Raw genomic sequence first — 47,198 nt, 5'->3', positions numbered from 1 at the left:
TCCTCCCGCCAGCGCCTTGCGGCGCCAGCCAGCGACTGTCTGGCCTGCTTCACAGGCATCATTGTAACCGATGGGGGTAAGTGTGGCCTAGTCGGCGCGCCAATGCACCCGCAAGCAGGCTGGCTTACACAGGAGATACCCCGAAACCGATATGGAAGAACCAGTCGGCGACGAACAGCGAGGTTGGCATGATCGCGAGCGTCGCGCCCATCCGCAACATGCGACTTACAACCGGAAGCGCGCGCCGCCGGTCCTGCAGGGCAACGAGGACCAAGGCCGCCAGCCAGACCGCGAGCGCCATGCACGGCACGACGCCGCTGGCGGCGATCCAGAATTCCTTGAACGCGATTTCGCCGCCGCCGATATTCAGCCAGTCATAGCGATACGCGGCGTAGGCCCAGGCAATGCCGGACAAAGAAGCGATTGCGTTGCACCACTTGAAACCATGCCGCCTCAGGTCCGGCACGTTCACACCTCGATCAACGCGCGGCTTTTGCGCTGGATATCCGGCGCAGGTTCGTCCGGTTTCTCCTCGCGATGCTCGTTCCCGATCCGATCCAGCTCCTCCAGCCCCATCAGCGGCGCATACATCAAGTCATCCGGATCGGTCGAACGCTGCCAGCCCAGGTGCAGTTCACCCACCGCGCGCTTGGCCAGCTTGACCATCCGTTCGCCGGTGCGGTTGGTCAGGCGCGGCTCGCCGTCCACCAGTTCGAACAGGCGCGCCATCGACACCACCGAGCAGCGCAGGTTCGGGCTGTGCATCGAGAACTGGTAGCGGAAGCCGCCCGATTGCGCATTGATGTCGCGTGCGGTGATGAACAGGCGATAGGTCGCCGGCCGCAGCCCCGGCAGGCGCGCACTGGCGCGGGCGGCGCGTTCCAGCAGCGCTTCGCCGGCAACCTGGCCGGTGCCCGGCAGCACGGGAATGCGCAGCGGCGGCAGCCGCATCCCTGCTCGTACCCGGATGCCGAGCTGGCGCGCCAGCGCATGGGCAACGGTGGCCGACAAGGCTTCCGGCACGTCGTCGAGCGGCACGACGTAGACGGCAACCGGCGCGCCCGGCCCGGCGGCCACGGCGCCGCCGCTGCCCAGCAGCGCAAGCGTGGACAACAGCATCTGACGTCTCTGCATGGCTTCCCCGATGAAGTCAATATGTAATTTAGGCAAGTTTATCCTGAGCAAATACGAGCGTCCATCCATATTGCATGCCATGCAAAATTGTCCGCCCAACATTTCTGAAAATCGGTGTCGCCATTTGAAAAGCCCATCTTTTGCCGCTGACATAGAATATTTCGATACCCGGCGAACCCTTGCAACCGGCGAAACCAACAAGGACCACAGAGACATGACGCACCCTTCCCGCACCGGCGGCCAGATCCTGGTCGACGCGCTCCACGTCCACGGCGTCGAGATCGCCTTCGGCGTTCCCGGCGAAAGCTACCTCGACGTGCTCGATGCGCTGCACGATTCCAGCATCCGCTTCGCCATCAACCGCCAGGAAGGGGGCGCGGCGTTCATGGCCGAGGCCTACGGCAAGCTGACCGGCAAGCCCGGCATCTGCTTCGTCACGCGCGGCCCGGGCGCCACGAATGCCTCGATCGGCGTGCACACGGCCTACCAGGATTCCACGCCGATGATCCTGTTCATCGGCCAGGTCGGCAACGACTTCGTCGACCGCGAAGCCTTCCAGGAAATCGACTACCGCCGCATGTACGGCGAAATGGCGAAGTGGGTGGCCCAGATCGACCGCGCCGACCGCATTCCCGAATACATCGCACGCGCCTTCCAGGTGGCCACCAGCGGCCGTCCGGGTCCGGTCGTGCTGGCCCTGCCGGAAGACATGCTGGTGGCGAAAGCCGAAGTAGCCGACACCCGCCGCTACCAGCCGGTGCAGGCCGCGCCGGCACCGAGTCAGATTGCTACGCTGCGTACCATGCTGGCCGAGGCGAAGAAGCCTATCGTCCTGCTCGGCGGCGGCAGCTGGAATGCGCAGGCCTGCGCCGACCTGGCGACGTTTGCCGAAGCAAACGCGCTGCCGGTCGGCTGCACCTTCCGCTTCCAGGACCTGATGGACAACGCGCACCCGAACTACGCGGGCGACGTCGGCATCGGCATCAACCCGAAGCTGGCCGCGCGCGTGAAGGATGCGGACCTGGTCATCGCCATCGGCCCGCGCCTGGGCGAGATGACCACCGGCGGCTACACCCTGCTCGATTCGCCGCTGCCGAAACAGCGCCTGGTCCACATCCACAACGACCCCGAGGAACTGGGCAGCGTCTACCAGGCCGAGCTGATGATCGCCAGCGGCGCCCCGCAAGCCTGCGCCATGCTGGCCGCGATGGCGCCGGTCGACAGCGGCGCCTGGCGCCACACCGTGGAAGAAGCCCGAGCCGACCTCGCCGCCTGGCAGGCGCAGCCGCCCATCTTCCAGGATGGCCAGGCCCCGCTCGATTTGTGGCAGGTGGTGCAGGACCTGCAGGCCGCCCTGCCAAGCGACACCATCATCACCAATGGCGCCGGCAATTACGCGAGCTGGGCGCACCGCTTCTGGCGCTACGGCGGCATGCGCACCCAGCTGGCGCCGACGAATGGCGCGATGGGCTATGCCGTGCCTTCGGGCGTGGCGGCGAAGATCGTCGATCCTTCGCGCACCGTGGTCACCTTTGCCGGCGACGGCGAATTCATGATGACCGGCCAGGAACTGGCCACCGCGGTGCAGTACGGCGCCGGCGTCGTGATCCTGGTCTTCAACAACAACATGTTCGGCACCATCCGCATGCACCAGGAGAAGACCTATCCGGGCCGCGTGTCCGGCACCACGCTGCACAACCCGGACTTCGCGGCGCTGGCGCGGGCCTATGGCGGGCATGGCGAAATCGTCGAGAAGACCGCCGACTTCGCGCCGGCCCTGGCACGCGCCATCGAGCATGCCAACGGCAAGAAGCTGCCGGCGCTGATCGAACTGCGCTACGACGGCAACCTGATCACGCCGAATGCGACCCTGGACAGCATGCGCAAGGCGGCCGAAGCGGTTAAAGCGGCGGAGGGTTGACGATGGCGGTCCAGGCACACGGGAACCACGAGAGAACAACGATGAGCGACGCGCCCGAACTGGTCTTGTGCATTCCGGGCCCCTGGGCCAGCCGCGAGGAACTGGTACACAGTGTCTCGGAATGCGACGCGGGCTATGTGTACGCCGGCCACCTGCTGCTGGAAATCGAGACCGGCTTCACCTGCGAAGTCGTGTTCGAAGGCGCCGACCCGGCCGTGCCGGCGGCGTTTGTCGCGGTTGGCCCGCACTGGGCGCAGTCCGAGGCGATGATGGACGTGGCGCGCCACGCCTCGGTGGTCTACCTCACCGGCAAGGGCGGCTCGCGCGAGGCGGCCGAAGCCATGATGCGGGCAGCGGCGGCCCTGGTCGATGCCGGCGGCCTGGGCGTGAAGGTGGAAAGCACCGGCATCGCCCATGGCCCGGCCTACTGGACCGAACTGTGCGAACAGCTGCACCTGCAGACCGCGCACCGGGCGCTGGTGGTCTACGTCACCGGACGCGACGTGTATTCCTGCGGCATGCACAACTTTGGCTTGCCGGAAGCGATCGTCACGCCGCCCGATGGCGACTTGCAGGAGGCCGCCGATTTGCTGCGCACCTTCACCCACTACCTGTTCGCGCAGGGGCCAGTGCTGGAAGACGGGCACACCTTCTCGGTCAGCGAAGGCGCGCCGGTGTACCGCGTGCGCACCGCGCCGGCCATGGATTACGGGCCGGACTCGCTGTTCAATAATCCCTACGGGGCCTGGCGGCTGGAGCCGGAGGTGCTGCAAAAGGCGGAGAAAAAGGCGGGCTGGTGGAGCCGGCTGCGCCACTGAACGACCAGCGCAGCTTGCCACCGCAAAGACCGCCCTCAGCCGCGAATGATCCGCATTGCCGGGGCCGGGCGCATCATCCGTCACCACGTCACTTGACGGCTTGCCTGGCGGGACTCAGGCTTGGAAACAGGGTGCCCAGCACGGTGGTCAACACCTTGTCGGCGCCCATGTCGGGTCCCGCGTTGGCGACCGCCAGAACGCCGCTTCCCTGTTCCGGAAAGAGGACGGCCATGGCAAGCCAGTTGCCATCCGAGCCCTGGTGCACGAGGACCGGCCCCTGGCGTCCGGCTATCGAAGCCTGCACACCCCAGTCGAGACCCGCGGGACGGCCGGGTTGGGCGGTCTGCATCAGGCGATACGAAGCAGGCGTCAGCAATTTCCCTTGTCCTTTGCTGCCCGCCAGCTGGTCCAGGTTGAAGCGGGCCCAGTCGCCCAGGCTCATGTGAAGGAAGCCGGCAGGCCCGAACATGGGCGGCGCGCCATCGTCGAATGTGCGCATCGTCAGCATCGGCTTGCCGGCCTGATGCCCGCGGTTCTGGCCGTCGTGCGTGTTCCCGAAACCGACATTGCGCATTCCCAGCGGCTGGAACACCTCTTTTTGCATCAGGTTTTCGTAGCTCTCCCCGGTCACGCGTTCCGCAATCGCGGCGGCCACTAGGAAGCCGGTATTGCTGTAGCCGAAGGCGGTACCGGGCGCGGCGTCCGGCTTGTCCTTCAGGGCTTTTGCGATATAGCTCAGGCGCTGGCGGGGAAAAGGCTGCGACTCCGTGAACAATTGTTCCGCCGAGCCCAGATCCTGCAAGTCGCGCGGCAGGCCAGCCTGATGGGACAGCAGCTGCACCAGGGTGACCTTCCGGTATTCCGGACGCATTTCCTGCGCCAGGTCGGGCAGCATGGCTTCCAGGGGCGCATCCCAGGAAAGGACGCCACGCTCGACCAGCCTTGCCACCATGGCGACCGTCATCACCTTGCCGGTGGAACCGATGAGCCAGACATCGTCGCCGCCAACGGGCGTCTGCTGGTCGATACGCTTCACGCCACGCACTGCCTGCTCGGTGATTTTTCCGTCCCGCATCACCACAACGCCAAGCGCCGGCACCTTGGAAGCGGCCATGGCGGTTGTCACGATGGTATCCAGGTTATCGGAGGCAAATGCGGGCGATGTCGCGGCAAGTGCACATACTGCGAGGGCAGCAATCGTTCGAATCAGCATGGTAACTCCAAAGAATGTGGGAATTGAGGCTTACTATAAATGTTCAATTTCCCAAATTCATCGTTATGCGACAAGTGAACGATTTCGCAGCACGGAAAGCAAATAAAAGGGACAGGATGCGATGAGGCTGTCTCGTTCCTTTCTGATGCAATTAGCCATTCTAAAGTGACACTTCGCGCATTTTCCCGACTTGGCCGCATGCTATGCTGGCTCATCTTCTATCGGCCGGGATCGGCCTTTTGGTTTCGAAATAAAGGAATGCCATGAACGGTTCACCCGACAAGAAAAACCGCACATCCATGGGCACTGGGATTTATCTTGGTGTAGCGATTGGATGCGCGATTGGCGTTGTGATCGGCGCCTGGATGTCGGAGTCCGCGCGCTGATTTTTTGCACGTGATGTGCATCATCACTCGACGACAAATGGAAATCATTGAACTGTTATTGATCGGCCGCCGCCCTTGAAATGGTGTAGAAGATTGCCAGATTGGCTGCTGTAGAGCCGGACGCATCGGCACGCAAACGAAAGCGATCTTCTCATTGGATAACGAAAACAAAGAGCCTTCCTCGAATGCGATTCTCGCGCCACAGAGTTGGAAAGAGCGGTTTCACTGGCTCGGCGTACTGATCATGGCGGCGTTTGTAGGCTTCGCGCCGGCACCGCCAATCAGGCCACCGCGAGACCCGTCTGAATATTCGCAGATTGCCGAGGATCCGGATGGACTGAAGCTGGATCCAGAATGCCATTTTTTGCAAAACGCGTTTCATCACGATGAATCAGGCATAGAAGCGCAACCATGGCATATCGGGAGTATCAAGCATTCGCCAGCACACTGCATAGGGAATCCAGCGCATGAATACCGAGTTCATCACGTCCGTTCCAATCCTTCAGACGCAACGGCTCCTGCTGCGCGAATACCGTCGGGAAGACTTCGACGCATTCGCGGCGCATTGCGCCGACCCGGTCAGCGCGGCCCATCTGGTCCCGGCCGACCGCCCTGCCGCATGGCGCATCTTCTGTTCCCAGGCAGGGCTGTGGCTCCTGGATGACGCCGGATGGTGGGCTGTCGAGGAAAAGGAAACGGGACGACTCGTCGGGAGCATTGGCGCGTTCTTTCGCGAGGAATCCACCGTGATGGAGCTGGGCTGGAATACCTACCGTGCCTTCTGGGGCCAGGGATTCGCGAACGAAGCGGCGGCGGCAGTCTTGCACCATGCGCTTGAAGTCCGGCGCGAACCGAAAGTCCGGGCGCTCATCGCTGCAGCCAATGAGTCATCGCTGCGCGTTGCCAGGCGCCTGGGCCTAAGCTTTGAAGCGGGCACCGAGCTATACGGCAAGGCGGTCGGCATTTACACGCGTGAGCGCGGAAGCCCGGTTTAGAGCGCCTGACAAAACCTCCATGGCTGCGTTGCAGCGTCTCGCCGTACAGGCGTACTGTCTTCGCCACTGCGCCTTGCCCTGAAGGTTTTGTTAGGCGCTCTAGGCCGGCAGGATGGCAGCACCGGCACACGGCCGGGACTTGCGTATTCGTCATTACTGTGCTCTGGTAAAATACTGCGATCCTTTTCATCGTGCCGGCGCCATGCCGGCATGTGCATGCAGTCGCTCCCACCAGATACCCATGTTTAGTTTCTTCAAGAGAAAAAAAGCCGAAGCAGAAACCCCGGCGCCGGTCGAGCCTGTCGTCAATGTGCCGACGCCTGCGCCTACACCTGCGCCAACGCCGGCTGCGCCCGCGCCGATCGCGATTCCTGAACCGGCGCCCAGCCTGGCCGCCGAACCCGCCCTCGTCATCGAGGAAACCGCCGAACGCCCGACCTCGCCCGCCGAGCAAAAGAAATCCTGGATGGCGCGCCTGAAGGCCGGGCTGTCCAAGACCTCCAGCAATCTGTCGCTGCTGTTCGTCGGCGCCCGCATCGACGAAGACCTGTACGAGGAACTCGAGTCCGCCCTCTTGATGTCCGACGCCGGCATGGATGCCACCGAGCACCTCCTGACCAACCTGCGACGCAAGGTCAAGGAAGACAAGCTGCTCGACGCCGCCGCCGTGAAGGCCGCGCTGAAAGAGCTGATGATCGAGATGCTGCAGCCGCTGCAAAAGCCGCTGGAACTCGGCCGCCATGCGCCGCTGGTGATGATGATCGCGGGCGTGAACGGCGCCGGCAAGACCACCACCATCGGTAAACTCGCCAAGCACATGCAGCGCTTCGACCAGTCGGTGCTGCTGGCTGCGGGCGATACCTTCCGCGCCGCCGCCCGCGAGCAGCTCATGGTCTGGGGCCAGCGCAACAACGTCACCGTGATCTCGCAGCAGTCGGGCGACCCGGCGGCGATCGCCTTCGATGCGGTGCAGTCGGGCAAGGCGCGCGGCGTCGACGTCGTGATGGTCGACACCGCCGGCCGCCTGCCGACCCAGCTGCACCTGATGGAAGAGCTGAAGAAGATCAAGCGCGTGATCGGCAAGGGCGCGGATGGCGCGCCGCACGAGACCCTGCTGGTCATCGACGGCAACACCGGCCAGAACGCCCTCGCTCAAGTAAAGGCCTTCGACGACGCCCTGCAACTGTCCGGCCTGGTGATCACCAAGCTCGACGGCACCGCCAAGGGCGGCGTGCTGGCGGCGATCGCGCGTACGCGTCCGGTGCCGGTCTACTTCATCGGCGTGGGCGAAAAGCTGGACGACCTGCAGCCTTTCAATGCCGAAGAATTCGTCGAAGCGCTGCTGGGATAAACATCACCAATGATCGAATTCCACTCCGTATCCAAGAAATACTCCGCCGATGCGACCGCCCTGCGCGACGTGTCGCTGAACATCGGCAAGGGCGAGCTGGTGTACCTCGCCGGCCCGTCCGGCGCCGGCAAGTCGACCCTGATGAAAATGGTGGCCGCCATCGAGCGCCCCAGCAGCGGGCGCGTGATCGTGTTCGGGCAGGACATCGGCAAGATCCGCAAGGCGGGCGTTCCTTTCCTGCGCCGTAACCTGGGGCTGATCTTCCAGCACCAGCGCCTGCTGAACGACCGGAATATCCTGGCGAATACCATGCTGCCCTTGCTCGTCACCGGCGCGCCCAAGGCGCAGGCCGAGCAGCGCGCCCGCGCCGCCCTCGACAAGGTCGGGCTGCTGGAACGGGCCAGGGCGCACCCGCTGGAACTGTCCGGCGGCGAGCAGCAGCGCGTGGCGATCGCGCGTGCCATCGTGAACCGTCCGCAGATCATCCTGGCCGACGAACCGACCGCGAACCTCGACCGCGTAGCGGCCGACAAGGTGCTCGACGCCTTGCGCGCCTTTAACTCGGTTGGCGTGACATGTTTGATCTCGACCCACGACGAGCAGGTGCTCGACGGTGCGGCGCGCGTGATCCGCCTGGAACATGGTCAGCTGGTATCGAGCGGCGAGCCAGGCAGCCCCGCCACAGGGGAATTCGACGTCGACGCGGGAGGTGCGGCATGAGCCCGTGGATCCGCCAACACCACTTCGCGCTCGGCGCGGCGCTGTCCACCGTGCGCAAGGCGCCGGGCAGCTTCCTGTTCAACGTATTGGTCGTCGCTGTCGCGCTGGCGCTGCCGTTTGCCGGCATCACCCTGCTCGACAACGTGCGGCCGATGTCGGAACAGCTATCGGTCGATCCCGAGGTCAGCCTGTTCGTGCAGCCCGAGGCCACGCGCGAGGAAGCGCAGGCGCTCGGCCCGCAACTGCGCCAGATCATCGACGATAACAAGGCCAGCATCACCTTCATCCCGCGTGAACAGGCGCTGGACGACCTGAAGGCGCGCAGCGGCCTGTCCGCCGCGCTCGACACGCTGGGCGACAATCCCCTGCCCGACAGTTACGTGATGAAGCTGGCCGGCTCGGCCAGCGCGGCGGATGCCGCGCGCATCGACGCCGTGGTCGAGCAACTGCAGCAGTTGCCGCACGTGGACACCGTGCAGGTGGACTCGGCCTGGGTCAAGCGCCTCGCCGCCCTGCTGGGCGTGCTGCGCCTGGTGCTGCTGTTGCTGGCGGTAACGCTGGGCGTGGTGGTGATTGCGGTGGTGTTCAACACGATTCGTTTGCAGGTGCTGACCCAGCGCGAGGAAATTGCTGTATCGAAGCTGCTGGGCGCGACCGACAACTTCATCCACCGGCCCTTTTATTACACCGGCGCCCTGCTCGGCCTGTGCGCCGGCGCGGTGGCCCTGGGCGGCGTGGCGCTGGCCCTGCAACCGCTGAACGCGGCGATTGCCGAGTTTGCCCGCCTGTATGCCTCGGAATTCCAGCTGGCGCCGCTGAGTGCGCCGGAAGTGGCCGGCTTGCTGGCCATCAGCGCCGGCCTGGGCCTGATCGGGGCCATGCTGTCGGTGCAGCGTCACCTGGCGCGCCTGAACTGACGCCTTCTTCCCCCGGGCAGACTGCTGCTGTGGTCTGTCCGGGTGGAATCACCTTCTTCGTTTTCAAGTCCCCTGCTTGTGCGTCTACTTCCATCAGCGAAGTAGGACTTTGCCTCGCCCGATTCCGAACGCGTGGCTTTGTGAGGCAACTAACAGAAACAGGGTTCCACGCGCCTTTACGCTGTGCCTCAAGGTCACACGCAACAGACACACGTTTGAGATAACTCAATAGCAAAGCAACGAATCGCTCTACAGTAGACCGGGCGCAAATTGATGCTTAATTGCAATACTTTAGCCAGACTTAAACACCCCTGCCATTCCGAGGGGGTCGCTAGCACTCCCCACCGGAGAGTGCTAAACTGTAGCTCAAGTGAATGGTAAATGGGTTCGCTTGCATCCGGCTTCAAGACCGAAAAAATCACGCCGCGGGGTTGTCCCGCCGCTGAGATGCAGCAGAAATTACTCTACGAGGAAAAGATAATGTCCGCACAATCCGCATTGGTTCCGACCACCAGCAGCCGTGCCCTGGGACTTGGCTTCACCGGCAATCTCGGTAACATCGACGCGTATATTTCCGCGGTGAACCGTCTGCCTATGCTGACCCACGAGGAAGAAGTATCGCTGGCGAAGCGGCTGCGCGAGGCAAACGATCTCGACGCCGCACAAAAGCTGGTCTTGTCCCACCTGCGCCTGGTGGTGTCGATCGCGCGCGGCTACCTGGGCTATGGCCTGCCGCATGCCGACCTGATCCAGGAAGGCAACATCGGCCTGATGAAGGCCGTGAAGCGCTTCGACCCGAACCAGGGCGTGCGCCTGGTGTCGTACGCGATGCACTGGATCAAGGCCGAGATGCATGAATACATCCTGAAGAACTGGCGTTTGGTGAAGGTCGCCACGACCAAGGCCCAGCGCAAGCTGTTCTTCAACCTGCGCAGCAATAAAGTGGGCCTGGACGCGATGACGCCGACCCAGGTCGACGAGCTGGCCAAGATGCTGGACGTCAAGCGCGAGGAAGTCATCGAGATGGAAACCCGCCTCTCGGGCCGCGACATCGCTCTGGAAGCGCCAACCGACGACGAAGACGACAAGTTCTCGCCGATCGCCTACCTGTCGTCGGACCAGCAGGAACCGACCAAGGTGCTGGAAGCCGAGCAGGTCACGCGCCTGCAGTCGGAAGGCCTGGAAACGGCGCTGGGCAAGCTCGATCCGCGTTCGCGCCGTATCGTGGAAGCGCGCTGGCTGGCGAATGACGATGGCTCGGGTGCGACACTGCATACGCTGGCCGAGGAGTTCGGCGTGTCGGCGGAGCGGATTCGCCAGATCGAATCGGCGGCGCTGAAGAAAATGAAGGGTGCGCTGGCGGCGTACGTGTAAGCCAACAGCTGCATCGTTGTATCAAACGGCTCCTTCGGGAGCCGTTTTTGTAGGGTGGGTTCTCGAACCCACCATGTGTTGCCCGGTTATCGATAACGGCCGCGGCAACCGGTGGGTACGAGTACCCACCCTACGCCCACATCACGGTACATGGCCGACGAGCCAATCCATCCACATACGAAAAAAAGCGGCGGCCCCATTCCTGGAACCGCCGCTAAAACCTGGCCGCAAAGTCACCCACGGCCAGCCCGACACGGGGCTTGTCGCCCCGTCCTGTGATCGATCAATCCGGATCAGTAGATCGCCTTGCCCGATGCATCCTTCAGGTTGGCCTTCCATGCGTCCTGCACCAGCTTGACGACCGATGCCGGCATCGGCACGTAGTCCAGTTCGGCGGCGGCAGGGGCGCCGTTCTTGTAGGCGTAGTCGAAGAACTTCACGACTTCTTTACCTTTGGTGGCGTCGGCCTGGGCCTTGTGCATCAGGATGTAGGACACGCCGGTGATCGGCCAGCTGTTCTTGCCGGCGGCGTCGGTCAGGATGACGGCGAAGCCCGGGGTCTTGGTCCATTCGGCGGCAGCGGCGGCGGCCTTGAAGTTCTCGTCGTCCGGCTGCAGGAACTGGCCGTCCTTGTTCTTCAGCTGGGTGTGCGACAGCTTGTTTTTCTTGGCATAGGCCCACTCGACGTAGCCGATCGAGCCCTTGATACGCTGCACGTTAGCGGCGACGCCTTCGTTGCCCTTGCCGCCCACGCCGACCGCCCATTTCACGGCGGTATTGGCGCCGATCTTCTGCTGGAATTCCGGGCTGGTCTTCGACAGGAAGTCGGTGAACAGGAAGGAGGTGCCCGAGCTGTCGGCGCGGTGCACGACGGTGATGTCGGTGTCCGGCAGTTTCACGCCCGGGTTGATGGCGGTGATTTCAGGGGCATTCCACTTGGTGATCTTGCCCAGGTAGATGTCGGCCACGATCGGGCCGGTCAGCTTCAGCTGGCCTGGGGCCACGCCGTCGACGTTGACCACGGTGACCACGCCGCCCATGATGGCCGGGAACTGCATCAGGCCTTCGGCGTCGAGTTCAGCGGCTTTCAGGGGCATGTCCGACGCGCCGAAGTCGACGGTCTTGGCCTTGATCTGCTTGATGCCAGCGCCCGAGCCGACCGACTGGTAGTTCAGGCCGGTGCCGGTGGCTGCCTTGTACGACTCGGCCCACTTGGCGTAGATCGGGTACGGGAAGGTTGCGCCCGCGCCGGTCACGTCGGCAGCGAACGCCGAAGACATCACCATTGCTGCAGCAGCGCCAGCGATCATCGTTTTGAACATGTGCTTGATTTTCATATTGTCGTAACTCGGGGTTGGTTAAGTGACGAACCGAAGTCTAGCCAGCGAATATGACGTGTTTATGACGTGGATGAGCTGGATCAAACGACCGTTTTTTTGCTTTCTTGCTATGCTGCTGGGACCTTTCCCTGCCGGATGCCTGCCTTCATGAACAAGACCGTCCTTGCCTGCACCTTCACCCTGTCCATCGTCCTGCACGCACCCTTCGCCGCGGCAAAAACGCCGGTCGCCACCGGCAGCGGCGGCGCCGTTGCCACCATCAGCGAACAGGCGTCCGCATCGGCGCTCGCCATCCTCGACCAGGGCGGAAATGCCGTCGATGCCGCCGTGGCTGCGGCGGCCACGCTGGGCGTGACCGATCCCTTCAGCTGCGGCATCGGCGGCGGCGGCTTCATGGTGATCTACCTGGCCAAGGACAAGCGCGTGATCACCATCGACCACCGCGAGACGGCCCCAGGCGCCTTCACGCCGGCGGTGTTCCTGGAGAACGGCAAGGAGATCGACTTCGAAAAAGCGGTGGCAAGCGGCGCGGCGGTCGGTGTGCCGGGCACGGTGCGCGGCTGGCACGAGGCGCTGGAACGCTACGGCACCATGGGGTTCAAGCAGGTGCTGGCGCCGGCCATCGATGTGGCGAATAAGGGCTTCACGGTCAATGAAACTTTCTCTCATTTGACGCGCGAAAATGAAAGAAAATTTCAGCAGTTTTCGACCACCAGCGCGCTGTATCTCAGGAACGGCAAGGCGGTCACGCCCGGCCCCCAGCTGCGCAATCCGGACATGGCCAAGGCTTACCGCGAGATCGCCGCGCGCGGCTACAAGGCATTCTACGAAGGGCCGATGGCGCGCGCCATCGTCGCGGCGGTGAACACGCCGCCGCTCGCTGCCGGCGCCACCGTCCGCGCCGGCAGGATGACGCTGGCCGACCTGGCCAACTACGAGGCGCGCATCCGCCAGCCGGTCGTCAGTTCTTACCGTGGCTACCAGGTCTACGGCATGCCGCTGCCGAGCAGCGGCGGCATCGCCGTGGCCGAGGCCCTGAACATCCTCGAAGGCTACGACCTGAAGGCCTTGCCGCGTGCGCAGGCCGAGCACCTCTACCTGGAAGCGAGCCGCCTCGCCTTTGCCGACCGCAATGCCTATCTGGCCGATCCGGAATACGTCGATGCGCCGGTGGCGGGGCTGCTGTCGAAGGAGTTCGCAGCCCGGCGGCGCGCGCAGATCGACCAGAAACGCGCGGCAAGCGAGGTAGCAGCCGGCGACCCGTACGTCTTCCAGGATGACCCGAGCATCCCGCTGCGCCCGCAGCCGCGCGCCATGGGGAAGGAAAGCCCGCACACCACCCACCTGACGGTGTCGGACAAGGAAGGCAATGTCGTCTCCTACACCTTTACCATCGAATCCTGGGGCGGCAGCGGCATCGTGGTGCCGGGTTATGGCTTCCTGCTGAATAACGAGATGACCGACTTCGACTTTTCCGGCCCGCGCCCGAACGTGCCCGAAGCCGGCAAGCGGCCGCGCAGCAGCATGGCGCCGACCATCGTACTCAAGGACGGCAAGCCGGCCTTCAGTATCGGCAGCCCGGGCGGCGCGACCATCATCACCACGGTGCTGCAGACCATCGTCAATCACGTCGACTTCGGCATGCCGATGCACGAGGCGATCGATGCGCCGCGCCTGTCGGAGCGCAACGGTGTGTCGACGTCGGTCGAGCCGGGGTTTGCCGGCAGCGCCCAGGCCAAGGCCCTGGCGGCCTTCGGCCACAAGTGGGAAGCGCCGGCCGAGGAGATCGGCGCGGCGAATGCCATCGTGTTCAATCCGGATGGAACGGTGACGGCGGTCAGCGAGGGCAAGCGGCATGGGGTCGGCACCGCCCTGGTCCAGCGGCGCGCGCACTGAAGGGGCTACGCGACACCGCCGCGACCGATCGCATGCGGCCTGGGGCTACACGACACCACCGCGACTGATCGCATGCCGTAGCGGTGGGTTCAAGCCGCACGCGGACCGACCCACCCTACAAAAACCGCTTACGCCAGGCGCCCCGCCGGGAAGGCATACGGCGCCGTCTCCGCGCGCCGGAACCCGCGGGCGACCAGCACGGCGGCGATGGCGATGCTGGCCAGCGCCGCACCCACCGCCGGCGGCAGGCCCGTGAACCGGTTCAGTTCCATGCCAACCCCGGCGCTGACGGCGAGCGACAGCGCAAATCCCAGCAGCAGCCGCCAGCCCAGCAGCCCGCTGCGGTGCGCATGGTCGCGCAGGGTCGCGCCCACCAGCGGCAGCGTCAGGCAGCACAGGCAGGCCTGGGTAAACAGGCTCGCGGCCGAGGCGCCGGTCATCACGCCCACGCACAGCACCGCTCCCGCCAGCATGGCCCATTCGAGCAGTGCGGTGCGCAGCAGCATGACGGCGACCTTGCGGTTGAAGGCCGGGGCGCCGGCCGGCAGCGGGGGCGCCAGGCGCACCAGGGCCTGCTCGGCCGCCGTGTCCTTCAGGCGCACGTTGCGCTTCTCGGTGTCGAACATCGCGCCCAGCAGCAGCGGCAGCGGAAACATCCAGCCGATGTCCTTGACCAGCTGCCGCGTCTCCGGACCGGCCTTCGCATGCATCACGAGCAAGGCCACGCCGGCCAGCGCCACGATCGCGGCCAGTACGACGGCCCGGTTGACCCAGTGGTTGCGCGCGCCCAGCAGGTGCGCCAGCAGGCGGCCGCTGTTGCGCGCCGCGCTGTCGCGCTGTAAAACCCAGCGGTAGAGCGAGGCACCGAAGCGGTTCTGCCTGCGCTCCCTGAACTGGCCGGTGGGCGACATGCGCTCGATCTGCAGGACCTGGGCCTCGCGCGCCGCGTAATGGCGCTCGCCGCCGTTCAGGAACATCGCCTGCAGCGCATAGGCGGCAAAGGCCAGCATCAGCAGCAGCGCAACCGCGAAACCGGTGCCGTGCTGGACGCCCTCGAACAGCGCCGGCGGGATGTGGCGGTGGAAGACGAAGCTCCCGGTAAAGGCAAACTGCACCCAGGTACCCAGCTTCTGGCCGCTCTGCGCCAGCCCGAAGGCCGCGATCCAGCCTCCGGTGCCGAGCAGTACCAGCGCCGTCGGCAGCTTGGTGTTGAGCGACAACAGCGTGGCCATGGCCACCGCCAGCGCCCACACCAGGACCGTCACTTCGATCAGGCGGCGGCGCAGGCGCGGCACCAGGCGCGCGGCGGCGGGCGTGTTCAGCTTCACCGCGCCGGGCACGAAGTACAGCATCCAGCCCAGCACCACGCCGGTCACCGCCACGCGCAGCGACATGCCGGCAGCGAGCAGGAGGTCGTTCTCCTTCAGCAGGATCAGCAGGGGCACCACGATCGCGCCCAGTGCCGACAGCCCGAACACGATGGCGCTCGCGTGGCGCGCACGCGAACTGAAGGCCATGCGCCAGACCAGCCAGTAGTCCTTGAGAACGGTCTTCATTGGGTCACCTCGATGAACAGGTCTTCCAGGCTGAGCGGCTCGACGCGCACGCCGGCCTCCTTGCCCAGCAGCGCCAGGCCGGCGCCGCCGTGGGTGATGATGCTGACCGTGCCGTCCTGCGCGCGCTGGCGCCGCAGTTCGCCGGCCAGCGGCTTGCCGTCGAGCAGCGACGCCGGCCCCACCACGCGGCGCGCGCCTTCGAGCAGCTCGTCGAGGCGGCCCTGGAGGGCGATCCTGCCGTCTTTCAGGAAAGCGAGGTCGAGCGCCACGCGCTCCAGGTCCGACAGGATGTGGGTCGAGAACACCACCGTGGTGCCGCGCTCGATCACGCTGTCGATCAGCTCGCGCAGAAAGTCGCGGCGGCCCACCGGGTCCAGCGCGGAGACAGGCTCGTCGAGCACCAGCAGTTCCGGGTCGTGCGCCAGCGCGCGGATGATGGATAACCGCTGCTGTTCGCCGCCCGAGAGCTTGCTGATCGGCTTGTTCTGCATGAGCTTGTCGAAGCCCCAGCGTTCCAGCAGGCCGTCGACCTTGGCGCCGTTCCAGCGCGGGTACAGGGCCCTGAAGTAATCCAGCATCTGGCGCGGCGTCATCCACTCGAACAGGTCGGATTTCTGCGGCACGTAGCCGATGCGGGCGCGGGTGGCGTCGCTCAGCTGGCTCACGTCCTCGCCGTAGATGCGTACCGTTCCCGAATCGGTTTCGCGCAGGCCGAGCAGGCATTCGAGCAAGGTCGACTTGCCGGCGCCGTTGCGGCCCAGCAGGCCGATGACCTGCCCCGGCATGATCTGCCAGTCGAGCTGGCGCAGGATGGAGGCACTGCCGAAATGCTTGCTGATCGCGGCGCTCTGGATGATGGCTGTGGTCATGCTTGTTCCTTCAGGATCTGGATGAAGAGGGAAAGGACGGTGTCGGAATCGAGTTCGAGCTGGCGCGCCTCCATGGCGGCGCGCTCCAGTGTTGGACGCAGCAATTCGGCGCGTTCTGTGGCGCTCTGTCCGCCGCCTGCGCGGGCGGCTACTTCCATGCCCATGCCACGGCGGCGCGCCAGCACGCCTTCCATCTCGAGCAGGCTGTAGGCTTTCGAGACGGTCATCGGGTTCAGGGCCAGGGCCTGGGCGACTTCGCGTACCGAAGGCAGGCCGTCGCCCGGCGCCATCTGGCCGGCGGCGACCAGGCGCTTGACCTGGTCGACCAGCTGGCGGTAGATCGGCTCGGCGGAACCGGTCGAGATCGAAAACAAATGGGCGGCGTGGTTGGTCATGGTGTATAGCTGTATTAGTTACTTAATACAGTAGACGTTAACCAAAAGCATGTCAACAAGAAATATCAAAGGATTCAACCAGGCACGCGGCCCCGATCGTACGGTGGGCACGCCGTGCCCACGCGGTTACGTGCGTGGCTGGGGGACACGTGCGGAGAGGTGTCGCTCGCGGTGCATGGGACGGCCAGGAAGGCGGCTGGCCAGGCTTGGGGTTTGGGGGCGAGCAGTCGCCGCAAACGCAGAAAGGAGACGCACGTCACCGCGTGGGCACGGGGTGCCCACCGTACGGTTCACGCCGCGTGTCTGGACGGGCGCCTCGGAACTTCACATAATAAAAAAACCGGGGCACAGGCCCCGGTTCGTGTACTACGCAATCAAACGGATTACAGATGCGCCGTAATCGACGGCATCAGATCGTCAAACGTACGCCCGCTGGCATTCTCGCCGATCGCGTGCATCTTCCACTCGCCGTTGTGGCGGTACAGCTTGGCCATCACCTGCGCGGTGTGGGCGCCCTGCACCGACAGATCGTAGCGTGCGACTTCCTTGTTGCCCGACGCGTCGACCAGGCGGCAGTAGGCGTTCTGCACCTGCGAGAAGTTCTGGCCGGTGAAGCTGTTCACCGTGAACACCAGCGACTTCACGCCGGCCGGCACCGCCGACAGATCGACGTTGATCTGCTCGTCGTCGCCATCGCCGGCGCCGGTGCGGTTGTCGCCGGTGTGGACGATGCTGCCGTCCTTGCTCTTCAACTGGCGGAACCAGACCACGTCGACCGGGCGGTTGGCTTCGTCGAACATCACCACCGAGGCGTCGAGGTCGACGCTTTCGGTCTTGCTGCCGAAGCCGAGGAAGCCCTTGGTCTTGATGGCATCCCAGCCCAGGCCCATGGTGACACGGGTGAGTGCACCGCCGCCTTCTTTCGAGAGCGAGATTTTCTGGCCTTTTTGCAGACTGACTGACATTGTGTTGCTCCTTTGGTTATTTGCCGGGGGTTTGCATCCAGGCCTTGAAGGCGGTGCGGTTACGCGAACACACGTAGACCTTGCCCTTGCCCGAAAAGCGCAGGACCATCCCCTCGCCACTGGTTTGGCTGTTGATCAGGTTACCCAGGAAGCCGCCGCTGGTGCCGGTCGTGATCGAGATCTCGTAGCGCAGCGTGCTGTCCCAGCACACCACGTGCGAGTTGTCGATGATCGCATCCTTGCCCGGTTCCACTTCCAGCATCGACATCGATCCGAAGCCCGACACCACCACCTGGCCCTGCCCCGTCGTCTCGGTGACGAAGAAGCCGCCGCTGTTGGCGAACAGCGCGTTGCCGAGGCTCTGGGTGCGGACCTTCAGGTCCACGCCCGACGTTGCGGCCACGAAGGCGCCGTCGCTGATGATGTAGTGGTTCGGCCCGCAGTCGACGATCTGCATCGCACCCGGCAGGGTCGGCGACAGCAGGCAGTCGCCGTCGCCGCGCGCGGCTTCGATGTGCTGCTGGAAGAAGGATTCGCCGTTGGCGAAGGTGCGCATCAATGCGCTGCCGAGCCCGCCCTTCATCTTGCCTTTCAGGTCGAGCGTCGATTCCATCATCACCATCGCGTCGGATTCGCAATAGATGGTCTCGCCCTTCCTCATCGACACGTGCAGGAAGGGATCGACATCCCCGGTCACGGTAAAAGTTGGCATTGCTAAGCTTCCTTTCTTGGTGCGGCCCCGGTCGTGGGACCGCGAACCTGTTTAATTAAACGTTGACGCCGTAGTTCTTGGCGAGTGGCCCCAGGCCGCCCTGGAAGCCCTGGCCAATGGCGCGGAATTTCCAGTCGGCGCCGTTACGATACACCTCGCCGAAGATCATTGCTGCTTCGGTCGAGCCGTCTTCCGACAAATCGTAGCGTGCGATTTCCGCGTTGCCGTTGGCGTTGATGCAGCGGATGAAGGCCTTGCCGACCATGCCGAAGTTCTGGCGGCGGGTTTCGGCGTCGTGGATGGTCACGGCCAGCACGATCTTGTCGACGTCGGCCGGCACCTTGGTCAGGTCGACCGACACGGTTTCGTCGTCGCCTTCGCCGGCGCCGGTGGTGTTGTCGCCCGAGTGGACGACCGAACCGTCGGCCGACTTCAGGTTGTTGTAGAAGATGAAGTCGGCATCCGAACGCACTTTACCGGACGAGTTCAGCATGAAGACGGCGCCGTCGAGGTCGAAGGCGGCGCCATCGGTGGCGCGGGTATCCCAGCCGAGGCCGACCTTCAGGTTGGTCAGGCCAGGGGCTTCTTTCGACAGGTTGACGTTACCGCCTTTTTGCAGACTGATTGCCATGATGTGTTTCTCCTAGAGTTGAGGACTGCTTCTTGTGAACACCGGGGTTGTACGCGCAGCGAGCTGGTGTTCTGCCACTCGCCGGGCGGTTCTGTGCGGCGCTGCCGCGTTAATCTGTAATACTGTGCTGCCGGGATATGGTGGGTTCAAGAACCCACCCTACTGCCGGTCGTAGGGTGGGTTCTTGAACCCACCTGTACAACCTTTCCCTATCGAGACGGTGGCAACCCACCGGCCACCGTCCCTCCTGCGATCAAGCCAACTGCTTCGCTTCCGCCGCTTCCAGCGCGGCATGCTTCTTCTTGTACCGGATCGACGACCACAGCGAAGCCACAATGAAGGCCACACCCGTCAAACCGGTGATCAGCTCAGGCACATGCACATGCATACTCACCAGCATGATCACGGCCAGGATACCGATCGCATAGTGCGCGCCGTGCTCCAGGTAGACGAACTCGTCCAGCGTGCCCTTGCGGACCAGGAACACCGTCATCGAACGCACGAACATCGCGCCGATTGCCAGGCCCAGCATGATGATCACGACATCCGAGGTGATCGCAAACGCACCGATCACGCCGTCGAAGGAGAACGATGCATCGAGCACCTCGAGGTAGAGGAAGCCGCCGATACCGCCGCGCTTGACCATGTCGCCCACGTTGCTGTTTTCATCCGACTCGCTCTTTTCCAGCAGGCTGCTGATCATGTCTACGCCGACATAGACCAGGATGCCCCAGATACCTGCCACCAACACCACCATCCTTTGGCCGGCATCAACGAAGGTCGATGCGAACAGCAGCGAGGCCAAGGCCACCATCACCGAAATCGACGACACCTTGCCCAGCGCGCCGAGCTTCTTCTCGAAGTTGCCCAGCCAGTGGATTTCCTTCTCATCGTCCAGCAGGAAGTTCAGGAAGACCAGCAGCAGGAACATACCGCCAAAGGCCGCCACTTCCGCATGGTGCGCCGTCAGGTGGCCCGAGAAGGCCTTCGGATCGGTCAAGGCCAGGTTCCACACCTCGGTAGCCCCCAGGTCGGCCGCCACGGCGACGATCACCAGCGGGAACACCAGGCGCATGCCGAACACGGCGATGATCATGCCCAGGCCCAGGAACAGCTTCAGCCAGAACTCGTCCCAGCCCTTCAGCACCGAGGCGTTGACCACCGCGTTGTCGAAGGACAGCGAGACCTCCATCACCGACAGGATCACGGCAACGCCGAGCGCCGTCAGCATGCCCGACAAGCCGCCATGGTCGTAACCCCACCAGGCAGCCAAGGTCAGACAGATTGCAGTAACGAGGAATGATCCTCTGAAGTGCTTCATCTTGTTTTCCCCTCAATAAAAGTTTGATACGGCGCAGTGTAGAGCTGGACGCCTCATAGAAAAAGCGAAGATAATCGAAGCATTACTTCGTAAAAACGGAAGAGTATGAAAAACACGGTCACGAATTTCCGCCACCTGCATTATTTCTGGGTCGTCGCCAAGGAAGGCAGCATCACGCGCGCGGCCGAACGCCTGGGCCTGGCGGTGCAGACCGTCAGTAGCCAGATTACCCTGCTTGAACAGGCCGTGGGAAAATCATTGTTCACCCAGCAAGGCCGGCGCCTGACGCTCACCGAAGCCGGCCGCCTGGCCCTGGGCTACGCCGACCAGATCTTCCTGCTGGGCGAGCAGATGCAGGAAGCGCTCGATGGCGCCGGCAACCTGCGCACCCGCCTGACGGTCGGCATCGCCGACTCGCTGCCGAAGCTGACCGCCTTCCGCCTGCTGGAAGCGACGACCGCGCTGAGCACGCCGGTGCGCCTGGTCTGCTTCGAAGACCAGCACGACGCCCTGCTGGCCGACCTGGCCCTGCACAAGCTCGACGTGGTGCTGACCGACCACCCGCTGGCCACCGGCAGCACCCTGCGCGTGTTCAGCCACTTGCTGTTCGAAAGCGAGATGCTGGTGGTCGGGACCAAAGCCCTGGCCGCACGGTGGGGGGAGGATTTCCCGAAGGGATTGAAAGGCGCGCCGTTCTTGCTGCCTACGCGCAATAATGCATTGCGCGGCAGGATAGACGAATGGCTGGAACTGAACGCCGTGCATCCCGACGTGGTCGGCGAGTTCGAGGACAACGCCTTGCTGAACACCTTCGGCCGGCGCGGGCTCGGTTTGTTCTTCGCGCCGGCGGCGCTGGCCGCCGACCTGGCCGAGCAGCTGCAGGCCGAGGTCGTGGGCCGCGTGCCGGCGCTGCGCGAACGCTTCTATGCGATCTCGAACGAGCGCAAGATCCAGCATCCCGCGGTCGAAGCCATCCTCGCCGCCGTGCATGAAGGAATGCTCGGCGCCGCTTGAGTTGTACAATGCTTATCAGTTTCGCCTTTATCAACTCACCTGTTATATGGAAAATATTTTATTTGTCGTTCTGGCGCTCTTCCTTGTTGCACTGAACGGCTTCTTCGTGGCGGCGGAATTCGGCATCGTCACCCTGCGCAAGACGCGCGTGCGTGCCATCGCCAAAACCAGCGGCCTGCGCGGCGCCATCCTCGCCAAGGTCCATGGCCAGCTCGACGCTTATCTCTCCGCCTGCCAGCTGGGCATCACCCTCGCCTCCCTCGGCCTGGGCTGGGTCGGCGAACCGGCCTTTGCCAGCCTGCTCGAACCGGTGTTCGCCTTTGTCGGCGTGACTTCCGAACAGCTGATCCACGGTATTTCCTTCGTCATCGCCTTCAGCGTCATCTCCTTCCTGCACATCGTGGTCGGCGAACTGGCGCCGAAATCGCTGGCGATCCGCATTCCCGAGTCGGTCGCGCTGTGGTGCGCCCTGCCCCTGTACGGCTTCTACTGGGCCATGTACCCCTTCATCTTCGTGCTCAACGCCAGCGCCAACATGGTGCTGCGCGTGGCCGGCCTGTCCGGCGCCGGCAGCCACGACACCCATTACTCGACCGAGGAACTGAAGCTGATCCTGCGCACCAACACCAGTACCGGCAAGGAAAAGTTCACCCACGACGAGCGCCACATCCTGGCGCAGTCGCTGGAATTCTCGGAAATGGCCGTGTCCGACCTGATGCGCCCGATTAACGAAGTCATCGCCCTGCACGAAGACCTGTCGATCGAGGAAAACCTGGACACGGTGCGCCGCAACCGCTTTTCGCGCTATCCCTATTTCGACGAAGAAGGCGAGGAAGTGCTGGGCGTGATCCACCTGAAGGACCTGTTCTTTGCCCAGCAGTCGGGCAAGGACATCGCCGACCTCTCGCAATACCTGCGTCCGGTCGAGACGATCTCGGCGCGTACGCCGGCCCAGGACATCTTCCGCCGCTTCCGTACCGGCGCCCCGCACTTCGCCCTGATCGGCGAAAAGGGCAAACGCCCGGTCGGTTTCATCACGCTCGACAACCTGCTGGGCGCGATGGTCGGCGAGATCCGCGACGAATTCCGCCTCAACGAAAACGACTGGCTGCCGCAAGCCGACGGCACCTACATCGGCAAGGCCAGCCTGCCGATCTATTCGCTGGAACGCCTGCTCGGCATCGACATCGACAACGAGGAAATGGGCCTGGACGACGTCGAATCGGTCGGCGGTTTGCTGATGGCGAAACTGGGCGACATTCCGAAGCAGGGCCAGCGCATCGAGTTCCCGAAGTTCGACGTGGTCGTGAAGAAGACGAACGGCCCGCGTATCCTGCTGGTGAAGGTCATCCCGCGCCTGGAACGTGGCGAGGACGAAGACGACCATGGCTGATTTGCGTTGATTTAAGGTAACATTCGGACGCTGTGCATCGAAGTTTCCGCTCGCAAGGTAGGTCGGAGCCCGGCGCAACGGTATAATCGATCCCATCCGCCTGTTTCCGCTTTCCAGTCCGAACATCGCATGAGTGTCCGCCAGCGCAACAACGTCACGATCTCCGGCCGCAGCACCACCACCGTGGTGTTCCTGCACGGCTTCGGCTGCGACCAGGCTGTCTGGCGCTTCCTGTCGCCCGCCTTCGAAGAACGCTACCGCATTGTCGCCTTCGACCTGGTCGGCAGCGGCAATTCCGACCTGTCTGCCTACGACCGCACGAAGTACAACACGCTGCAGGGCTATGTCGACGACCTGCTCGAAGTCATCGATGAATTCGCCGACGGCCCGGTGATCTTCATCGGCCATTCGGTCAGCACCATGATCGGCATGCTGGCCGGCATCCAGGCGCCCGAGCGTTTCCTGGCCCAGATCATGCTGTCGCCTTCGCCCTGCTACATCAACAATACCGATTACCGCGGCGGCTTCACCCGCCAGGACATCGACGAGCTGCTCGACACCATGGACGCCAACTACCTCGGCTGGTCGAGCGGCGTGGCGCCGGTGATCATGGGCGCGCCGGACCAGCCGCAACTGACGGCCGAGCTGGAAAACAAGTTCTGCCGCAACGACCCGGACATCGCGCGCCATTTCGCCCGCGTCGGCTTCACGATCGACCACCGCGCCGACCTGCCGCGCGTGCGTGTACCGACCCTGATCGTGCAAGCCAGCGACGACGCCCTGGCCCCGCTCGACGTGGGCGATTACATGCACCGCAACATGCCGGGCAGCCAGCTGCAGGTCATCCGCAACATCGGCCATTGTCCGCACATGAGCGCGCCCGAAGAAAGCGCGCGCGTTGCCCTCGCCTTCCTCGACGCCGTGGAGGCCCGCGCTTGAGCGGCCTGCCCGACGACGCCTCCCTTTACCAGCAGGCGCCCTGCGGCCTGCTCGTCACCGACGCCGCCGGCCTGATCCTGCGCGTGAATGCCACCCTGTGCCGCTGGCTGGGCTACTCGCAGGCGGCGCTGGTGAACAAGATCAGGATCCAGGACCGGCTGCCGGTCGGCGCCCGCATCTTCCACCAGACCCATTGTCTGCCGATCTTGCAGGTGCAAGGCTCGGTCGGCCAGCTGCAGATGGAAATCCGCGACGCCGGCGGCCAGCGCGTGCCGGTGCTGGTGAGCATCGGGCGCCGCACCGTGGACGGCCGCATCTTCGACGAATGGTCGCTGCAGGCCATGAACGAGCGCCGCTCCTACGAACGCGAGCTGCTGGCCGCGCGCAAGACCGCCGAGCAGGCCCTGGACGCGCGCCTGGACGCCGAAGCCCAATTGCGCAGCCTGAACGCGGAACTGTCGGACGCCGACCGCCGCAAGGACGAATTCCTCGCCACGCTCTCGCACGAACTGCGCAACCCGCTGGCGCCGATGCGCAGCGCGCTGGAAATCCTGAAGCTCGACCCGGCGCGGCCGGTGACCGAGAAAGGGCTGCTCGACGTCTTCGACCGCCAGTTGCGCCACATGGCCCACCTGGTCGACGACCTGATGGAAGTGTCGCGCATCACCCAGAACCGCCTGGAGCTGCGGCGCGAGCCGGTGGTGCTGGCCGACATCGTGCACGCCGCCGTCGACGACGTCGCTTACATGATGCGCGCGGCCTCGCATACCCTGAATCTGCACATCGAGGCGCAGGGCGTGGTGGTCGACGCCGACCCGACCCGCCTGGGCCAGGTGCTGGTGAATTTGCTGACGAATGCTTGCAAGTACACGCCGAACGGCGGCGTCATCTCGCTGACCCTGCGCCTGGACGGCGAGCAGGCGCTGATCGCCGTGCGCGACAACGGCATCGGCATTCCCGAGCATGCGCTGGGCACGATCTTTGCCATGTTCTCGCAACTGGAACCGGCGCTGCAACGCTCGAAGGGCGGCCTGGGCATCGGCCTGGCCCTGGTGCGCGGCATCGTCGCCCTGCACGGCGGCAGCGTGGAAGCCTGGAGCGCCGGCGAAGGCCTGGGCAGCACCTTCACGGTGCGCCTGCCGCTGGCGCCGGTGCAGGGCATGCCGGACGCCGCCACGGGCGTCGAGGATGCGGTGGCGCCCACGAGCGTGCTGGTGGTGGACGACAACGTCGATGCCGCCGAGATGCTGGCCATGTTCCTGTCGATGAGCGGCTGCACGCCGCAGACGGTGCACACGGCGACCGCCGCCCTGAATCTGCTGGAGACCTTCCGCCCGCAGGTGGCGCTGCTCGACATCGGCTTGCCGGACCTGACCGGGTATGAGCTGGCGCGGCGCATCCGTTTGCTGCCCGGCGGCCAGGACATGCTGCTGATCGCCGCCACCGGCTGGGGCCAGGCCAGCGACCGCCAGCTCGCGTTCGAGGCCGGGTTCGACCACCACCTGACCAAGCCGATCGACTTCGACCGCCTGCGCGCGCTGCTGGCCGAACCGAAACGGCCCTGATCCAGCGTACGTTTGCGTAGGGTGGACGGCTATACCTTGCTGCATGCGCATTGGCGAAACATGCGCCGTCCACGCGTTCAACGCACGTTCGCATCCACCAGAGGCGTTGGATAAGGTAGGGTGGGCGCTCCTGTGCCCACGCGTAATCTATGCGCGGTGTTGGCACATAACCGGGCCAACAATGTTCATCGTTCACGCGTGGGCACGTTCGTCTTTGAGGCCCCGCCTCAAAGACCCCACCCTACCGGTCCGTTACCTCGTTGTTCGCCCGCACGATCGGATCGCGCGTCCCGGTCCATTCGCTCATCAAGGAATACCCCACCGCCAGCAGCACCGGCCCGATGAACATCCCCACGAACCCGAACGCGATCACCCCGCCCAGCACACCCAGCAAGGTGAGCAAGAACGGCAAGCTGGTCCCCCGGCTGATCAGCATCGGCCGCACCACATTATCGACCCCGCTGATCAAGACCGTCCCCCAGATCACCATGAACACGCCCCAGCCGGTCTCGCCCTGGGAAAACAGCCAGACCGCCGCACTCCCCCACACCAGCGGCGGCCCCACCGGCACCAGCGACAGCACGAACACCAGCACCGACAGCAAGGGCACCGCCGGCACCCCGGCCATGGCAAAGCCCACCGCCGCCACCAGCCCCTGTGCCAGCGCCGTGCCGAGCAAGCCGTACATCACGCCGCGCGTGGTCTGGCTGATGGTGTCCGACACCGACTCGGCCCCGTCGCCCATCACCTTGGCCATCATCACGGCCAGCACGGCAATCAGGGCCTTGCCGTCGCGGTACAGGAAAAAGCTGACAAAGGCGGCCAAACTCATCTGCACGACGCCGGTGCCGAGCATCAGGCCGCCGGCCAGCAGCCAGTGGCGCGCCGGCTCGACCATGCGCTGGGCCAGGGCCAGCATTTGCTCGCGGCTGGCGACCAGTTCGCGCAGGTAGGCGTCGATGGTGTCGCCGAGAAAAGGAATGTCCCGGATCCACGCCGGCGGCAGCAGTTCGCCGTGCTCCAGCGAATACCGCATCTGGCCGAAGGTGGTGGCAACGTCGTCGGCCAGGTTGTAGGCGACGATGGCCAGCGGGATGATAACCAGCAGCGTCAGCGAGAGCGTCATGGTCAGCGCCGCCGGCGTGCGCCGCCCGTGCATGGCCGTCAGCAGGCGCAGGTACAGGGGCCAGGAAGAAATGACGACAGCAGCGGCGAACAGGATCGCCGGCAGGAAGGGCTTGAGGACGTACAGGCAGCCCAGCGACAGCAGGACGACGGTGGCGATGCGGGTGTAATTTCTTCCGATACGTTGTTCCATGCCGTCCTTGGATGAGGTTAAGGGGCCGCGAAAACCGTAGCGAGCGGAAGGAGATTTGCGGGAGAAGCGCAGCTGTACGAAAGTATAGCGAGCTATCGCCTTGGCGGCGCAGCGCAAATATCCGACGCGCAGTAGGTTTGCGCGGCTCCTTACATCATAGCAGTTGGCGCAGGTCGTGAACGATCGGGGCCGGGCCGCCGCCATGGCGCACGAACAGGCGGATACGGCCTTCCTTGTCGAAGACGTAACTGCCGGCCGTGTGGTCGACGGTGTAGTTGTCCGGCGTGCTGCCCGGTACCTTGGACACGAAGACCTTGAATTCCTTGGCCGTCGCCGCCGTTTGCTCGGGCGTGCCGCGCAGGCCGATGAAGCGCTGGTCGAAGGCCGGCACGTAGTGGGCCAGCACTTCCTGGGTGTCGCGTTCCGGGTCGAGGGTGACGAACAATACCTGCACGTCCTTGCTCGACGGGCCAAGTTCCTTCATCACGGCCGCCATCTCCGCCATCGTGGTCGGGCAGACGTCCGGGCACTGGGTGTAGCCGAAGAACAGCACCACCAGCTTGCCGCGGAAGTCGGCCAGGGTGCGCGGCTTGCCGGTGTGGTCGGTGAGGCTGAAGCCCTTGGCGTAATCGAGGCCGGTGAGGTCGGTATTCTTGAATACCGGCGGCGAAGACAGTTTGTCGCAGCCGGCAAGCAGCAGCGCGGCGGCGAGCAGCGCCAGGGACAGCAGTTTTTTCATCGTCAGAACCTGAAGTAATGGTCGACCAGCAGCGCCGCGAACAGCAGCGAGAGATAGAGGACCGAATAGGCAAAGGCCTTGCGCGCGACCTGGTCGGTGTAGTGCTTGTGCACGCGCCAAGCGTGGCGCAGGAATTCGGCGTTCAGGATGACGGCGGCCACGAGATAAATCAGGCCGCTCATGCGCACCGCGTACGGCAGCAGGGTCGTCGCCGCCAGCGCCAGCGAATACAGCCACACCTGCTGGCCGGTATAGGCCATGCCGTGGGTGATCGGCAGCATCGGCAGGCCCGAACGCGCGTAATCCTCGCGCCGGTACATGGCCAGCGCCCAGAAGTGCGGCGGGGTCCACACAAAAATGATCAGCACCAGCAGCCAGGCCTGCATCGGCACCTCGTTGGCGACGGCCGCCCAGCCCAGCGCCGGCGGCATCGCGCCCGACAGGCCGCCGATGACGATGTTCTGCGGCGTGGCCGGTTTCAGGTAGATGGTATAGATGACGGCATAGCCGACGAAGGTGACGAAGGTCAGCCACATGGTCAGCGGATTCACGAAGGCATACAGGATCCACATGCCCAGGCCGCCGATGATGGCGGAAAACACCAGGGTCTGGTTGCGCGTGAGTTCGCCGCGCGCGGTGGCGCGGCGCGCGGTGCGGGCCATGCGCGCGTCGATCCCGGCCTCGATCAGGCAGTTGACGGCAAAGGCGGCGCCGGCCAGCAGCCAGATGCCGGCCGTGCCCGCGATCAGGACTTGCCAGCCGGGGAAGCCGTCGGTGGCGAGGAACATGCCGATCACGGCGCAAAAGACGGCGAGCTGGGTGACCCGGGGCTTGGTCAGCGTCCAGTACTGGGCGATACGGCTGGTCTGTGGGAGAGCGGTAGAGGTGGTCATCGATACGAGTTCGCAGGGACATCCGCATTCGCGGGCGTACGCTGCGACACTGCGAGAAGGTACTTGACCTTGTAGTTTAACATGGTCACCGTCAGTACGAGGAGAGCCGCCCCAGCGTTATGCAACACAGCAATGGCAAGCGGGAAATCAAAAAACACCGTGGCCACGCCCGTGAACAATTGCGCAAGCAGGATGGCGGCGATGAGTTGTCCGGTCTTGCGCAGCTGCGGCTGGCGCATCGCACGCCAGGCGGCCAGGCCCAGCACGACGGTCACCAGCACCGCGAAATTCCGGTGCACCCAGTGGATCGCCACCAGCGCCGAGAACTGCAGGTAGTGGCCGGCGGCGGTCTTGCCGAGTTCGCGCCACAGGGTAAAGCCGTGCTCGAAGTCCATTTCAGGGATGAACTTGCCGTCGCACAGGGGGAATTCGTCGCAGGCCAGGGTGGCGTAGTTAGTGCTCACCCACCCGCCAAGCGCGATCTGGACGACCAGCACGACGGCGGCCACCAGCGCCAGCGTGCGCAGGCCTTTCAAGCCGGCGATGTCGCGCACAGGGGCCGGCGGCTGCATCAGGTAATCCTCGCGCCCACCCAGCCAAACCAGCATGGCCAGCAGCGCCATGCCCAGCAGCAAGTGGATGGTGACGATCACCGGCTGCAGCTTCAGCGTCACGGTCCATGCGCCAAACGCGCCCTGCACGCAGACGAACAGGAACAGCGCCACCGGCATGGCCGGCTTGAAGGCGTCGAGCTTCGTCTTGCGCCACTGGCGAATCGACTGGAACATCAGCGCCATGATCAGCACGCCGATGCCCATGGCCAGGTAGCGGTGGATCATCTCGATCCAGGCTTTGACTTTCGTCACCGGCCCGGTCGGCATCAGCGCCTCGGCGGCGGCGATCTGCTCGTGCGCGATGAAAGGATTTGCCGCGCCATAGCAGCCCGGCCAGTCCGGGCAGCCCAGGCCGGAATCGGTCAGGCGGGTAAAGCCGCCGAACACGATCAGGTCGAAGGTAAGGAAGGCCATCACCCACACGAGCTTGCGGTACTTGTTGGCGTCGGACGACAGCCAGACCATGGTCAAGGGGATGCTGGCAACAAACAAGCCCATCAGGGCCAACTGGAACAGGGTAGACGGGTGCATACTGAAATCATCCGATCGCCGAGGCGCGCAACAGCTTGGCGATGTCCTTGTGGACGCGCGCCGGCTCGGGGTTCTTGGGGAAACGCATCATCAGGTTGCTGCGCGGGTCGACCAGGAAGATGTGGTCCTCGAGCTTGCCGCCGTTTTCCAGGGGCAGCCACTTGGCCAGTTCTTCCGGCTTCACGCGCAGGATGTGCATGTCGTCGTACATGCGGATCAGCATGGTGTCGATCGGCTGCGCATCGGTGACGAGCCAGACGCGCTCGACGCGGTCCATGTTCTTGCCCTGCATGGTGCGCAGCTGGCGCATCGCGTACAGCTGGTCCTGGCACGCCTTGTCGCATTCGCCGCCGCCGACCTTCACCATGATCCATTTGCCGGCATAGTTTTCCAGCGTTTCCGGGCGGCCGTCGAGCGTGGTGCTGGACAGCTTCGGCATCGGATGCGAACGCTGGTCGATCAGGGTGCCGTAGTTTGTGCGCCCTTCCGGCTTGATGACGTAATAGCTCAGGTAAGAGGCGATCAGCGGCGCCGCGCAGACCAGCAGCACGGCCAGCAGTTTCCAGCGGCCCGTGCGCCGGCGTGCGGCGTCGCTGGCGATGTTGCCGGCATTGCTGGCATGGCTGGCGGCTGGCTCACTCAACTTGTTTTCTTCCACTGCGAAATCCTGTGATCACGAAAAATAAGGCCGCCATCGCCGCCAGCGCATACCACTGGACGGCGTAACCGCGGTGCTTGTCGACGCCCGTATCCGGGGCCGGCCAGTCGCGCACCAGCGCGTCGCCCGGCGCCGGCGGCCCGCTCTGCTGCACAAAATATGGCGCCAGGCGCAGCCCGCTGGCCCGCGCCATGTCCTCCACTTCCAGGTTCTGGACGATGGCGCCCGGCTTGATCGGCGCGGCGGCTCCGAGCTGCATCACGTGCCCGGCCCCGGCAACGATGATCCCTTCGACCGTCGTCGTCCCGGCGGGTGTCGCATACTCCGGCAGCCGCCCATATTCGCGCGGATCGCGCGGCAACCACCCGCGCAAGACCAGCACGTGTTCATCCGAACCCGCTATTTTAAACGGCATCGCCAGATAAAACCCGGCCCTGCCCGCATGTGGCCGGTTGTCCAGGAAAACCGGCCAGCTTTGAACAAATTCACCCGTCACCTGAACTCTTCTATACGTAGGGTGGGCTCTTGAGCCCACGCGGTCGTACTGCTGCTTACCACCACCGCCACCCAAAACAATGGGTGCCTGCATTCCACGTTCATGCGACTGCGCCGCCACCGCAATCTTCTCTTCCGCCCGTCTCGTCTGCCAATTCCCCAACGCGATCCCGATGGCCACGACCACCACGGTCGCCAAAAACGGAATCCATCCAAACCTGAACCTTAAACGCATTACAATGAATCCCTTCCCGCTCCCCGCGTGCCGACCATGAAAATCCTCATCGCTATCGCCTTCATCCTGATCATCGCCAGCCTCGGCTCGGCGCTGTTCTTCCTCATGAAGGACAAGGGCCGCAGCAACCGCACGGTGCAGGCGCTGGCGATGCGGGTCGGCCTGTCGATTACCCTCTTCCTGATCCTGCTGGCATCCTACAAGATGGGCTGGATCGCCCCCACCGGCATACGCTGATCCGCAAACAAAACGGGGACAGCCGCAGCAAGGCGACTGTCCCCGAGTATGAATCGATCAAGCCGGCGTTACAGCCAGTACACGACAACGTAGAGACCCAGCCACACCACGTCGACAAAGTGCCAGTACCAGGCCGCACCTTCGAACCCGAAGTGATTATCGGCAGTAAAGTGCCCGCGCAGCACGCGGTACAGCACCACCGACAGCATGATCGCGCCCATGGTCACGTGGAAGCCGTGGAAACCGGTGAGCATGAAGAAGGTCGAACCGTAGATGCCCGAGGTCAGCTTCAGGTTCAGTTCCTGGTAGGCGTGGATGTATTCATAAGCCTGGAAGCCCATGAAGATCGCACCCAGCAGGATGGTCACGAACAGGAACACGGCGGTATTGCGGCGGTGGCCGGCGCGCAGCGCGTGGTGGGCAATCGTCAGCGTCACGCCCGACAGCAGCAGCAGCGCGGTGTTGATGGTCGGGATCGGGAACGGCCCCATGGTATTGAAGGTGTCCACCGTGCCCGCCGGGCCGATGTTGCCCCAGTGCGCGGCGAAGTCGGGCCACAGGATCTTGTGATCGAGGTCGGCCAGCCAGGGCATGGAAATCACGCGTGCATAGAACAGCGCGCCGAAGAAGGCGGCAAAGAACATGACCTCGGAGAAGATGAACCAGCTCATCGACCAGCGATAGGACGAGTCGATGTTCTTGCTGTACTGGCCGCTTTCCGACTCGCCGATGGCGTCGCCGAACCAGAAATACAGCACGGTCAGCATCGCCACGATGCCGGCCAGGCAGACCGCCGGGCCCCAGGCGGCGCTGTTGACCCAGCCCGAGGCGCCGGCCATGGTCACCAGCATCGAGATACCGCCGGCCATCGGCCACATCGACGGGCCGGGCACGAAATAGTGCGGCGCGGTTTTTGACACACTCATCTTCATCTCCTAAATCATTCTTCTCATACGTTGAATTGCGAAGCTTGAAAAACGTGTAGTACTTGTTATTGCGATACTGCGAACTTCACCACCATAAGCAGCACCCCGATGAAGATCGCCACCCCGATCAGCGCCGCCAGAATCACGTGGAAGGGATTCAGGTTGGCCGCGTCGTGCTCGTAGTCGCGCCGTTTGCGCACCCCGAAGAAGGACCAGAACACGGCCTTCATCGACGCCCCGAAGGACGACTTGCGCGGTGGTGGCGATGGCACCTGCGTCATTTCGCCGCCACCGCCCCGGCAATTTCAAAAAAGGTGTACGACAGCGTGATGTTCTTCACTTCCTTCGGCAGCGCCGGATCGATGAAGAAGACCACCGGCATCTGGCGCGCCTCGTTCGGCTGCATCATCTGCTCGCGGAAGCAGAAGCACTCGACCTTCTTGAAGTGCGGCGTGGCCGATTGCGGCGCATAGCTCGGGATCGCCTGCGCCTTGACCGCCTTGGCCTGGGTGTTCACCACTTCATAGGTCACGGTCGCCAGCTCGCCCGGATGCACCTGGATGCTGCGCTGGGTCGGGCGGAAGCGCCACGGTCCCTGGGCATTGCCGTCGAGCTCGATGGTGACGGTGCGCGTCAGGTCCACCTGGGTGTTCGCCGGGCGCTCGACCGTGCCGTCCTTCTGGGTCAGCACGTTCACGCCCAGCACTTCGCAGATCTGGCGGTACACCGGAATCAAGGCGTAGCCGAAGCCGAACATCACCACTGCCACCACCACCAGTTTCTTGAAGGTGGAGCGGTTCAGGCGCAGGCGCGTGCTCTGGTCGTAGGCCATCGTGTTACAGCCAGAGCCGCTTGAGGATCACCGAGGCGAAGAAGAACAAGGCGATCGCCCCCAGGATCAAGGCGATCCGCAAATTGCCCTTGTGCGGTGGCTTGCGCTGCGCGTTCATCATTTCACCAGCGGCGGGTTTTCGAAGGTGTGGAACGGCGCCGGGCTCGGCACGGTCCACTCCAGGCCTTCCGCGCCTTCCCATGGCTTGGCTTCCGCCTTGGCGCCGCCGCGGATGGTCGGCAGCACGACGGCGAACAGGAAGTAGACCTGCGACAGGCCGAAGCCGAAGGCGCCGATCGAGACGATCATGTTGAAGTCGGTGAACTGGGTCGCGTAGTCGGCATAGCGGCGCGGCATGCCGGCCAGGCCCAGGAAGTGCATCGGGAAGAAGGTGATATTGAAGGTGACCAGCGACAGCCAGAAGTGCCACTTGCCGCGGCCTTCCGGATACATGTGGCCGGTCCACTTCGGCGCCCAGTAATAGAAGCCGGCGAACAGCGCGAACAGCGAGCCGGCCACCAGCACGTAGTGGAAGTGGGCGACGACGTAATAGGTGTCGTGCACCTGGATGTCGATCGGGGTCACCGCCAGGATCAGGCCGGTGAAGCCGCCCATGGTGAACACGAAGATGAAGCCGACCGCGAACAGCATCGGCGTCTCGAAGGTCATCGAACCGCGCCACATGGTGGCGACCCAGTTGAACACCTTCACGCCGGTCGGCACCGCGATCAGCATGGTGGCGTACATGAAGAACAGCTGCGAGGTCACCGGCATGCCGGTGGTGAACATGTGGTGGGCCCAGACGATGAACGACAGCACCGCGATCGAGGCCGTGGCGTACACCATCGAGGCGTAGCCGAACAGCGGCTTGCGCGCGAAGGCCGGGATGATCTGCGACACGATGCCGAAGGCCGGCAGGATCATGATGTAGACCTCGGGGTGGCCGAAGAACCAGAAGATGTGCTGGTACATCACCGGGTCGCCGCCGCCGGCCGCGTTGAAGAAGGAGGTGCCGAAGTGGCGGTCGGTCAGGGTCATGGTGATCGCCCCTGCCAGCACCGGCATCACGGCGATCAGCAGGAAGGCGGTGATCAGCCAGGTCCAGCAGAACATCGGCATCTTCATGAGCGTCATGCCGGGCGCGCGCATGTTGAGGATGGTGACGATGATGTTGATCGAGCCCATGATCGACGAGGCGCCCATGATGTGCATGGCAAAGATCGCCATGTCCATGCCCGGCCCCATTTGCGTGGACAGCGGCGCATACAGGGTCCAGCCCGCCGCGGTGGCGCCGCCCGGCGCCAGGAAGGAACCGGCCAGCAGGATCGCGGCCGGCGGCAGCAGCCAGAACGAGAAGTTGTTCATGCGCGCAAACGCCATGTCCGATGCCCCCACCTGCAGCGGGATCATCCAGTTGGCGAAGCCGACAAAGGCCGGCATGATCGCGCCGAACACCATCACCAGGCCGTGCATGGTGGTCAGCTGGTTGAAGAACTCGGGGCGGAAGAACTGCAGGCCGGGCTGGAACAGCTCGGTGCGAATCATCAGCGCCAGCACGCCGCCCGAGAGCAGCATGATGAACGAGAACCAGAGATAGAGCGTGCCGATGTCCTTGTGGTTGGTGGCGAACAGCCAGCGCCGCAACCCATGCGGGTGGTCGTGGGCGTGGTCATGGCCGTGGTGGTCGTCGTGGACGTGGTCGAGAGTGCTGGTAGTCATGTCAGTATCCTGGGAAACTTATTGCTTGCTACGTGCAGCCAGAACCTCGGCCGGTTGAACGATGTTTTCCGCGGCCTTGTTCGACCAGGTATTACGGGTATAAGTGATGACGGCGGCGATGTCGGAGTCCGACAGCTGCGGCCATGGCGGCATCGGCGACGGATAGGCCGGAGTGTCCTGGCCATGCAGCAGCACGTCGATCTGGTGCGCCTTGGCGCCGTTCACGACAGCCGAACCGTCGAGCGGTGCGAAGCTGTTCGGCAAGCCCTTGCCGTTGGGCTGGTGGCAGACGGCGCAGTTGGCGGCGTACACGGCGGCACCCTTGGTGGTCAGTTCGTCGATGGTCCAGACCTTGGTCGGATCGTCGGCCAGCGCGGCCATGCGCTTTTTCTCGCCGGCGACCCAGTTAGTGTACTCCTCGGCACTGACGACCCGCACGACGATCGGCATGAAGGCGTGGTCCTTGCCGCACAGCTCGACGCAGTTGCCGCGGTAGACGCCGACCTTGTCGGCCTTGAACCAGCCGTCGCGCACGAAGCCCGGAATCGCATCCTGCTTGATGGCGAAGGCTGGGATGGTCCAGGCGTGGATCACGTCGTTGGCGGTGAAGACCATGCGGATCTTCTTGCCGACCGGGACCACCATTTCGTTGTCGACTTCGAGCAGGTAGTTCTCGCCGCGCTTTTCGGTGGGGGCGACGCCCGGCTCGCCGATCTGGCTGCGCGGGGTGGCCAGGTTCGACAGGAAGCTGATGCCCTCGCCTTCGCCGTTCAGGTAATCGTAGCCCCATTTCCACTGCATGCCGGTGGCCTTGATGGTGATGTCGGCGTTCGAGGTGTCCTTCAGGGCGATCACGGTCTTGGTGGCGGGCAGGGCCATGCCGATGACGATCAGGAAGGGAACGATGGTCCAGGCGATTTCGACGGTGGTCGATTCGTGGAAGGTGGCGGGTTTGTGGCCGAGGGCTTTGCGGTGCTTGAACACCGAATAGAACATGACGCCGAAAACGCCGATGAAGATGACCAGGCAGACGATCATCATCCAGTTGTGCAAGCTGTAGATATCTGCACCGACACCAGTCACGGGCGTTTGCATGTTCAACTGGTGTTCCACCGGCCGCCCCGTGATCTCGGGCGCCGCCAGTGCCGGGATGCTGGCCGATACGGCGAGGCCGAACATCAAGGCGTGAAGTCGCTTTGCATATGTCATGAATTGTCCCCAACCACCCAAAATAAGAATATTTTTAAACGGTCAGCAATTCCATGAACGAACCGCCGCCGCTCCGAAACCTTGCGCAGCAAGTGGCTCCCGGACGGCACGCGGCATGTGGACGCGCTACATACGATAACCGTACCGCGACCACCAGCAAAGCAAAACACACTGTGGGGCGCGGGACTTGCTGATGCTGCTTTTTATTGTTCTATTTTCAGCGCCTTTCTGCCTCATTTTTCAGCGAATACGGGGCTTGGAGCGAAAAAATAGTTATTGATTATACTCAAATCGCTAATTTTTATTCAAGGAAAATCCTTGCCATGCTGAATGCATGTGATGCGTGTGAGCATCATGCTGTGCCGCAAGTCCGCAGCCTCAACCGTACGGTGGGCACGCTGTGCCCACGCGGAACGCACCGCCGTGTTACCGCCTTTTCCACCACGCACGCCGCATCACGCCGGCATCATTAAAAGCGTCCCGCTAACGCCTGCATCGATCACGTCTTCCTCGGCCTGAACTGCACAATCGCCTCCCCCGCCGCCGTGGTCTTCGGCACCGGCCTGAACGCATGCCCATAAATCACCTCGAAGCTCAGCGGAATCTTCCCATCCGCCCCGCGCTGCGCCTCCAGCGCCGCCACCATCCCCCCCCACGCCTTCCGTCCGATCAGCCCGCGCCGCCTGGTCGCCAGCGGATTCCCGCCGATCGCCCGCACATCCGCCAGCAGCGCCTCGACCGAGCCATAAGTCACCGTGATGCGCTCCACATCCATCACCGGCGTCGAGAACCCCGCCTCGACCAGCTGGTCGCCGAAGTCGTGCATGTCGACGAACGGCAGCGTATGCGGCGTCTCGTCGATGGCCGCAAACGCCGCCCGCAATTCCTTGAAGGTATCCGGCCCGAAGTTCGAAAACATCAGCAGTCCATCGACGCGCAGCACGCGGCGCCACTCGGCGAACACGCGGTCCGGCTGGGGATGCCAGTGCAGCGCCAGGTTCGACCACACCAGGTCGAGCGAGTTCGGGCCGAAGGGCAAGGTGCCGAAGTCGCCGCAAACGAGGTCGATGCCGGTCTTGGCCGGCATCAAGCGGCTGAGCATGGAGCCGAGCGAACGCGGCGCCGGCGCGGGCGTGGCGGCCTGCGCCAGCATGCCTGGCGCGGCATCGAGTCCGACGATGTGGGCGGCCGGGTAGGTCTTTTGCAGCACGCCCAGGTCCGGCCCCGTGCCGCAGCCGGCGTCGAGCACACGCTGCGGCACGATCTTCACCAGCGACAGGCGCTCGTGCATGCGGCCGGCGATCTCGCGGCGCAGGAAGTCGGCCGGCGCGACGCTGGCCGGATCGGCAAACAGCGCACGCACGCGCGCCTGGTCGATCGGCGCGCTCATTTTCGACGGGGATTGGGGAGAGGCCATGATGTTGTTGCGTTCAAATGAGATAATGGCGGGAGTGTACATGTTTGTAGGAATATGATCCGATGACCGGGCGCCTGCGACTGTGGAGTTACCGCTGGCCGCGCGCCCTGGTCGACGCGCTGCTGCCCTGCTCCTGCGCGCTGTGCGGAGAAAGCGCCGCCGCGGTCGTCTGCCTGCCCTGCCGCGACCGCTACGCCGTGTCCAATGCCGTGCGCTGCCCCTGCTGCGCGAATCCGCTCGGCGCCCCTGAACACGCCGGCCAGCGCTGCGCCGGCTGCATCGCCGAAGCGCCGCAGTTCGACGCCACGGTGGCCGCCGCCGACTACGCCGCACCACTCGACGCCCTGGTGCTGCGCCTGAAGTTCGGCGCCCAGCTGCCGCTCGCGCCCTGGTTTGCCGGGCGCATGGTCGACGCCGTGCTGGCCCGGCCCGGCTGGCCGCTGCCCGACCTGCTGTGCCCGGTGCCGCTGGGACCGCGCCGCCTGGTCGAGCGCGGTTTCAACCAGGCGCTGGAAATTGCCCGGCCGCTGGCGCCGGCGCTCGGCGTGCCACTACAGCCGCGCCTGCTGGTGCGGGCCATCGATACGGCGGCCCAGTCCGGCGTCGCGCCGAGCGAACGCGCGGGCAACATCCGCGGCGCCTTCGAGGTGGCCGACGCTGCGCTGGGACTGATACACGGCCGCCATGTCGGCGTCGTCGACGACGTCATGACCAGCGGCCACACATTGAATGAAATCGCGGCCACGCTGAAGCGGGCCGGCGCGGCGCGCGTGTCGAACCTGGTATTCGCCCGCACCCCGCCCCACTAATCGCGCCTGGCAACACTTCCAGGGCTGCGTTGCATCGTCTCGCCGTACAGCTGTACTGTCTTCGACGCTACGCCTTGCCCTGGAGCTTATGCCAGACGCTCTCATTTGTAAGGAGAAGCACTTGTTCCACGTCGTCCTGGTCGAACCCGAAATCCCGCCGAATACCGGCAACGTCATCCGCCTGTGCGCCAACACCGGCGTGCAACTGCACCTGGTCGAGCCGCTCGGCTTCCCGCTCGACGACGCCAAGATGCGCCGCGCCGGCCTGGATTACCACGACTACGCGACCATGAAGGTGCACAAGAACTGGGACGCCTTCCTGGCCGACACCCAGCCCGACCCGGCGCGCATGTTCGCCATGACCACCCACGGGTCCTCGCCCTTCGCGCAGGTAGCCTTCCAGCCGGGCGACGTGTTCGTGTTCGGCGCCGAGTCGCGCGGCCTCGACCCGGCCCTGCGCGAAAGCTTCCCGCCCGCCCAGCGCATCCGCCTGCCGATGATGCCGGACAACCGCAGCCTGAATTTGTCGAACACGGTGGCGGTGGTGGTGTACGAAGCCTGGCGCCAGAACGGCTACGCCGGCGGCGCCTGAATCAACAAAAAAACAACGGGGGTCAGGTCTGACATCGAGACACGAACTCTGCCGTGGCATGCGGACTTTGTAACGACGCCGGCTCTCCAGGACCGTATCCGGCGCCTTACAGCCGAGGCCGTGTCCGAATGTCAGACCTGACCCCAGTTGTTTTAAAGTTATCGTTTTTGGCTGGCTGGGCCAGCCGTGGCGGGGTGCCAGATATTTACCGTTTACAATATCGCACCTCTTTTTCCCGCCTCCGCCATGCCGAACCCGATTGCCTCCCGCTTGAGTCACGCCTTCGCCGGCATACTGCTGGCCTTGCTGGCCATCGGCGCCTGCGCCGCACCCGCTCCGGTGCGCATTGGCCTGGACGCCGAATTCGGCCTCGATAACAGCACCTCGGCCCAGGCCGTGGAACTGGGCCTGCGCAGCGCCATCGGCGAGATCAACCGTGCCGGCGGCGTGCTCGGCGGGCGGCCGATCGAGCTGGTGAACAAGGACCACCGTTCCCTCCCCGCGCGCGGCATCCGGAATATCGAGGAATTCGCGCGCATGCCGGACCTGGTGGCTGTCTTCGGCGGCAGGTTCAGCCCGGTGATCATCGAGGAACTGCCGACCCTGAAGTCCACCCGCACCCTGTTCATGGCGGCCTGGTCGTCGGCCGACATGATCGTCGACAACGGCATGCAGCCGAACTACGTCTACCGCCTGTCCTTGCGCGACAGCCTGGCCATGCCGAAGATGCTGGACACGGCGCGCAAGCGCGGCCTGCGCAACGTGGGACTGCTGCTGACGAATACCTCCTGGGGCCGCAGCAACCTGGCGGCGGCCGAAAAATTTGTTGAGGCAAACAAGGACATCCGCATCGTCAAGACCGCCTGGTACAACTGGCGCGACCAGACCCTGGTGGCGCGCTACAAGGCGCTGCGCAACGCCGGCGCCCAGATCATCGTGCTGGTGGCCAATGACGACGAGGCCGCCGTGCTGGTGCGCGAAGTGGCGGCCCTGCCGCAGGCCGAGCGCATGCCCATCCTGAGCCACTGGGGCGTGACCGGCGGCGAGTTCACGCGCCAGGCTGGCCCTGCCCTGCACCAGGTCGACTTTTCCGTGATCCAGACCTTTTCCTTCTTCAACGCCGACAAGAAGCGCCTGGCGCGCTTCATGAACGCGGCGGCGGCGGTATCGACAATCCGCCGGATCGAGGAGATCGACGGCCCGGTGGGCGTGGCCCATGCCTACGACCTGATGCACATCCTGGCGAAAGCCATCGACCTGGCCGGCAGCACCGACCGCAAGAAGGTGCGCGACGCGCTGGAAAAAGTGCGCCGCCACGAAGGCCTGATCAAGACCTATTCCCCTCCCTTCACGCCGGCGCGCCACGAGGCCCTGGGCGCGCGCGAACTCCTGATCGCCCGCTACCGGAAAGACGGCGTGCTGGTCCCGACGGACGATTGACCATGTGGTCCACCTTCAAGGCCGGCAGCCTGACGCGGCGTTTCGCGATTGCCTCCGCCATCCTCACCGCGGTGGCGGTGCTGCTGGTGGCGGCCGCCTCGGTCTGGCTGGTGAACCGCCAGCACGACGCCGCCGTGACCCTGCTGCAGCAGCGCGAAACCGCCTTCCACGCGCGCACCGTCGGCAACACCCTGGCAACCCTTGCCTCGCGCATGAAGGACGTGGCCGACAGCCCCATCCTGGCCACCGGCCTGGTCGACAGCGCGGGCCGCGAAACCTATCTTGCGCCCTTCCTGAACAGCCTGCGCCAGATCAACGGCATTCCGGTCCAGGTCTTGTTCACCGATTTCGAAGGCAAGCCGATCTCGGGCAATGGCCTCGAGCGTTTCGATACCGGGCAGATGGACTGGCTGCGCAAGCGCATCGACCAGGGTGCGGAAGGCGCGGCCATTTTCGACCGTCCCGGCGGCGCGGAACTGGTCGGCGCCAACCTGCTGCGCTATTCGCGCACCAACACGCCCGAAGGCGCGCTGGTCTACAAGATCCGGCTGCAGGACCTGCGCCCGGTGTCGTCGTCCATCCTCACCTGGCAGGCGCAGCCGGGTAGCCATGCGCACGAAGTGCCGGTGCAGGCGCCGGGCGAGTTCGCCCACCTCGGCCTGATGCTGAAAGCGGATGTATCCGATGTCAGCGCGACGCTGGAGACGCCCTGGACACAATACGGCCTGATCGCTGCCATCGCCGCGCTGTTCGCTTTCGTCGTGTTCCTGCTCGGCTCGCGCCTTTCTCTGGGCCTGACGCAAGACCTGCGCAAGCTCGAACAATTTGCCGGCAAGCTGGGCGAGGAAGGCATCGGCGAGCTGCGCGCCGAACTCGCCGGCAGCAGCGAAACGATCACGCTGGCGACGTCCATCAACCGCATGCTCGACCGCCTGCACCGCCAGCAGGAACGCCTGGAGCGCGAGCACCAGCGCAAGGACGAATTCCTGGCCATGCTGGCCCACGAGCTGCGCAATCCGCTGGCGCCGATCAGCAGCGCGGCCCAGCTGCTGCGCGTGCTGTTCGGCGACGTCCCGCGCATCAAGGAAGTCAGCGGCGTGATCAGCCGCCAGGTCGCGCACATGACCCACCTGGTCGACGACTTGCTGGACGTCTCGCGCGTCACGCGCGGCCTGGTGACGATCAGCCAGGGCACCGTGGAACTGGGCGCCGTGCTGCGCGAAGCCGTCGAGCAGATCAAGCCCGTCATCGACGCGCGCAGGCACGTGCTGACGCTGGACCTGGCGTCACACCCGATGCCGGTCTGCGGCGACCGCACCCGCCTGGTCCAGGTGGCGGCCAACCTGCTGAACAACGCGGCCAAGTACACGCCCGACGGCGGCGCCCTGCACGTGTCGCTCGAACAGGATGGCGGCTTGGCAGTGCTGCGGGTGCGCGACAACGGCATCGGCATCGGCGCCGACTTGCTGCCCGTGGTCTTTGATTTGTTCACCCAGGCCCAACGCACGCCCGACCGCGCACAGGGCGGCCTCGGCCTGGGCCTGGCGCTGGTGAAGAAGCTGGTCGAGCTGCATCACGGCAGCGTGGAAGCGCAGAGCGCCGGCGCGGGCCAGGGCAGCACCTTCACCATCCGCCTGCCGCTGCTGGCGGCCTCCGAGACCGTCGCCCCGGCAGCGCCTGCCGCTGCCAGCCTCGCCGCCATCGGCGCCTTGCGCATCCTGGTGGTCGACGACAACGTCGACGCGGCGCAGACGCTGGGCATGCTGCTCGAAGCCGAAGGGCACCGGGTGACGATCGAACACTCGGCCCAGGCGGCGCTGGCGCGGGCCGGCGCGGAGCGCTTCCAGGTCATCCTGCTCGATATCGGCCTGCCCGACATGAGCGGCCATGTGCTGGCCGAAGCGATGCGCGAATTGCCGGGCTGCGCCGACTGCGCGCTGGTGGCCGTGAGCGGCTATGGCCAGGAGCAGGATCGACGGATGTCGCAGCAGGCGGGATTCGCGGCGCACCTGGTTAAGCCGGTGCCACCCGGGATGCTGGCCGATTCCATCGCACGCGTGGCTGCTCGGAATCATGGATGACATCAAGGTGACATCGAATCCAGAAGATCAGACGCGGCTTCATAGATCTGTTGCCCTTTGGCGCGATCCTTGACATAAAGCCTGTGGAACGATCTGGCACAATTGGCATGTGGCGCGTGGCTGCCCAAAGCGGACGTCAATGTCCGCTGCAAACGCTTCGTATCACCGCGATTGCCGTTCAAGGATTCCAGAACCACGTAAAGGCCAATAATGATGTTTGCACGCTCTTTGATCAGGTTTTTCCGGCCGATGACATCGTCAAGTTTGAAAAATTCGATCGTTACGAGTGCCCGATGACGGTCATGAGGCTTGGTGGAAACTGGGCGAGGCGAGACGCCAAAAAACTCGATCAGCGTCTCAGGGTCCTTGTCAAAGGACCCTATCGGATACAGAAGCAACGGCTTCTCATGCCCCATCTTCTCTGGCCGCAAACCAGCAAAGTCATAGTTACCCGCAATTGGGAAATAATCATTCTTTAACACCGAATTACAGGGTTGCAACTCGCGGCATAATTGAACAAATCATAAGCGAGACCATAGTAACCATCTGCGCCGGCAGGTACGCTGGACATCACGACGCCTGCTGCTGTCAGAGAAGAAGAGCCTGCCCAGGCAGAAATTCTGTTTTTCGGACGAAAATGTTCCACATCCTGCTCGATCTTCCCGATCTCAACCGATTCCAGTTTGCGCTCGCAAAATGCACATTTTGACTCCCCCTGCAAAGTCATGTACACGCTTTTGATCTCACTCCACATGCTTGATTTTTCGCTATACGTTTTAGCAGCGATAAATCCTGCTGTTCGATCACTAGCACGTTTTAACCATGTGGCATTTTCTTGCTTGACCAATTTCTCCAGTTCTCGTCTTGTGATTTTATAACCGATCACACTTTCTCCGTGCCATGTGCCAAGGTATTGAGAAGTTCCATTGCCGCTTCCTCATCACCACTGCGCGCTTTAATTGTTAACTTTTTTAAAACATGATCTCTTCCGGCTGCTCGAGAAGACTTGAGACCGAAGTAATCCGTTAATAGAACCTGGTCAGCATCGAGGCCATGAACAGGTTCGTTCAGTCGAACCAGTCTGCTCGCCTGATTTTTTCGATCTTCCTTCATTGAAATGATGTTCCCTAGCTCAACCGAGCCAACCAACAGAGGGCTGTGCGAAGTGACAATAAACTGAACATTCGGCAGCGCGGCAGCCAATGTCGGCAGGATCGTCATTTGCCATTTAGGATGAAGATGCAAATCGATTTCATCCACCATGACGATCCCCCGTGCTTCGGCCAAAGGGCGGTTGTTTGGTATGGTTTTATAAATGTGATAGAGCAGATCACCTATCCAGCCCAGAAACGCACGATATCCATCTGACAGTGCAGGATACGGCACTTCAAGTCCGCCCCTTTCAAACAAGTACTCTCCCCCACGCATTACTCCTGTGAACGTATAATGTCCACGCCCCATCAATCGATTGATCAATTCAACGACCTCGGCAAACCGATTACGGCGGCGTAGCTGGGGCAGCCAGCCACTCAATGGCATTAAGGCATAGCTGTCTTCAAAAAGACTCTGAATACGCTGTACGCGCGCAAAAACACGGCGCCGTCCCAGATCTTTTGCTTCTTTCAGGTCGACTCTGCGCCCAGCTCCATACCCTACAACGAACAAGGCATGTGAACTTTCACTGTATATTTCATCCCACAGCGTATTGCCAGCACCTCGCCACTCGAGAACTTCCAGATCTTTATTCGCGTGGACTTGCACATTCGAACCGAGGTGTTCTTGCGTGGACGTGCTCTCACTGGAAACCACGAAATCCGCCTCGATCTCAGCGAACGCTTCCATTCCTGATATTGTCTTATTGCCGCTATCTTCTTTGCCAGCCGGTTCGCGCCGGATCAAGCGATATGGGTAGAGACCTGACTTAGACACGACAGGTCCCAGACATGCCAACGCAATGGCTCTCAGCAATGAGGTTTTACCATATCCATTGTCACCAAGTATCAAATTCAAATTCTTGATTTTTGGCGGGCTGATACCTAATTTTTTAAAGTCTTGCCCTGGGTACGCAAAGGATATTTTACTCCGACGAAAGGAGCGAAAATTTTGAATATTGATGTGATCTAAGTACATTATTCCTCCGCTAATTAAACCGTTTTAACGGCGAATTTTCTTTACCAATTTCGTGGTTGACCGGTCATGCTCGAAGTCGATCGCCACCGCCTGCCCGCCATAGGCCAGCACCGCTTGTCCTTCCGGGATCGCGCTCATCACGTAGTCGCCGCCCTTGGCATAGATGTCGGGCCGCGCTTCCAGCACGGTTTCCAGCGCCGTGTCCTCGTCGAATTCCACCACCAGGCTCACCGACTCCAGCGCGGCCAATACCGCCAGCCGGTCGGCCAGCGTATTCAGGGGGCGGTCATCGCCTTTACCCAGGCGCTTGACCGAGGCATCCGTATTCGCGGCGACAACGAGCGAGGCGCCCAGTTCGCGCGCCTGCGCCAGGTAAGTGACATGCCCGCGGTGCAGGATGTCGAACACGCCGTTAGTAAGGACGACAGGTTTCGGCAGCGCGGCCACGCGCGCCTTCAGCTCGGCGCGCGAGCAGATCTTGGTTTCGAAATTCGGCATAAACAATCAAACAGGGTTCGCGGGATCTTCGGGTTCTTCTTCCAGCGCCATCGACAGCGTCGGCGATTTGCCGCCCTCTTCGCCCGGCTCGCGGCGGTCGCCCGAGAGCTTGATCTGCAGGCGCAGGCCATTCGCCGAGTCGGCATTGCGCAGCGCTTCGTCGTAGCTGATATAGCCCTTGTTGTAGAGCTCGTACAGCGCCTGGTCGAAGGTGCACATGCCGAGTTCGCGCGACTTCTGCATGATCTCCTTGATGCTGTGGAAGTTCCCCTTCAGGATCATCTCACTGATGGTCGGGGTATTCAGCAGGATTTCGATGGCGGCCTTGCGGCCTTTGCCATCCTCGGTGCGCACCAAACGCTGCGAGACGATGGCGCGCAAATTGGCCGACAAGTCCATCAGCAGCTGGTTGCGCCGCTCTTCCGGGAAGAAGTTGATGATGCGGTCCATGGTCTGGTTGGCGTTGTTCGCGTGCAGCGTGCCCAGGCAGAGGTGGCCGGTTTCGGCGAAGGCGATCGCGTGTTCCATGGTCTCGGTGTCGCGGATTTCGCCGATCAAAATCACATCCGGCGCCTGGCGCAGCGTGTTCTTCAGGGCGTTGTGCCAGGAGTGGGTGTCGACGCCGACTTCGCGGTGCGTCACCAGGCAGCTCTTGTTCTTGTGCACGTACTCGACCGGGTCTTCCACCGTGATGATGTGGCCGGCCGAGTTGCTGTTGCGGTAGTCGATCATCGCCGCAAGCGTGGTCGATTTACCCGACCCCGTGCCGCCGACAACCAGCACCAGGCCGCGCTTGGTCATCACAACGTCCTTCAGGACCTCGGGCAACTCGAGCTTTTCGAAGTTCGGGATTTCCGAGGCAATGGTGCGCACGACCATGCCCACGCTCTGCTGCTGCACGAACACGTTCACGCGGAAGCGGCAGACGCCAGGGAGCGAAATCGCGAAATTGCATTCCATCTCGGCCTCGAACTCGGCGCGCTGGCGCTCGTTCATCAGCGACAGTGCCAGTGCGCGCGTGACTTCGCCGGACAGGCGCTGCTGACTCATCGGCTTCATGCTGCCCTGGTGCTTCATGCTGGGCGGGAAATCGGCGGAAATGAAGAGGTCGGAGCCGCCCTGCTGGAACATGACAGTAAGCAGCTTGTGGATGTAGGCCTGGGCTTCCGCCGGGCCGAAGGGATTGGTCATGCGCGCCTTTCTGGTCTGGGCGGGGGGGGAATGTAAATACGATATCCACCCACCCGACAATTATATCGACTAAGATTACCGGTAAAATACACTTTCTCTGGCTGACTTCGCCACTTTGGCAGGATATTCATTGCAGACCTGCAAGTTGACTACCATACGCCCATGACACTTACCGAGCTGAAATATATCGTCGCCGTCGCCCGCGCCAAACACTTCGGGCACGCCGCCGAATCCTGTTTCGTTGCGCAACCCACCCTGTCGGTCGCCATCAAGAAACTAGAGGACGAGCTGGGCGTGACGCTGTTCGAGCGCGGCGGCTCCGAGGTTTCGGTGACGCCGGTCGGCGCCCAGATCGTGGCCCAGGCCGAGCGCGTGCTCGAGCAGACCGCGGCCATCAAGGAACTGGCCAAGCAGAACAAGGACCCGCTGGCCGGTCCGCTGCGCTTGGGCGTGATCTACACCATCGGACCCTACCTGCTGCCGCCGCTGGTGAAAAACCTGATCGACAATGTGCCGCAGATGCCGCTCGTGCTGCAGGAAAATTTCACGGTCAAGCTGCTGGAGCTGCTGCGCCAGGGCGAGCTCGACGCCGCCATCATGGCCCTGCCCCTGCCCGACCACGGCATGATGATGCAGACCCTGTACGACGAGCCTTTCGTGGTGGCCATGCCGCGCACGCATGCCTGGGCGCAGCGCAAGGAAATCTCGGCCGACGACCTGAAGGCCGAAACCATGCTGCTGCTCGGCAGCGGCCACTGCTTCCGCGACCAGGTGCTGGAAGTCTGCCCCGAGATGGCGCGTTTCTCGTCGCCGGGCAACGGCATGCAGCGCACCTTCGAAGGCTCGTCGCTGGAAACCATCCGCCACATGGTTGCCAGCGGCATCGGCCTGACTGTGCTGCCGCGCGCGTCGGTGCGCGACATGGAAGACCCGAACGGGATGCTCACGTTTGTGCCGTTCTCGAAGCCGGCGCCGTCGCGCCGCGTGGTGATTGTCTGGCGCAAGAGCTTTACGCGGCGTGCGGCGATCGATGCGATCGTGAATGCGGTGGCGGAATGCGATTTGCCGGGGGTGGATATGCTGGCGTTCGATAAGGCGGCGTGAACATCGATGGGCCTGCCGTTGTAGGGTGGACACCTGTGAAGTGACCCCATTTCGTTGGACAGTGAGTTACGCTGCCAAGTGCTGAGTCCTGAATTGTACAGGGCT

48 protein-coding genes are annotated in these 47,198 nt (G+C 63.6%); 19 read left to right on the top strand and 29 right to left on the bottom strand.

Going from position 1 to position 47,198, the window contains the following annotated elements:
• Window positions 1–124: 124 nt before the first annotated feature.
• Together QPK31_RS25300 and QPK31_RS25295 are read right to left on the bottom strand one after the other, a co-directional pair.
• On the bottom strand, window positions 125–466 hold the full coding sequence (locus QPK31_RS25300) for a hypothetical protein (RefSeq protein WP_290425663.1): 342 nt from the start codon (window positions 464–466) through the stop codon (window positions 125–127).
• Window positions 467–468: 2 nt separating this feature from the next.
• The gene (locus QPK31_RS25295) at window positions 469–1,134 is read right to left on the bottom strand and encodes a hypothetical protein (RefSeq protein WP_290425662.1); all 666 of its coding nucleotides are present in this window, start codon (window positions 1,132–1,134) and stop codon (window positions 469–471) included.
• Between the two features lie 214 nt (window positions 1,135–1,348).
• Here QPK31_RS25295 and QPK31_RS25290 point away from each other — a divergent pair, with 214 nt between their 5' ends.
• Window positions 1,349–3,055, top strand: coding sequence for a thiamine pyrophosphate-binding protein (locus QPK31_RS25290; protein ID WP_290425661.1), 1,707 nt, complete (start codon window positions 1,349–1,351; stop codon window positions 3,053–3,055).
• Between the two features lie 41 nt (window positions 3,056–3,096).
• Entirely contained in the window at window positions 3,097–3,873 is a 777-nt protein-coding gene (locus QPK31_RS25285) for a DUF4261 domain-containing protein (RefSeq protein ID WP_290425660.1), read from the top strand.
• Window positions 3,874–3,961: 88 nt separating this feature from the next.
• On the opposite strand, the gene QPK31_RS25280 is transcribed toward QPK31_RS25285, so the two are convergent.
• Complete coding sequence (locus QPK31_RS25280) at window positions 3,962–5,086, bottom strand: serine hydrolase (protein WP_290425659.1); 1,125 nt, start codon at window positions 5,084–5,086, stop codon at window positions 3,962–3,964.
• A gap of 263 nt (window positions 5,087–5,349) precedes the next feature.
• Here QPK31_RS25280 and QPK31_RS25275 point away from each other — a divergent pair, with 263 nt between their 5' ends.
• The 6 genes from QPK31_RS25275 to rpoH all read left to right on the top strand — a co-directional run bounded on the left by QPK31_RS25275 (window position 5,350) and on the right by rpoH (window position 10,829).
• Window positions 5,350–5,472: a hypothetical protein gene (locus tag QPK31_RS25275; RefSeq protein ID WP_290425658.1), complete on the top strand. Its 123-nt coding sequence runs from the start codon at window positions 5,350–5,352 to the stop codon at window positions 5,470–5,472.
• A gap of 467 nt (window positions 5,473–5,939) precedes the next feature.
• Window positions 5,940–6,467: a GNAT family N-acetyltransferase gene (locus QPK31_RS25270; protein ID WP_290425657.1), complete on the top strand. Its 528-nt coding sequence runs from the start codon at window positions 5,940–5,942 to the stop codon at window positions 6,465–6,467.
• A 241-nt stretch (window positions 6,468–6,708) separates the two neighbouring features.
• Window positions 6,709–7,818: a signal recognition particle-docking protein FtsY gene (gene ftsY, locus QPK31_RS25265; protein ID WP_290425656.1), complete on the top strand. Its 1,110-nt coding sequence runs from the start codon at window positions 6,709–6,711 to the stop codon at window positions 7,816–7,818.
• 9 nt (window positions 7,819–7,827) lie between these two features.
• Window positions 7,828–8,538 (top strand): cell division ATP-binding protein FtsE, encoded by a 711-nt coding sequence (locus QPK31_RS25260; protein ID WP_290425655.1) that lies wholly within the window; start codon window positions 7,828–7,830, stop codon window positions 8,536–8,538.
• Entirely contained in the window at window positions 8,535–9,455 is a 921-nt protein-coding gene (ftsX, locus tag QPK31_RS25255; protein ID WP_290425654.1) for a permease-like cell division protein FtsX, read from the top strand. The genes QPK31_RS25260 and ftsX overlap by 4 nt, the downstream gene beginning before the upstream one ends.
• Window positions 9,456–9,935: 480 nt before the next feature.
• Window positions 9,936–10,829, top strand: a complete 894-nt coding sequence (rpoH, locus tag QPK31_RS25250; RefSeq protein ID WP_229438014.1) for an RNA polymerase sigma factor RpoH — start codon at window positions 9,936–9,938, stop codon at window positions 10,827–10,829.
• A gap of 293 nt (window positions 10,830–11,122) precedes the next feature.
• On the opposite strand, the gene pstS is transcribed toward rpoH, so the two are convergent.
• Window positions 11,123–12,166, bottom strand: a complete 1,044-nt coding sequence (pstS, locus tag QPK31_RS25245) for a phosphate ABC transporter substrate-binding protein PstS (RefSeq protein WP_290425653.1) — start codon at window positions 12,164–12,166, stop codon at window positions 11,123–11,125.
• A 150-nt stretch (window positions 12,167–12,316) separates the two neighbouring features.
• Between pstS and ggt the strand changes: the two genes are divergently transcribed.
• Window positions 12,317–14,065: a gamma-glutamyltransferase gene (gene ggt, locus QPK31_RS25240; protein ID WP_290425652.1), complete on the top strand. Its 1,749-nt coding sequence runs from the start codon at window positions 12,317–12,319 to the stop codon at window positions 14,063–14,065.
• Between the two features lie 128 nt (window positions 14,066–14,193).
• Here the strand turns inward: ggt and QPK31_RS25235 are convergent, their stop codons facing one another.
• The 7 genes from QPK31_RS25235 to QPK31_RS25205 all read right to left on the bottom strand — a co-directional run bounded on the left by QPK31_RS25235 (window position 14,194) and on the right by QPK31_RS25205 (window position 20,514).
• Window positions 14,194–15,621 (bottom strand): hypothetical protein, encoded by a 1,428-nt coding sequence (locus QPK31_RS25235; protein ID WP_290425651.1) that lies wholly within the window; start codon window positions 15,619–15,621, stop codon window positions 14,194–14,196.
• A complete protein-coding gene (locus QPK31_RS25230) occupies window positions 15,618–16,490 on the bottom strand; it encodes an ABC transporter ATP-binding protein (protein WP_290425650.1) in 873 nt (290 codons plus the stop codon). The genes QPK31_RS25235 and QPK31_RS25230 overlap by 4 nt, the downstream gene beginning before the upstream one ends.
• Window positions 16,487–16,885 carry a GntR family transcriptional regulator gene (locus QPK31_RS25225; RefSeq protein ID WP_290425649.1) on the bottom strand — a complete coding sequence of 133 codons (399 nt, stop codon included), beginning with the start codon at window positions 16,883–16,885 and terminating at the stop codon, window positions 16,487–16,489. Before QPK31_RS25225 ends, QPK31_RS25230 begins: the two co-directional genes overlap by 4 nt.
• Window positions 16,886–17,268: 383 nt before the next feature.
• On the bottom strand, window positions 17,269–17,850 hold the full coding sequence (locus QPK31_RS25220; protein ID WP_290425648.1) for a TerD family protein: 582 nt from the start codon (window positions 17,848–17,850) through the stop codon (window positions 17,269–17,271).
• 16 nt (window positions 17,851–17,866) lie between these two features.
• The gene (locus tag QPK31_RS25215) at window positions 17,867–18,562 is read right to left on the bottom strand and encodes a TIGR00266 family protein (protein WP_290425647.1); all 696 of its coding nucleotides are present in this window, start codon (window positions 18,560–18,562) and stop codon (window positions 17,867–17,869) included.
• Window positions 18,563–18,617: 55 nt separating this feature from the next.
• Entirely contained in the window at window positions 18,618–19,193 is a 576-nt protein-coding gene (locus QPK31_RS25210) for a TerD family protein (RefSeq protein ID WP_290425646.1), read from the bottom strand.
• 253 nt (window positions 19,194–19,446) lie between these two features.
• Window positions 19,447–20,514: a DUF475 domain-containing protein gene (locus QPK31_RS25205; protein WP_290425645.1), complete on the bottom strand. Its 1,068-nt coding sequence runs from the start codon at window positions 20,512–20,514 to the stop codon at window positions 19,447–19,449.
• 105 nt (window positions 20,515–20,619) lie between these two features.
• On the opposite strand from QPK31_RS25205, the gene nhaR reads away from it, so the two are divergent.
• The 4 genes from nhaR to QPK31_RS25185 all read left to right on the top strand — a co-directional run bounded on the left by nhaR (window position 20,620) and on the right by QPK31_RS25185 (window position 25,425).
• Complete coding sequence (nhaR, locus tag QPK31_RS25200; protein ID WP_290425644.1) at window positions 20,620–21,528, top strand: transcriptional activator NhaR; 909 nt, start codon at window positions 20,620–20,622, stop codon at window positions 21,526–21,528.
• A gap of 46 nt (window positions 21,529–21,574) precedes the next feature.
• Window positions 21,575–22,921, top strand: a complete 1,347-nt coding sequence (locus QPK31_RS25195; RefSeq protein ID WP_290425643.1) for a hemolysin family protein — start codon at window positions 21,575–21,577, stop codon at window positions 22,919–22,921.
• 129 nt (window positions 22,922–23,050) lie between these two features.
• Complete coding sequence (locus QPK31_RS25190) at window positions 23,051–23,860, top strand: alpha/beta fold hydrolase (RefSeq protein WP_290425642.1); 810 nt, start codon at window positions 23,051–23,053, stop codon at window positions 23,858–23,860.
• Entirely contained in the window at window positions 23,857–25,425 is a 1,569-nt protein-coding gene (locus QPK31_RS25185; RefSeq protein WP_290425641.1) for an ATP-binding protein, read from the top strand. Before QPK31_RS25190 ends, QPK31_RS25185 begins: the two co-directional genes overlap by 4 nt.
• Before the next feature lie 241 nt (window positions 25,426–25,666).
• Here QPK31_RS25185 and QPK31_RS25180 read toward each other — a convergent pair whose 3' ends face one another.
• From QPK31_RS25180 to QPK31_RS25155, 6 genes are all read right to left on the bottom strand, one after another.
• Window positions 25,667–26,743 carry an AI-2E family transporter gene (locus QPK31_RS25180; RefSeq protein WP_290425640.1) on the bottom strand — a complete coding sequence of 359 codons (1,077 nt, stop codon included), beginning with the start codon at window positions 26,741–26,743 and terminating at the stop codon, window positions 25,667–25,669.
• Window positions 26,744–26,897: 154 nt separating this feature from the next.
• On the bottom strand, window positions 26,898–27,482 hold the full coding sequence (locus QPK31_RS25175; RefSeq protein ID WP_290425639.1) for an SCO family protein: 585 nt from the start codon (window positions 27,480–27,482) through the stop codon (window positions 26,898–26,900).
• Between the two features lie 2 nt (window positions 27,483–27,484).
• Window positions 27,485–28,375, bottom strand: coding sequence for a heme o synthase (gene cyoE, locus QPK31_RS25170; protein WP_290425638.1), 891 nt, complete (start codon window positions 28,373–28,375; stop codon window positions 27,485–27,487).
• Window positions 28,372–29,520, bottom strand: a complete 1,149-nt coding sequence (locus QPK31_RS25165) for a heme A synthase (protein WP_290425637.1) — start codon at window positions 29,518–29,520, stop codon at window positions 28,372–28,374. The genes cyoE and QPK31_RS25165 overlap by 4 nt, the downstream gene beginning before the upstream one ends.
• A 7-nt stretch (window positions 29,521–29,527) precedes the next feature.
• Window positions 29,528–30,163, bottom strand: a complete 636-nt coding sequence (locus tag QPK31_RS25160) for a cytochrome C oxidase subunit I (RefSeq protein ID WP_290425636.1) — start codon at window positions 30,161–30,163, stop codon at window positions 29,528–29,530.
• Entirely contained in the window at window positions 30,156–30,854 is a 699-nt protein-coding gene (locus tag QPK31_RS25155) for an SURF1 family protein (RefSeq protein WP_374045840.1), read from the bottom strand. Before QPK31_RS25155 ends, QPK31_RS25160 begins: the two co-directional genes overlap by 8 nt.
• A 90-nt stretch (window positions 30,855–30,944) precedes the next feature.
• On the opposite strand from QPK31_RS25155, the gene QPK31_RS25150 reads away from it, so the two are divergent.
• The gene (locus tag QPK31_RS25150) at window positions 30,945–31,145 is read left to right on the top strand and encodes a twin transmembrane helix small protein (protein WP_290425634.1); all 201 of its coding nucleotides are present in this window, start codon (window positions 30,945–30,947) and stop codon (window positions 31,143–31,145) included.
• A 68-nt stretch (window positions 31,146–31,213) separates the two neighbouring features.
• On the opposite strand, the gene QPK31_RS25145 is transcribed toward QPK31_RS25150, so the two are convergent.
• From QPK31_RS25145 to QPK31_RS25115, 7 genes are all read right to left on the bottom strand, one after another.
• Complete coding sequence (locus tag QPK31_RS25145) at window positions 31,214–32,071, bottom strand: cytochrome c oxidase subunit 3 (RefSeq protein WP_290425633.1); 858 nt, start codon at window positions 32,069–32,071, stop codon at window positions 31,214–31,216.
• Between the two features lie 65 nt (window positions 32,072–32,136).
• The gene (locus tag QPK31_RS25140; RefSeq protein WP_290425632.1) at window positions 32,137–32,352 is read right to left on the bottom strand and encodes a DUF2970 domain-containing protein; all 216 of its coding nucleotides are present in this window, start codon (window positions 32,350–32,352) and stop codon (window positions 32,137–32,139) included.
• Window positions 32,349–32,903 (bottom strand): cytochrome c oxidase assembly protein, encoded by a 555-nt coding sequence (locus QPK31_RS25135; protein WP_290425631.1) that lies wholly within the window; start codon window positions 32,901–32,903, stop codon window positions 32,349–32,351. Before QPK31_RS25135 ends, QPK31_RS25140 begins: the two co-directional genes overlap by 4 nt.
• Before the next feature lie 4 nt (window positions 32,904–32,907).
• Window positions 32,908–33,024 carry a cytochrome oxidase small assembly protein gene (locus QPK31_RS25130; protein ID WP_290425630.1) on the bottom strand — a complete coding sequence of 39 codons (117 nt, stop codon included), beginning with the start codon at window positions 33,022–33,024 and terminating at the stop codon, window positions 32,908–32,910.
• Entirely contained in the window at window positions 33,021–34,622 is a 1,602-nt protein-coding gene (ctaD, locus tag QPK31_RS25125) for a cytochrome c oxidase subunit I (RefSeq protein ID WP_290425629.1), read from the bottom strand. The genes QPK31_RS25130 and ctaD overlap by 4 nt, the downstream gene beginning before the upstream one ends.
• Before the next feature lie 18 nt (window positions 34,623–34,640).
• Complete coding sequence (coxB, locus tag QPK31_RS25120) at window positions 34,641–35,831, bottom strand: cytochrome c oxidase subunit II (protein ID WP_290425628.1); 1,191 nt, start codon at window positions 35,829–35,831, stop codon at window positions 34,641–34,643.
• Window positions 35,832–36,330: 499 nt separating this feature from the next.
• Window positions 36,331–37,221, bottom strand: coding sequence for a methyltransferase domain-containing protein (locus QPK31_RS25115; protein ID WP_290425627.1), 891 nt, complete (start codon window positions 37,219–37,221; stop codon window positions 36,331–36,333).
• Window positions 37,222–37,310: 89 nt separating this feature from the next.
• Here QPK31_RS25115 and QPK31_RS25110 point away from each other — a divergent pair, with 89 nt between their 5' ends.
• From QPK31_RS25110 to QPK31_RS25095, 4 genes are all read left to right on the top strand, one after another.
• Window positions 37,311–38,057, top strand: a complete 747-nt coding sequence (locus QPK31_RS25110) for a ComF family protein (protein WP_290425626.1) — start codon at window positions 37,311–37,313, stop codon at window positions 38,055–38,057.
• A gap of 121 nt (window positions 38,058–38,178) precedes the next feature.
• Window positions 38,179–38,649, top strand: a complete 471-nt coding sequence (gene trmL, locus QPK31_RS25105; RefSeq protein WP_290425625.1) for a tRNA (uridine(34)/cytosine(34)/5-carboxymethylaminomethyluridine(34)-2'-O)-methyltransferase TrmL — start codon at window positions 38,179–38,181, stop codon at window positions 38,647–38,649.
• A gap of 246 nt (window positions 38,650–38,895) precedes the next feature.
• Window positions 38,896–40,089 (top strand): ABC transporter substrate-binding protein, encoded by a 1,194-nt coding sequence (locus QPK31_RS25100; RefSeq protein WP_290425624.1) that lies wholly within the window; start codon window positions 38,896–38,898, stop codon window positions 40,087–40,089.
• Between the two features lie 2 nt (window positions 40,090–40,091).
• On the top strand, window positions 40,092–42,170 hold the full coding sequence (locus QPK31_RS25095; protein WP_290425623.1) for an ATP-binding protein: 2,079 nt from the start codon (window positions 40,092–40,094) through the stop codon (window positions 42,168–42,170).
• Between the two features lie 2 nt (window positions 42,171–42,172).
• On the opposite strand, the gene QPK31_RS25090 is transcribed toward QPK31_RS25095, so the two are convergent.
• From QPK31_RS25090 to QPK31_RS25070, 5 genes are read right to left on the bottom strand one after another with little or no spacing between them, the layout of a single operon-like run.
• Window positions 42,173–42,652: a hypothetical protein gene (locus QPK31_RS25090; protein ID WP_290425622.1), complete on the bottom strand. Its 480-nt coding sequence runs from the start codon at window positions 42,650–42,652 to the stop codon at window positions 42,173–42,175.
• Window positions 42,646–43,056, bottom strand: coding sequence for a hypothetical protein (locus tag QPK31_RS25085; RefSeq protein ID WP_290425621.1), 411 nt, complete (start codon window positions 43,054–43,056; stop codon window positions 42,646–42,648). Before QPK31_RS25085 ends, QPK31_RS25090 begins: the two co-directional genes overlap by 7 nt.
• Window positions 43,053–44,300, bottom strand: a complete 1,248-nt coding sequence (locus tag QPK31_RS25080; RefSeq protein ID WP_290425620.1) for an AAA family ATPase — start codon at window positions 44,298–44,300, stop codon at window positions 43,053–43,055. The genes QPK31_RS25085 and QPK31_RS25080 overlap by 4 nt, the downstream gene beginning before the upstream one ends.
• Before the next feature lie 24 nt (window positions 44,301–44,324).
• On the bottom strand, window positions 44,325–44,798 hold the full coding sequence (locus tag QPK31_RS25075) for an adenylyltransferase/cytidyltransferase family protein (RefSeq protein ID WP_290425619.1): 474 nt from the start codon (window positions 44,796–44,798) through the stop codon (window positions 44,325–44,327).
• Between the two features lie 6 nt (window positions 44,799–44,804).
• Window positions 44,805–45,989, bottom strand: a complete 1,185-nt coding sequence (locus tag QPK31_RS25070) for a PilT/PilU family type 4a pilus ATPase (RefSeq protein WP_290425618.1) — start codon at window positions 45,987–45,989, stop codon at window positions 44,805–44,807.
• A 162-nt stretch (window positions 45,990–46,151) separates the two neighbouring features.
• On the opposite strand from QPK31_RS25070, the gene QPK31_RS25065 reads away from it, so the two are divergent.
• On the top strand, window positions 46,152–47,093 hold the full coding sequence (locus tag QPK31_RS25065; RefSeq protein ID WP_290425617.1) for a hydrogen peroxide-inducible genes activator: 942 nt from the start codon (window positions 46,152–46,154) through the stop codon (window positions 47,091–47,093).
• The last annotated feature ends 105 nt before the right edge of the window (window positions 47,094–47,198 follow it).

The organism is Massilia sp. YIM B02769 (assembly GCF_030411995.1).
Taxonomy (GTDB): Bacteria; Pseudomonadota; Gammaproteobacteria; order Burkholderiales; family Burkholderiaceae_D; genus Telluria.
This window is presented reverse-complemented; position numbering and strand designations above follow the sequence as displayed.

Excerpts from the sequence above, each read along its gene's own strand:
- QPK31_RS25295 (WP_290425662.1), bottom strand. The coding sequence starts at position 1,134 with ATGCAGAGACGTCAGATGCTGTTGTCCACGCTTGCGCTGCTGGGCAGC.
- QPK31_RS25290 (WP_290425661.1), top strand. The coding sequence starts at position 1,349 with ATGACGCACCCTTCCCGCACCGGCGGCCAGATCCTGGTCGACGCGCTC.
- QPK31_RS25285 (WP_290425660.1), top strand. The coding sequence starts at position 3,097 with ATGAGCGACGCGCCCGAACTGGTCTTGTGCATTCCGGGCCCCTGGGCC.
- QPK31_RS25280 (WP_290425659.1), bottom strand. The coding sequence starts at position 5,086 with ATGCTGATTCGAACGATTGCTGCCCTCGCAGTATGTGCACTTGCCGCG.
- QPK31_RS25275 (WP_290425658.1), top strand. The coding sequence starts at position 5,350 with ATGAACGGTTCACCCGACAAGAAAAACCGCACATCCATGGGCACTGGG.
- QPK31_RS25270 (WP_290425657.1), top strand. The coding sequence starts at position 5,940 with ATGAATACCGAGTTCATCACGTCCGTTCCAATCCTTCAGACGCAACGG.
- ftsY (WP_290425656.1), top strand. The coding sequence starts at position 6,709 with ATGTTTAGTTTCTTCAAGAGAAAAAAAGCCGAAGCAGAAACCCCGGCG.
- QPK31_RS25260 (WP_290425655.1), top strand. The coding sequence starts at position 7,828 with ATGATCGAATTCCACTCCGTATCCAAGAAATACTCCGCCGATGCGACC.
- ftsX (WP_290425654.1), top strand. The coding sequence starts at position 8,535 with ATGAGCCCGTGGATCCGCCAACACCACTTCGCGCTCGGCGCGGCGCTG.
- rpoH (WP_229438014.1), top strand. The coding sequence starts at position 9,936 with ATGTCCGCACAATCCGCATTGGTTCCGACCACCAGCAGCCGTGCCCTG.
- pstS (WP_290425653.1), bottom strand. The coding sequence starts at position 12,166 with ATGAAAATCAAGCACATGTTCAAAACGATGATCGCTGGCGCTGCTGCA.
- ggt (WP_290425652.1), top strand. The coding sequence starts at position 12,317 with ATGAACAAGACCGTCCTTGCCTGCACCTTCACCCTGTCCATCGTCCTG.
- QPK31_RS25235 (WP_290425651.1), bottom strand. The coding sequence starts at position 15,621 with ATGAAGACCGTTCTCAAGGACTACTGGCTGGTCTGGCGCATGGCCTTC.
- QPK31_RS25230 (WP_290425650.1), bottom strand. The coding sequence starts at position 16,490 with ATGACCACAGCCATCATCCAGAGCGCCGCGATCAGCAAGCATTTCGGC.
- QPK31_RS25225 (WP_290425649.1), bottom strand. The coding sequence starts at position 16,885 with ATGACCAACCACGCCGCCCATTTGTTTTCGATCTCGACCGGTTCCGCC.
- QPK31_RS25220 (WP_290425648.1), bottom strand. The coding sequence starts at position 17,850 with ATGTCAGTCAGTCTGCAAAAAGGCCAGAAAATCTCGCTCTCGAAAGAA.
- QPK31_RS25215 (WP_290425647.1), bottom strand. The coding sequence starts at position 18,562 with ATGCCAACTTTTACCGTGACCGGGGATGTCGATCCCTTCCTGCACGTG.
- QPK31_RS25210 (WP_290425646.1), bottom strand. The coding sequence starts at position 19,193 with ATGGCAATCAGTCTGCAAAAAGGCGGTAACGTCAACCTGTCGAAAGAA.
- QPK31_RS25205 (WP_290425645.1), bottom strand. The coding sequence starts at position 20,514 with ATGAAGCACTTCAGAGGATCATTCCTCGTTACTGCAATCTGTCTGACC.
- nhaR (WP_290425644.1), top strand. The coding sequence starts at position 20,620 with ATGAAAAACACGGTCACGAATTTCCGCCACCTGCATTATTTCTGGGTC.
- QPK31_RS25195 (WP_290425643.1), top strand. The coding sequence starts at position 21,575 with ATGGAAAATATTTTATTTGTCGTTCTGGCGCTCTTCCTTGTTGCACTG.
- QPK31_RS25190 (WP_290425642.1), top strand. The coding sequence starts at position 23,051 with ATGAGTGTCCGCCAGCGCAACAACGTCACGATCTCCGGCCGCAGCACC.
- QPK31_RS25180 (WP_290425640.1), bottom strand. The coding sequence starts at position 26,743 with ATGGAACAACGTATCGGAAGAAATTACACCCGCATCGCCACCGTCGTC.
- QPK31_RS25175 (WP_290425639.1), bottom strand. The coding sequence starts at position 27,482 with ATGAAAAAACTGCTGTCCCTGGCGCTGCTCGCCGCCGCGCTGCTGCTT.
- cyoE (WP_290425638.1), bottom strand. The coding sequence starts at position 28,375 with ATGACCACCTCTACCGCTCTCCCACAGACCAGCCGTATCGCCCAGTAC.
- QPK31_RS25165 (WP_290425637.1), bottom strand. The coding sequence starts at position 29,520 with ATGCACCCGTCTACCCTGTTCCAGTTGGCCCTGATGGGCTTGTTTGTT.
- QPK31_RS25150 (WP_290425634.1), top strand. The coding sequence starts at position 30,945 with ATGAAAATCCTCATCGCTATCGCCTTCATCCTGATCATCGCCAGCCTC.
- QPK31_RS25145 (WP_290425633.1), bottom strand. The coding sequence starts at position 32,071 with ATGAGTGTGTCAAAAACCGCGCCGCACTATTTCGTGCCCGGCCCGTCG.
- QPK31_RS25140 (WP_290425632.1), bottom strand. The coding sequence starts at position 32,352 with ATGACGCAGGTGCCATCGCCACCACCGCGCAAGTCGTCCTTCGGGGCG.
- QPK31_RS25135 (WP_290425631.1), bottom strand. The coding sequence starts at position 32,903 with ATGGCCTACGACCAGAGCACGCGCCTGCGCCTGAACCGCTCCACCTTC.
- QPK31_RS25130 (WP_290425630.1), bottom strand. The coding sequence starts at position 33,024 with ATGATGAACGCGCAGCGCAAGCCACCGCACAAGGGCAATTTGCGGATC.
- ctaD (WP_290425629.1), bottom strand. The coding sequence starts at position 34,622 with ATGACTACCAGCACTCTCGACCACGTCCACGACGACCACCACGGCCAT.
- coxB (WP_290425628.1), bottom strand. The coding sequence starts at position 35,831 with ATGACATATGCAAAGCGACTTCACGCCTTGATGTTCGGCCTCGCCGTA.
- QPK31_RS25115 (WP_290425627.1), bottom strand. The coding sequence starts at position 37,221 with ATGAGCGCGCCGATCGACCAGGCGCGCGTGCGTGCGCTGTTTGCCGAT.
- QPK31_RS25110 (WP_290425626.1), top strand. The coding sequence starts at position 37,311 with ATGACCGGGCGCCTGCGACTGTGGAGTTACCGCTGGCCGCGCGCCCTG.
- QPK31_RS25100 (WP_290425624.1), top strand. The coding sequence starts at position 38,896 with ATGCCGAACCCGATTGCCTCCCGCTTGAGTCACGCCTTCGCCGGCATA.
- QPK31_RS25095 (WP_290425623.1), top strand. The coding sequence starts at position 40,092 with ATGTGGTCCACCTTCAAGGCCGGCAGCCTGACGCGGCGTTTCGCGATT.
- QPK31_RS25080 (WP_290425620.1), bottom strand. The coding sequence starts at position 44,300 with ATGTACTTAGATCACATCAATATTCAAAATTTTCGCTCCTTTCGTCGG.
- QPK31_RS25075 (WP_290425619.1), bottom strand. The coding sequence starts at position 44,798 with ATGCCGAATTTCGAAACCAAGATCTGCTCGCGCGCCGAGCTGAAGGCG.
- QPK31_RS25070 (WP_290425618.1), bottom strand. The coding sequence starts at position 45,989 with ATGACCAATCCCTTCGGCCCGGCGGAAGCCCAGGCCTACATCCACAAG.
- QPK31_RS25065 (WP_290425617.1), top strand. The coding sequence starts at position 46,152 with ATGACACTTACCGAGCTGAAATATATCGTCGCCGTCGCCCGCGCCAAA.